Here is a 56656-nt window from a genome sequence, read left to right on the forward strand (position 1 = left end):
ACCCAGGGGAAGGCCGAGAAGAAGCCGGTGATGACGGTCGCCCCCCAAAACGACATCTGACCCCAGGGCAGAACATAGCCCATGAAGGCCGTCGCCATCATCAGGAGATAGATGATCACGCCGAGGATCCAGAGGATTTCGCGCGGCGCCTTGTAGGAGCCGTAATAAAGACCGCGGGCGATGTGCAGATAGACCGCCACGAAGAAGAACGAAGCGCCGTTGGCGTGCATGTAGCGCAGCAGCCAACCATGATTGACGTCGCGGACGATCTTTTCGACCGAGTTGAAGGCGATCGTCGTATCGGCCGCATAATGCATGGCGAGAACGACGCCGGTCAGGATCTGCAGGACCAGCATCACGGCCAGCATGGCGCCGAACGTATAGGCATAGTTCAGATTGCGCGGGACCGGATAGGCGATGAAACTGTCATAGACCATACGCGGCAGCGGCAGCCGCGCGTCGACCCATTTTTCGAGCCCCGTAGATGGCTCGTAAGACGAATGACCACTCATGATTCAGTTCCCCCTCAACCGACCTTGATCTTTTTTTCTGCGGTGAACGCATATACTGGAATGGCGAGGTTCTGGGGCGCAGGCCCATGGCGGATGCGACCGGCGGTATCATAGACCGAACCGTGGCAGGGACAGAACCAGCCACCATATTCTCCCGCCTGACCGAGCGGTATACAGCCGAGATGCGTGCAGACGCCGACCATGACAAGCCAGTTCTCCTTCCCATCACCGGCCGAACGGGCCACATCGGTGGCTTGCGCATCGGCCGGGAGATTGGCATTGCGGGCAACCGGGTCCTTCAGATCAGAGATCTGCGCACCCTTCGCATCGTCGATTTCCTTCTGCGTGCGATTGCGGATGAAGACCGGCTTGCCGCGCCATTTCACCGTCATCGACATGCCGGGTTCCAGGCTCGAGACGTCGACTTCGATGGAAGCAAGAGCGAGCGCCGAGGCATCCGGCCGCATCTGGTCGATAAACGGCCAGGCGACCGCGACGGCGCCTACTGCGCCAGCCATGCCCGTCGTCAGATAAAGGAAATCTCGGCGAGTCGGCTCGCCCGTGGTTTCACCTGTCGTAGTATGCTCGCTCAATGCCGGACCATCCTCTTCCGCAAAACCCGCAGCTAGGCGCTGCGGTACCCCCTCACTAACGACGAATCAACGCGACCATAATTCCGCCATAGATTCCTCCGTAACCCGCCGCGTTCTAAGCTTGATCGCAAATTATGTCCAGTCTTGGCAAGGGGTGGGGGCACAATGTCGCGGGAAAACTGCACTATTTAGCCGCAAGCGCCGGACTTAGAATCCACGCCATCGCTTAAGCAGGCGTAAGCACATGAAATATCATCAGATATGCATAATAGTTTTTCGCAATGCACCGCGAAAGAAACGGCGATTTCAATGCTGCATTGCAACATAGTCGACCGCATCCTGACGATTGATTGATGCTAAGTCTTACTTCCTACTCCTTAAATCCGAGTGGATTTAAGCAGTGACTTGTGTGCCTTTATGATGCCGCCGCCGCTCTCAAAGCCACCGACGAATACGGCTGAGGACATGACTATGAGACACACGATCTACTGCGTTCTATGCGTCCTTGCCACATTGGCGCTGGCCATCCTTGCGGCGCGTTATGTAACCGATCTCTGGCTGCTCGCCTTCTTTGAAAGCCTGCAGACCCACATCAGCCTTTTCGGCATCGCGCTTGCCCTGCTCGCCCTTCTCTTCAAGCGGCATTGGTATGCGGTTTTCCTGCTGGCTGTCGGTGCCGGGCTTACCGTCCATTCCGTCGTGATGCTGCGCGAATACGCCGCCTCGCCTCCGATGAACCCGCCGGCAGTCGCCGATGAGAGCAAGAGCTTCACCCTACTCTCTTTCAATATTGAAGACAGTAACTTCGAAAACGGCGCACGGATCGCTGATCTCATCGTCAACTCGAAAGCCGATGTCGTGGAAATCTTCGAGGCCGGCCCGATCCAATCGGAACTGAAGCGGATAACCAAAGTCTATCCCAACTATATCGGCTGCGGCATCATGACCACCGATTGCGATTCCCTACTGCTGTCGAAACGGCCGTTCCAGACGCAGGTAATGCGCAGTCTCGGCAGCCTCTGGGACAATCGTTTTGTGCTGGCGACCATCGATATGGACGGTCAGCCGGTCAACTTTGCCTCCGCTCATCTCAGTAAACCCTATTTCGACGAGTTTCATGAAATAGAGTTGGATATCCTCGGTCCGATCCTAAAGGATGTTCAGGGGCCGCTGATCCTTGCCGGCGATTTCAACGCCTCGGTCATTGCACCCGATATGCGGGCCTTCCTCAATGACACCAGTCTACGCCACGCCTTCCCTGAACCCGCCACCTGGCCGATCATAGCCGGCGGCTATGGCATCTCCATCGATCATGTTTTCGCGCGCGCCCCGCTGCGGCTGAAATCCGTACAGCAGATACCCGATGCCATGGGATCGAACCATTTCGGGCTGATGACGGAATTCAGCGTTTCGAAATAACGCTTTGATTTTGCGCAAGCTTGTGCGGGAACTACTCGGCTTCGGCTGCTATGAAGCCGCCGGACTGACGCGCCCATAGTTCTGAATAGAGACCGCCCCGGGCAATCAGTTCGTCGTGGGCGCCCTCTTCAATGATCCTGCCCTTGTCGATGACGATCAGCCGGTCGAGCTTGGCGATGGTCGATAGGCGATGTGCGATCGCGAGCACCGTCTTGCCCTCCATCAATGCTTCCAGATTGGACTGTAGCGCCGCCTCGACCTCGGAATCCAACGCCGACGTCGCCTCATCCAGCACCAGGATCGGCGCGTCCTTCAACATGACGCGGGCAATCGCGATGCGCTGGCGTTGGCCACCGGATAATTTGACCCCCCGTTCGCCAACATGGGCGGCATAGCCCTTGCGGCCCTTCTGATCCTCCAGCGTCACAATAAACTGGTCCGCCTCCGCCCGCCGGGTCGCCTGTGCCATCTGCTCCTCGCTCGCCTCCGGACGGCCAAAGAGGATATTGTCGCGAATGGAACGATTGAGCAGCGCAGTGTCCTGCGTCACCATGCCAACCTCTCCACGCAGCGACTCCTGCCGCACCGTGGCGATATCCTGGCCATCGATCAGGATGCGCCCGCCTTCGAGATCATAGAAACGCAGCAGCAGATTGACGAGCGTCGTCTTGCCGGCACCGGAGCGACCGACAATGCCGACCTTCTCGCCGGCACGGACCGTCAACGAAAAATCGTCGATGACGCCGCTGCCGCGACCATAGTGGAAGCTCACGCGCTCGAAGCGGATTTCCGGACGGACAATCTGCAGGTCTCTGGCGCCCGGACGATCGACCAGGCCGATCGGCTCGGAGATCATCTCAGCAGAATTCTGGATCGTGCCGAGATTGCGCATGATCGCATTGAACTGCGCCATCATGCGGCCGAAGAGCATATTGAGCCGCAGTACCATGCTGAGCGTGAAGGCGACGCCGCCGGTGGAAATCTCGCCGGCGAGCCAGAGGTGGATGGCGAGCGCCGCAATCGTCGTGATCATCACCCCGGACAGGAGCGCCAGCGACGAGCGCACGCCGGTCAGAAGCCGCGTGAACGGCATGACGGCGCCTTGGAAGTGATCGAAGCCGTTGCGGATATAATCGTCGTTCTGCTCCTCGCGGCCGAAAAGTTTCAGCGTCTGGATATTGGCATAGGTGTCGACCATGCGGCCGTTCAACATCGACGACGCCTCGGCGGCGTTGCGCGCATGGCGCCGGATGCGCGGCACGAAATAGCGGGCGAGCAGTGAAAAGATACCGATCCAGACCGCGATCACCAGCGCAAGGCGCCAATCGAGCCCGCCGACCAGCGCTATGGTCGAGGCAGCATAGATGATGATGAACCAGACCACCTGCAGCAGCGACACGACGAGATCGCCCGTCGACTGCCCCGCCGACCAGACCTTGGTGACGATGCGGCCGGAGAAATCGTTCTGGAAGAAGCTCACCGACTGGCGCGCGACATGTACATAGGCCTGCCAGCGCACGAGATTGAGAAAGCCGGGCACAACCACCTGCTCCTCGACCAGCGCCCCGAGACTGACCACAACGAAACGGACGACCAGCACGACGAAAACCATGCCGAGCAGCGCGCCACCGTGGCCTGACAGCAACCCTGCCCAGCCCGCGCCCGGCTGCACCTTGTCCAGGATGTCGACGAGATGCCCGACAAACCAGAACAGCGCCGCCTCCAGCACCGCCACCGCGCCGCCGAGCGCCGCCATCGCCAAAAACGGCCCCTTCGCCTGGCCGACATAATACCAGATGAAAGCCCAAAGCGACCGCGGCGGACGCAGATCGCCAGTGCGGTAGTAGGGATCAATCCAGGTTTCGAACAGGCGATAGACGGAACGGATCAGCATCCCAGCGATATAGGAGGTTTCACCGGGGGAGCAAAGGAAAGTGAGTGGTTATGGAATCTTATATTTTTGTCATGTTCCACAATTGGAGGCTGCAGTACAAAGTCACCAATGAGTCGGAATTCAGAACCATGTCTATTTCAGCTTGATACTCATACTATTGTGATTTATATATTACGGACGCTCCATGCTTCGCATACTCCAGACAGTTACTTATCAACGCTGGGAACGCCGGCTTCGGGATGAGCGCGCTCGAGCGGCGATTGCTGCACGACTTTCCCGCTTAGCATTTGGTCTTATGGGAGACATCAAACCGGTCGGCGACGGCGTGAATGAAATGCGTATCCATTACGGACCGGGCTACCGAGTCTATTTTGTTCAACGCGGCGGAGAGATCATTATCCTCCTGTGTGGCGGCGATAAGAGCAGCCAAGCCAGGGATATCGAACAAGCGAAAATGCTCGCCAAAAATGCGGACGAATTTGATGCCTGAGAAATTAATCCCGTACGATCCCGCAGAGGCGCTGACTTCCAACGACGCCGTCGATGAATTCATGAGGGACGCCTTTGAAAGCGGTGACGCAGGATATATCGCCCATGCGCTCGGCGTCGTCGCCCGCACAAAAGGCATGACTGGAATAGCGAAAGAGACTGGTAAGGCGCGGGAAGCGCTCTACCGCTCCTTCGCATCGGATGGCAACCCGACGCTGAAGTCCGTCCTTGCAGTAATGCAATCGCTTGGATTTGAACTAACGGTCAAACGACACAACATTTGACATAGTGGGAACCGCCGCAGGGATGGCCCGTAACCTCTTTCAGCCAGATCTCAGCAATAAATAGCCTCAACAAAAAAGGGCGAGCCCGAAGCCCGCCCCTCTTCTCATTCCGCGGCCGCCTCGGCCTCTTCGTGATCCGCCAGGAACCCGCCGGACTGCCGGTTCCAAAGGTCGGCATAGATGCCGCCGTGTTGGACCAGATCGTGATGGGTGCCCGTCTCGATGATGCGGCCCTTGTCCAGCACGATGAGGCGGTCCATCTCGGTCAGCGTCGACAGCCGGTGGGCGATGGCGATTACCGTCTTGCCCTGCATCAGCGCGAAGAGGTTTTCCTGGATCGCCGCTTCCACTTCGGAATCGAGCGCCGAGGTCGCCTCGTCCAGCACCAGGATCGGCGCGTCCTTCAGGAAGACGCGGGCAATCGCGATACGCTGCCGCTGGCCGCCGGAAAGCTTGACGCCGCGCTCACCGACCTGGGCGTCGAGCCCCGTGCGGCCCTGCATATCCGACAGCCCTTCGATGAACTCCCAGGCATTGGCGCGCTTGGCCGCCTGGATCACCTCCGCATCGGTCGCCTCCGGATGACCGTAGGCGATGTTGTCGCGGATCGAGCGATGCAGCAGCGATGTGTCCTGCGTCACCACACCGATCAGCGAGCGCAGGCTATCCTGTGTCACCTTGGCGATATCCTGGCCATCGATGGTGATGCGCCCGTTTTCGAGATCGTAGAAACGCAGCAGCAGGTTCATCAGTGTCGTCTTGCCAGCGCCGGAGCGGCCGACGAGACCAACCTTCTCACCCGCCTGGATATCGAAAGTCAGATTGTCGATGACACCTTTGGCCTTGCCGTAATGGAAGCGGACATGATCGAAGTGGATCGCCCCCTGCTTGGCCGTGATCGCGGGAGCTGCCGGCACGTCGACGATGTCATGCGGCTTCGTCAGCATCTCGATACCGTCATAGATCGTGCCGATGTTCTCGAACAGCGCCGAGACTTCCCACATGATCCATTGCGACATGCCGTTGACGCGCATGGCAAGCCCGATGGCGATGGCAATGGCGCCGATCGAGATTGAACCGCTCAGCCAGAACCAGATCGACAGTGCCGAGATGACGAACAAAGCCACGCAGTTGTTGACGTAAACCGCGATGTAGAACAGCGTCACCTTGCGCATCTGCCCGTAGACGGTCTGCAGGAATTCGCTCATGCCGGCCTTGGCATAGCCCTCTTCACGGCCCGCATGCGAAAACAGCTTCACCGTCGCGATGTTCGTATAGCTGTCGACCACCCGCCCCGTCATCGTAGAGCGTGCATCGGCCTGAGCGGCTGCGATCTTGCGCAGTCGCGGCACGAAATAGCTGACGATGCCGACATAGATTATGAGCCACGCCAGGATCGGCAGCATCAGCCGCCAGTCCGCTGCAGCGATGACCAGGATCATCGACAGGAAATAGGTGACGACATAGACGAAGACATCGAGGATCTTCATCACCGCTTCGCGCACGGCAAGCGATGTCTGCATCACCTTGGTGGCGACGCGGCCAGCGAACTCGTTAGCAAAGAAGGTCATGCTGTGGCGCAGCAGGAAGCGATGCATCTGCCAGCGGGCAATCATCGGATAATTGCCGAGCAGCACCTGGTGCATGATAATGGAATCGAGCACGGCCGCCAGCGGCAGGCCGACCAGCACCATCGCGCCCATCCAGAAGAGCTTATGCCACTCCGTTTGCAGGAATGTCGCCTTGTCCGCATGCGACAGCCAATCGACGATAGCGCCCAGGAACTGGAACAAAGCCACTTCGCCGATGGCGATCAGCATAGTGAGAACGGCCATAGCGATCAGCCAGGGCGCGGCCGGCTTGGTATAATGCCAGCAGAAGGCAAAGAGACCCCGCGGCGGGACGTCCGGCACTTCGCTCGGAAAAGGGTTTAGTCGCTGTTCGAACCAGCCAAACATGAAATGCTCCAAAGACTCGACCCTTCGGCTACCACTTCCGCGTCTAAAGGGACCGCAGGCTGATATGGTGGCCGGGTGATGAAAGAACGAGGCCCTATCGGCCGCGCAATGAATCAAAAGGGGGAAACTTGCAAAACGCGCCTTAAAGCGCCTGTATCATCGCCATGGGATCACGGCCGGGAGGCGCATCATCACAAACAAATTATTCATCTGAGCCTCCTCTGTCGCAAGTTGTAGAGCGGTTGTGTTTTACCGTGCATTGATCGCGTTGAAAAGCGAAATGTGCCTAAAAACACGCCGGAATCTTCAATTCTCCTGATGAGGACATCACGGAAACCAGGGGGATTCGACAAAAAGCGAAGACAACTCTCGGCAATTTCGTTAGTTGCAGAATATGACTTCGCTGCGCATTGCCCTCTATCAGCCCGACATTCCCGGCAACACCGGCACGATCCTCCGACTCGCCGCTTGCCTCGGCCTTGGCGTCGACATCATCGAGCCGGCAGGTTTCGACATATCGGATCGCAATCTCAAGCGCGCCGGCATGGATTACCTCGCCGCCGTCGCGCTGACGCGGCATGTCAATTGGGAGCGTTTCGAAGCCTGGTGGGCGGAAAGCGGGCGGCGTTTGGTGCTCGCCTCCACCAAAGCAGCCGAACGCTATACGGATTTCGCCTTTCGCAAAGACGACATCCTGCTCTTCGGCCGAGAGAGCGCCGGCGTGCCCGATCATGTGCATGAAAAGGCCGATGGCCGCATCCTGATCCCGATGGTTGGCGGACAGCGCTCGATCAATGTCGCCATGTCCGCGGCGATGATTTCGGGTGAGGCGCTGCGGCAGACGAACTGGTCGTAAATGTCGCGGCAAATCTGGGTGCCACGACGGCCAATTGTCGTTGGCACGTCGGGTAAAGTGTGAGAAGCTTTTTCTGGAATGCTTTACCTAACCTAACGGCAGCTTTGGCGAGGTGACCCATGTTCCAGACGGCATTCACGCTCACCCTCACTCAATTCGCGCGCACCCTCAGCCTCCCCGAGCGGCTACAGCGCTCGCCGCTACGCAATCTCACCCTGGAAGCTCTTCGCCAGCGCAACACTGCGCTCGACGCGCTGTTTTATGACGTCAAGGTCATCACCCCGGATGAGGCCTTCTACCTCAGCGGCTCGCTTGCGGCTGAAGGCTCGATCATGATCGTGCCGCCGAGCGGCGGGGCTGCGATCACACTCTGCGAAACGCTGGAGGAGTTCGCGCTTCGCGGCGGCGGCAATGCCCCGGCACTGGCCATCGCGGGCATCGGTGGCTCCGCCCTTGGTGCGGCCGCCTTCGCCCGCAATGTCGCTGACGCGATCGGCGCGCCGGTCGCCGTCGTCGTCTCCGGATATGGCCTGGCCGACATCGTCACCGAGGCTTTTGGCGGCCACTTCTTCTTCGGCCATCTGAGGGGTCTACGACCGGTCTTCGAAATGCTGGACGATTTTGCTGGGCGGCCGAAATTCGGAGCCACCGACAAGAATGATGGCGAAACGGCCTCGCGCACCAGCCTCGATACCAGGACTGTGCGTGCGCTTCTTGCCGACCCCCGCTTCTCCTTCCGCCTGCTGGCCGGCCACTCGAAAGGCAATCTGGTTATTTCGGCCGCCCTTCACGACCTCTACAAGCAGGATCAAGTCCGCGCCGAGACGTTGGCGAAGAGATTGAAGATCGTCACTATCGGCACCCGCATCGCCATGCCACCGATCTTTACTGATGTCGTCGATATCATCGGCGAATGGGACTGGTTCGGCGAGATGAACTCCAGACCATTCATTTCGACCGATCAGCACATTCCGCATGCCTGGCACCACACCAACACGGATTTGGCTGGCCACCTGCCTGTCACCAGAGTGCTGAAAGAGATCTTGGCCGATGCCACGATTTCGCAGGAGTCTGAAGCGGCGCCGACCCTGCATGTGGTGGCCGAGCCGGAGGCGTCGAAAGCCGAAACCACCGTCCCACGGTCTTCGGAGCGCACGACGCGGCGGCCCGCAACGATCGATAAGGTGAAAGAAGCCTTCTCTGAAAAAACGTTGCCCGACATCCCGCCGAGAAAAACCGACCGATCCGGTGAAATGCAGCCGCCGAAGCCGCATTAAAATCAGGCGCTCCGCAAATATTGTTCAGATATGTCGCTCGCAGTGTTGAAGCGCGGGCCATAAGAGGCATATTATATTTAGCCGGCAATCAAATCGCCGCCCGTTCATCGGACAGGAAAAAGCACTGAAAATCATGCCTTTTCAGAAGCTTATGCTTGATTTCCGATAATTGCTGAAAACACGATGGCATGAGAAAGACATAAAAAGACGAAATGGAATCCACCATCGTGATGATCAATTTGTTCGGCGCCGTTGCTTTGCTGCTGTTCGGCCTCGCGCAAGTAAAGGATGGTGTATCACGCGCCTTCGGCGCCAAACTCAGAACCGGTCTTGCCAGCGGCACGCGTAGCGGGCTCCGCTCCTTCACCTCCGGTTTCGTGGCGACGGTGGCACTGCAGAGCTCGACCGCAACGGCGCTGATGATCGCCTCGTTCGTGGAGCGCGAGCTTGTCTTGCCGAGCATGGCGCAGATCGTGTTGCTCGGCGCCAATGTCGGTACCGCCGTGACAGCCTGGATCGTCGCGACCGGTATCGAATGGCTGTCGCCGCTGCTCGTTCTCGTCGGCATCGTGCTCTATCGCCGCTCGTCCACCGCCAAACAAGGCGCCGGTGCGGCGCTGATCGGCATTGGCCTCATGCTGCTGTCGCTGCAATTGCTGAGCCTTGCCACTGCGCCGATGCGGCAATCGCCGGCGCTTGCCGCCTTTATTGAGCTGCTCGACGGCGCCCTGCCCGTGGCTTTGATCTTTTCAGCCGTGCTCGCTTTCGTTTCGTCGTCCAGCCTTGCCATGGTCGTGCTGATCCTGTCGCTCGCCTCGACTGGCATCCTTTCTCCGGCCCTGACAGTCGCACTCGTGCTCGGCGCCAATCTCGGCGGCGCGATCCCGCCGGTCATGGCCACCCTCTCCGGCCCTGCCACTGCGCGGCGGGTGACGCTCGGCAATCTGATCGTGCGCACCATCGGGTGCCTCATCGTTCTGCCCTTTGCGGGCTATATCGGCGCGTGGCTGCAAGCCCTGCATTTTTCGCCGGCCAAGCTGCCCGTCGACGTCCATCTGCTCTTCAATATCGCCCTCGCGCTCTGCGCTTGGCCCTTCTCGTCCTTCCTGTCGAAAACAATGCAGCGGCTCGTGGCCAACGATCCGCAGGCCGACGACGGACCGAAATTTCTCGATCATAACGCGCTCAACACGCCAGTCGTCGCACTTGCCAGTGCGACGCGCGAGGTTCTGGGCGTCGGCGACCTCATCGAGCGCATGCTGATCCGCACGGAAAACGCCTTCAACAACAATGATCTGACGCCTCTGAAGGAAATTGCGGTTCTGGAGAAGCGCGTCGACCGGATCCAGCAGGAGGTGAAGATCTATCTCTCCAAGCTCGGGCGCGAAGGATTGGACGACGAAAACGGCCGCCGCTCGATCGTCATCATCGACTATGCCATCAACCTCGAACATATCGGCGACATCATCGAAAAGGGTCTGGCCGAACAGGTGGCGAAAAAGATCGGCAAAGGTCTGACCTTCTCCGACGATGGCTATCAGGAGCTGCAGAGCCTTTTCAAGCTGACGATCGATAATCTGCGCATCGCCCAGACCATCTTCGTCACCCGCGATTTCAACCTCGCCCGCCAACTCATGGAGGTGAAGGTCGACGTTCGCCGGCTAGAGAAGCAATCCTCCGAGCGCCACCTCGAACGCCTGCGCGACGGCCGTGTCGACAGCCTGCAGACCAGCTCGCTGCACCTCGACATGCTGCGCGACCTGAAGCGCATCAATGCCCACATCGTCTCGGTGGCGCATCCGATCCTGGATGAAAGCGGGCTGCTGATCGAGAGCCGGTTGCGAAACACGCAATAGCCGCTTCGACCTCCCCATCCTTGTGTTTTGATTTCGCTCAGCAATACAGAGATTTCCCCGGCATTACATTATCGCCACTTTAGAAGCCTATGTTGTAGGGCATTCTCAGATGACAGATGGAGGAAACGTCATGCGTCTGGATGCCTATCTGATCTTTGACGGCGATTGCCGGCAAGCCCTCGAGTTCTACCACCAATGCCTTGGCGGTGAACTCACTATCATGGACTACAGCCATCCGAATGTGGCGAGCCAAACGCCGGAGCACTGGCGCGAGAAAGTCATGCATGCGCGGCTGACGGTCGGCGATGCGGTCTTGATGGCTTCTGACGGCAGGCCGGGTGAAACCGGCAAGAAATACGGTTTTTCGATCTCCGTTCAAATTGACAGGGCGGAAGAAGCGGAGAAACTGTTTGCGGCGCTGCAGGAGGGCGGCACGGTGACCATGCCGATCGATGAAACCTTCTGGGCAGAGCGTTTCGGCATGCTGGTCGACAAATTCGGCGTGCCGTGGATGATCAATTGCCAGCGTTCGACCGCCTGAAGACATTCCGCCGATTCAATCGGCGGACGGCAGGCGTCGCATGGTGAATTCGATGCGATCGCCTTCCACCTGCCGCCAGCTTTCGACTTCGGTCCAATAGGCGGCTTTCGGAAATTCATCGAACCACTCGCGCGCCTTGGCGCGCGCTTCCGGGCGGCTGAGACAAAAAGTCTCGCGGACAAAATCACTTTTCCCGCCGGCGGACGCTTCCTGCCGGTAACGTGATATTCTGCGTCTCAACCCGTCAAGGGGCGGCGGTCCGGGTATCTTCATCATGAAACCTCGCCTTCGAGAGGGAAGATAATACCGCATTTGGCAATTTGCGAGTCGATTCTCCGGCGAGCCCAGCGCGCTGGTGACGATGCGATGATGCTGATATTCAAACCGGGAATCGACCTTACGAGAATCGCGGGCCTATAGCGGCCCGCATCGCCGGAGAGCATGCATGGAACGACCGGAACTTCCCAAGGGACTACCCGAGGACATCGAAGAGAAGAAAGAAGCGGCAAAGGGCTGGTTTGAAAGCCTGCGGGACGCGATCTGCGCCCAGTTCGAACAGTTGGAAGACGAGCTTGCCGGCCCCCTCTCCGCTCAGGAGCCGGGGCGTTTCGTCGCCAAGGATTGGCTGCGGGAGAATGGTGAAGGCGGCGGCGGACGCATGTCGATCATGGAAGGCCGTGTCTTCGAAAAGGTCGGCGTGCATACGTCCACCGTTTACGGCGAATTCTCGCCCGATTTCCGCAGTCAGATTCCGGGCGCCGAGGAAGATCCGCGCTTCTGGGCTTCCGGCCTGTCACTGATCGCCCACCCCGTCAACCCGAATGTCCCGACCGTGCATATGAATACGCGGATGGTGGTGACGACCAGCCACTGGTTCGGCGGCGGCGCCGACCTGACGCCGGTGCTCAACCGGCGCCGCACACAGGAGGATGCCGACAGCGTCCTCTTCCATCGCGCGATGCAGATTGTTTGCGATCGTCATACGGTTGCAGATTATCAGCGCTATAAGACCTGGTGCGACGATTACTTTTATTTGAAGCATCGCAATGAGCCGCGCGGCATCGGCGGCATTTTCTTCGACTGGCTGCATTCTGGGGAGGAAGCAGGTGGTTGGGACGCCGATTTCGCCTTCACGCGCGATGTCGGGCGTGCCTTTTCGATGGTCTATCCGCGGATCGTGCGCTCGAACTTCAATGAAGTATGGTCCGAGGAGGATCGTGACGAACAATTAATTCGTCGCGGACGCTATGTGGAGTTCAATTTACTCTACGATAGGGGTACAATATTTGGGTTGAAGACAGGGGGCAACGTAGAGTCGATCTTATCGTCCTTGCCACCCGTCGTGCGTTGGCCCTAGAATGGCAAATGCTAATAAAAGAAAACCCTTGAATTAGTTCGGAGGAGTACCGAGGTTAGGTAATGCTCGTTTCAATCGGAGGAGGTTGTAATGGCAGTACAGAATCAAGTGGCAGAAACCGCGAATGACCGAAAACTTTCGCGGGCAGTCGATACGCCGGAATTCGTCGTGCGGCTGGCTGAAGACATGAGGATCAGAAGCGGGTCGGATCTGCCACTCTCCTGCTTCATCGAGCAGGTCAGAATGCAATTGGCAGGCAAGTCGCCAAGCGACGTCGCCCGCATCGTATCCGATCGCCCGGCAAGACAAGCGCCCATTCCGAAGTATCAATCTTCGGATTGCTTCAAATCCTGGGCCATGCCGGATTGATATACCGGAACATCGTCCGGCAGGGTGGAGGCCCTGCCGGACGTCCGAAACCTTTCCCCACCTTTTGCGTTTTGACCTTCAGGCCGTTTGTGGCGTGAAGTCTTTTATGGCGTCAAAATATCAGGAGGCAGATATGCGACTGTTCGAATGTGGTACTCTGGTGCCCGGCTGCGACTGGCACACTCGGGCCAATGATGATGCCGAAGTGGTTCGCCGCGCTGTCGAGCACATGCGCAACGCCCATGGCGAGACGATCATCCGCGAAAACATGGTCGACAACATCAAGGCCCGCATTCGCGACGAAGCAAGCGCCGCCTGATCATTGGACCATAAGCATCAGGACTCGATCAGTTCCTTGAGCCGGGCGAGAAGAGCCGCCCGGTCCATAGCGAAATTGCTGTCGACCCATTGCTGCTCGAGTTTACCCAAGATATCGCCGACACGAGGCCCTGCGCCAACGCCGGCGGCAAGCGCATCTGCGCCATTGACCGGAAAGACCGGCTTCTTCCAGCGTGCCGTCCGCTCCAGCAATTTACCGAGCCGTGCAGCGCGCGCCATCTCCTCGAAATCGCCTTCCGCCTTGCCCCGAGCAACGGCAAGCGCCAGTTTCAGGCGCGCGGCAATGCCGGGTGCATCATGGCGGTAGAGCAAACGATTAAAGGCTGCTTCAGACACATCGTCCTTGATGCCGGGCGCATTCGCCCAGTCCTGCAAATAGCCCGCTTCGGCCTTCGACAACTTGAGCCGTTCGCCAAGCTTTGCCAGCCTCGCGGCATCCGGCGGCACAATGGCGGCCAGCCGCAGCAGCGGATCGGGCGCCCAGCCGAGCGCCTGTTCTGTCGCTATAAGCGCGGGAATGGCGTCGATGCCCCACTTCTCGGTTTCCGGCAGCACCTCGGTCAAAATGCCGACCTGCCGCATCCAGAGCAACACCCGGCCTGGATCTTTGGCCGCAAGCAGCTTCTTCATCTCCGACCAGACACGCTCGGCCGAAAGCGCCGCGATCTTCGAGCGCGCGGCCGCGCAGGCGCGCAATCCGTCCGCATCCGGTCTTCCGCTGCCGTAATAGGCGAAAAAGCGAAAGAAACGCAGGATCCGCAGATGATCCTCGGCAATCCGCGTCGCCGCATCGCCAATGAAACGGATATTGCGGCGTTCCAGATCGGCAAGCCCGCCGATCATATCGACGACTGCGCCATCGGCAGAGGCATAGAGCGCGTTGATCGTGAGATCGCGCCGCTCGGCATCGGCCTGCCAATCATCGCTGAAAGCCACCCGCGCACGCCGGCCGTCCGTTTCAACATCGCGCCGCAAGGTAGTGATTTCGAAAGGCTTTCCGTCGATGACCAGCGTCACCGTCCCATGCGCGATGCCCGTCGGCACCGCCTTGATGCCGGCGGCAACGGCCCTTTCTACGACGGTCTCGGGCAGCAATGTCGTGGCGATATCGATATCGGCTACCGGTAGCCCGAGCAGGCTGTTGCGCACAGCTCCGCCGACGACACGCCCCTCGCCGCCATCGGCGTTCAACAGTGCCAGCACCCGCTGCAGCGCTCCGTCCTGGAACCAGGCCTCACCAGCAATGGAGGTCATGAATAGAGCCTTTCGTAAAGCGTGCGGACAATGCCGGCGGTAATGCCCCAGATCATACGCGGGCCATAGGGCATGCGGTAAAAATGTCGCTCCATCCCCTGCCAGACCATGCTGTCGGTCACATGATGGCCGGGATTCATGAGGAAGGAGAGCGGCACTTCGAAAGCATCCTCGACTTCGGTGGGATTGAGAGCCAGTTCGAAGCCGGGCTTGACCACGGCGAGGATCGGCGTGATGCGGAAGCCGGTCGCAGCCAGATAATAGGGCAACCGAGCCACCGGCTCGATGAAAACATCCGCCAATCCGATCTCTTCGCCCGCCTCGCGAACCGCTGCCATTTCCGGCGAAGCATCCTCCGGGTCGATGGTGCCGCCGGGAAAGGCGATCTGGCCGGAATGTTTGCGCAATGTCGAGGTGCGCAGCGTGAAGATGACATTGGCGTCGTCGCCATCGTCCACCACGGGCACCAGCACTGCGGCATCGCGCAGCTTCAGGCCTTCGACTTGCAAAATGGTGTCCCGATTGAGCGCGTGGTCGCCATGGTCGCGCCACGCAAGCTCGATCGGACCGCCGCTCTGATTGAGCGCACGGCGCCGGAACTCGGCGGCGGAATAAAGCGGGAATTCGCTCATCGCGTCAACGCGTCCAATTCGGCGACCGGCATGACTGGAAAGATCGTGCCGCCCGAACGCACGCAAAACATCTCGCGCCCCGCGATCACAACGGTCTCGCCGAGCTCGACAAGATCATACATCACCGCGCGCGTCACCAGCGCCTCCAGACGGCCGCGAACATGGAGATAGGGCTTCAGCTCGTCGTTCTCGCCGCGGATGACGAAACGGATCGGATGCTCCCTGCCCGCCTCGACAACGTCGCCGACATTGGTGCGGAACGTTAGTACCCGCTTGCCTTCGCGCTCGGTCACGCTCATTTCGACGGCGATGAAGGGCGCGTCGACGACGCGGATACCGACCTTTTCCACAGGCGTAACGAGATAGGTCTTTTGATCCGCATCCCTGCGCAGCACCGTCGAAAACAGCCGGACCAGTGGCGCACGGCCGATCGGCGTTCCCATGTAAAACCAGGTGCCATCAGCACGGATTTCCATGTCGATATCGCCGCAAAATGGCGGATTCCAGCGATCGACGGGCGGCAGGCTCTTCTTGCGTCCGCCGGCATCTCCGGCCGCGCGCGAAATCAGCGCAGCCAGACTTGCCGCATCGCTCGCCGCTCTGATTTCCTCGGTTGCCATTCTTCCGTCCCGGTTTGTGCTTAGTTACGAATACGACCGCCTCTCACGAGATAGTCATTCGAAACGTGCTTGTCAGCTATCTTCATGGCGATAAGTTCTATTGATTATGGGGCAAATGTGTAAGGTCTGCGAATCGCGCGTACCGTTTTTCTGCCGTTGGAGACGCAAATGGGCATGATCAAATCGACCGAAACGAGCCTCGACGACCAGGCCATCATCGCATCCGCCGAACAGGCGTTGAAAGATATCGCCTCCATACGCGCCGAAGTCTCCAAGGTCATTTTCGGCCAGGAAAGCGTCGTGGAGAACACGCTTCTTGCCGTGCTGGCCGGCGGTCATGCTCTGCTCGTCGGCGTGCCCGGCCTCGCCAAGACCAAGCTGGTGACCACGCTCGGCGCCGTTCTCGGCCTCGCCGCCAACCGTGTCCAGTTCACCCCGGACCTTATGCCGTCCGACATCCTGGGCTCGGAAGTCATGGACCAGGATGAGACCGGTCGCCGCTCCTTCCGCTTCGTCAAGGGGCCGGTCTTTGCGCAATTGCTGATGGCCGACGAAATCAACCGCGCTTCGCCGCGCACGCAATCGGCGCTGCTGCAGTCCATGCAGGAGTATCATGTCACCATCGCCGGGCAGCGCTACGATTTGCCTGCGCCGTTCCATGTCCTGGCAACCCAGAACCCGCTGGAACAGGAAGGCACCTATCCGCTGCCGGAGGCGCAGCTCGACCGCTTCCTGCTGCAGGTCGATGTCGATTATCCGGAGCTTGCCGACGAACGCAAGATCCTGCTTGAAACCACCGGCCTCAGCGAAGCGACGCCTCATGCCGTGATCGATGCCGCGCGCTTGATGGAAATCCAGAAGTTGATCCGCCAGATGCCCGTCAGCGACGGCGTCGTCGACGCCATCCTGTCCCTGGTGCGTTCCGCGCGCCCCGGCCAAGGCAATGAAGCGACAGACAAGCATGTCGCCTGGGGTCCTGGCCCGCGCGCCGGCCAGGCAATGATGCTCTGCGCCCGCGCCCGTGCGCTTTATGAAGGCCGGCTTGCGCCGTCGCTCGACGATGTGCACGCCCTGGCCGAGCCGGTGCTGGAGCATCGCATGGCGCTGACCTTTGCTGCCCGCGCAGACGGCATGTCGGTACGAGACGTGATTGCCGGGTTGATCAAGCGATCGAGATCGTAACCCAGGATGTCAAGGAGAGTATAGCGCGTGGCATCCATCGGACAGATCGTCAGCCCGACCCCAGGCAATGATGCCCTCTCCCGAGCCCGCAGCCGTGCTGCCCTCGTGCCGGATTGCCTTGTCGAAGCCAAGCGCATCGCCAACACCGTGATTGCCGGCTGGCATGGCCGGCGCAAGCGCGGCATCGGCGAAAATTTCTGGCAATTCCGCCCCTATACCGAGGGCGAGAGCCTGTCCCGCATCGACTGGCGCCGCTCGGCCCGTGACGATCATACCTATATCCGCGACCATGAATGGGAAGCGGCCCACACCATCTGGCTCTGGGCCGACATGTCGCCGTCGATGATGTACAAATCAACCTACGGCCATGTCTCGAAGGAAGGCCGTGCTCTGGTGCTGATGCTGGCGCTCGCCGAAATCCTCGCCCGTTCCGGCGAAAGGATCGGTTGCCCCGGCATCATGGAGCCGGTCTCCGCCCGCAACGCCGCCGAACGGCTGGCGGCCGCCCTGATGCACACGCCGCTCGAAGGTGGCCTGCCGCAGACCACCATGATCCGCGGCTGGAGCGATATCGTGCTGATCGGCGACTTTCTGGACGAAGCCGACAGCGTCATGGGCCGGATCGGACCGCTGGCCCGCCGCGGATTGCGCGGCCACGTGGTCGAGGTCGCCGACCCTGCCGAAGAGGTCTTCCCCTATAGCGGCCGCACCGAATTCACGGATCCGGAAAACGGCGCGAAGCTGGTGGCTGGCCGCGCGGAAAACCTGCGTGAAGATTACCAGCGCGCCTATCTCGCCCGCCGCGAAAACCTCGGCCAGTCCCTGCGTCATCTCGGCTGGACCTTCGTGAGCCACCGCACCGACCGGCTGGCATCGGAAGCGTTGGTCGCCGTGCATATGTATCTCTCCGGCATGCCCGCCAAAGCGACGCTTGGGGGGCAGCCATGAACGCGCTTTCCTTCGCTTTCGCTTCCCCAGCCATCCTCAGCGCATTGATCCTGCTTCCGGCGATCTGGTGGCTGCTGCGCCTGACGCCGCCGCATCCGAGAGCGGAAGTCTTTCCGCCGCTGCGTATCCTGGCAAAGATCCTGAAGCGCGAGGAAACGCCTGCGCGCAGCCCATGGTGGTTGACGCTGCTGCGTATGATCCTTGCGACTCTGGTCATCCTCGCCATCGCCAATCCGATGTTCAATCCGCGGAGCAATACGCTGTCGAGCGGCGGACCTTTGGTGCTGCTCATCGACAATAGCTGGGCGAGTGCCGCCGATTGGGAGCGCCGTGTGCAGACGGCCGATGCGCTGATCGACGACGCGGACGCCAAAAGCATCCCCGTCTCCATCGCCTTCACCGCAGATCGGAGCAACGACACCACGCCGGGCGCCGCTGCCGCCGCCCGTGACAAGCTGCACGCGGCCAATGCAAGGCCGCTGGTGCCTGATCGCCAGCGCGCCGCCCAGGCCATCAAGGCCGCGTTGAATGGCACGAAGCCGGGCACGATCGCCTTCCTTTCCGACGGCGCCGAAAGCAGGGACAAGGACGATATCGTCAACCAGCTTGCCACCCTGGAGCCCAGCGATCTGCGGCTGATCCAAAGCGATGGCAACGAGGTACTGGCAATCACCGGCGCCACCAATGCCGCCGACAACATGACTGTCACCGCGACACGGCTGAACGGCAGCAGCCCGCTGCGGCTGGGGCTCAGCGCACTGGACAATCAGGGTCGGCCGATCGCGGCTGGCTCATTGAATTTCGCCGGCGGCCAGACGGTCGCGACCGGCACCATCGCTGCCCCCTTCGAAATGCGCAATGATTTCGCCCGCATCAGCATCGACCGCCATGCGAGCGCCGGCGCCGTGCATCTCCTCGACGACGGTTTCAAGCGTCGCCGTGTGGCGCTGCTGTCCGGACAGGCGGCCGACGAGTTCCAGCCGATCCTGTCGCCGCTCTATTACATCCAGCGCGCCCTGCAGCCCTATGCCGATCTGGTCCAACCGAACAGCGCGGATCTGGCGAAGTCGATCCCCGAGCTGCTCGCCGGCAATCCCTCCGTCATCATCATTGCCGATGTCGGCCGCCTGCCGCAGGAAAGCTACGCGCCGTTGCAGCAATGGATCCAGAACGGCGGTACGCTGGTGCGCTTCGCCGGACCGCGCCTTGCAGCCGCTCCCGCCGACGATCCGCTGGTGCCGGTTACGTTGCGCCAGGGCGAGCGCACCTTCGGCGGCGCGCTCTCCTGGGCCGAGCCACAGCCGCTTGCCGATTTCCCCTCCTTCGGCCCCTTCGCCGGCATGCCGAAGCCGACCAATGTTCTCATCAAGCGCCAGGTGCTAGCTGAGCCCACACCCGATCTTGCTGAACGCACCTGGGCAAGCCTTGCCGACGGAACGCCGTTGGTGACCGAAAAGCAGATGCAGGCCGGTCGCATCGTTCTCTTCCATGTCAGTGCCGAACCTGAATGGTCCGATCTGCCGATCTCGGGCGATTTCGTCGAGATGCTGCGCCGTATCGTGCAACTTTCCCGCTCCGGCGGCGTCAACTCGGCCGAAAGCACCCCGAAGACCAGCGAAGCGCTGCCGCCATTCCGGCTATTGACCGCCAAGGGCGTGCTGACGAGCGAGACCGGCAATGCCCGCCCGCTCACTCCAAACAACAAAGACGCAATCGCGGCCAACTTCGACAACCCGCCCGGCCTTTATGGCTCGGAAGAGGGCTTTACAGCGCTCAACGTCCTACCCGATGGCGCAGAACTCAAGCCGCTGGATGTCTCCGGCGCGGGCGTATCCGTGACGCGTGAGGGGCTGATCGGCGGCGAGGCTTGGTCGGCCAAGCCGATCCTCTTCACCATTGCCTTCCTGGTGCTTCTAGCAGACAGCCTGATCGTGCTTTTCATGAACGGTGCCTTCCCGCGTCTCAGAAGATCGACGAAGACAATCGCCGGCGGTGCCGCCGTGCTGTTGCTCGCAATCTCGGTTGCCGCCTTCCTGCATCCGACGAATTCCTGGGCCGACGATTCCAAACCCGGCGACGACACTACCTATCAGCGGCTCGACAAGACCCATCTTGCCTATGTCGTCACCGGCGAATCCGACGTCGATCATATTTCCGAGCGTGGACTTGCCGGCCTCTCCGATTTCCTCACCTACCGCACGACTCTGGAGCCGGGTCCGCCTGTCGGTTTGGATCTCAGCAAGGATGAGCTTGCCTTCTATCCCATCATCTATTGGCCGATTTCCGCCACCGCGCCGATGCCGTCCACCGATGCCATCAACCGCATCGACGCCTATATGCGCAATGGCGGCACCGTGCTGTTCGACACGCGCGACGCTATCGATACGATGGGCGACAACACCACGCCGAGCCCGAACGGCCAGCGGCTGCAGGCGATCCTCGCCAATCTCGACATTCCGGCGCTAGAGCCGGTGCCGGCCGGTCATGTGCTCACGAAATCCTTCTACCTGCTGTCCAGCTTTCCCGGCCGCTACGCCGATAGCCCGCTGTGGATCGAGGCGCGGCAGGATACGCGCGGCGACGGCCATGCGGTCGCTTCGTCAGACGGCGTGACCCCGATCATGATCACCGGCAACGACTTCGCCGGCGCCTGGGCGACCGACGACAATGGCTCGCCGCTGCTGCCGACCGTGCCGCCGGACGAAACCCAGCGCGAATATGCCTACCGCACCGGCGTCAACATCATGATGTACATGCTGACCGGCAACTATAAGTCCGATCAGGTGCACATCCCGGATATTCTGGAACGGTTGGGGCAGTAAGATGAATATTGGTTTCGCCCCGTTCCTGCCCTGGCCCATCCTCGCCGCCCTTGCGGTGCTGACGCTTGCCATCGCCGCGCTCGCGATCTACCGCCGCATGCGCGGCAGTGGTATCCGCGCGCTGGCGGCATTGGCCCTGCTCGCCGCCCTTGCCAATCCCGTATTGATGCAGGAGGACCGCGACCAGCTCTCCACCATCGTTCCCGTCATCGTGGACCGCAGTCCGAGCCAGGAGACGCCGGAGCGCATCAAGATGACCGACGATGCGCTGGCCGCACTGAAGGATCGGCTGGCGCAATTCCCGCGTATCGAGCCGCGTATCGTCGAAGTGCGCGAACCCGCCGAATCCGAGTCGCCTTCGACACGCCTCTTCGCTGCGCTCTCGTCAGCGACCGCCGATGTGCCGCCCGCCCGTGTCGGCGGTGCGATCTTCCTGACGGACGGCCAGATCCACGATATTCCCGGCGTCAATCAGGCACTCGGCTTCGACGCACCGATCCACGGGCTGATCACCGGTAAGCCGGACGAGTTCGATCGTCGCATCGAGGTGGTGCGCGCGCCTCGCTTCGGCATCGTCAACGACGAGCAGCAGCTCGTGTTGCGCGTTGTCGATGATGGCAAAAGCCCCGGCGGCACCGCAGCCGTCACCGTCAGGATGAATGGCGACGAGATCGCCACGCTGCAGGCGACGCCCGGCCAGGACACGCCCTTCAGCTTCAAGGTGCCGCGCGCCGGCAACAATGTGCTCGAATTCGCCGTCGCCGAAGTCCCCGGCGAAGTGACGCCCATCAACAATCGCACCGTTCAACTGATCGAAGGCATCCGCCAGAACATGCGTGTGCTGCTCGTCTCCGGCGAACCGCATGCCGGCGAGCGCGCCTGGCGCAATCTTCTGAAGTCGGACGCCTCCGTCGACCTCGTGCATTTCACCATCCTGCGTCCGCCGGATAAGCAGGATGGTACGCCAATCAACGAGTTGTCGCTGATCGCTTTCCCGACGCGCGAACTCTTCGTCGACAAGATCAACTCTTTCGACCTGATCATCTTCGACCGTTACCAGGACCGCCCCAACGTCCTGCCGACGATTTATTATGATTACATGGCCCAATATGTCGAAAACGGCGGCGCATTGCTGGTGGCCGCCGGTCCCGAACATGCGGCCGGCAATTCGATCGCGCTGACGCCGCTATCCTCTGTCCTCCCGGCAGAGCCGACCGGCCAGATGATCGAGAAGCCTTTCTATCCGCGCCTGTCGGAACAGGGCCGCAAGCACCCGGTCACGCGCGGCCTCGACGGATCGGACACCGAGCCGCCGCATTGGGGCCGCTGGTTCCGCAGCGTCGATGTGGAGAAGCCGCAGGGCCAGACCGTGATGGTCGGCGCCGATAACCATCCGCTGCTGGTTTTGAACCGCGTCGGCCAAGGCCGCGTCGCCATGCTGCTTTCCGACGAAGGCTGGCTCTGGGCGCGCGGCTATGAAGGCGGCGGACCGCATGTGTCGCTCTATCGCCGCATCGCGCATTGGCTGCTGAAGGAACCGGCTCTGGAGGAAGAGGCACTGACGGCAAACGCCGCCGGCCGTACGCTGGAAGTCACGCGCCAGACGATCGGCGACGATCCAGGCCCCGTCACCGTCAAAGCGCCCTCCGGCAAGACGCAGACCCTGCAGTTGAAACAGGCGCAGCCGGGCCTCTATCAGGCCCAGAAGCACATGAGCGAAATCGGCCTTTACCAGATCACCAGCGGCAATCTTTCGACGCTGGTGCATGTCGGCGCCGTCGACGCGCCGGAATTCAAGGCGATGATCTCGACGACGGAAACGCTGAAGCCCCTGGCAGAAAAGACCAAGGGGCTTGTCACCCGCGTTGCCAGCGCTGGCGGCGGCGTCACCGTTCCGCCGATCCTACCGGTGCGCGGCGCCGTTCGCATCGCCGACGACCAACGCCTGACCATCCGCATGACCGACGAAACCGTCCTGAAGGGCGTCAACAACCTGCCGCTCTTTGCAGGCTTCGCCGGTCTTGCCGCTCTCCTCTTCGCATTCTCCGCAATGTGGTGGCGCGAAGGACGGTGAACATGATGCCGCAACTCGATGTGACCGACACCCCGTCAGAAAGTGAACTCGCGGCGATCGGCGAAGGATTGACGGCCTTCAACGCCGCCGATGTCGGCCCTTCCAAGCGCCGCTCGCTCGCCGTTCTGATCCGAGACGAAAGCGGCAAGACCATGGGCGGCATTTCGGGTTATACGGCCTGGGGCTGGCTGTTCACCGCGTGGCTGTTCGTGCCGGAAACGCTGCGCGGTCAGGGCATGGCGGGAAAGCTGCTGGAAGCAGCGGAGACGGAAGCGATCACCCGCGGCTGCCAAGGTGCCTGGATCGACACTTTCAATCCGCAGGCGCTGCGCGCCTATCAGCGGCAGGGCTATGTCATCTTCGGCGAACTGCCGGAATTTCCCATCGGACGCAGCCGCTATTTTCTACAGAAAAAACTATCGCCCCGCTGATGGAAACGGGACGATAGGCTTCTTTTTACAGATGCCCGCGCGATGCAGCCGGCAAGCGACAGATGGCTTGTGGAAGTCGCGGCGTTAGCCGGCGATTGCCCTCAACGGCAAATCGTCATCGTCATTTTCCTCATCGGAGACAACAACCGGGATGTCCGCGTCCCGCCAGGCGATCGTGCCCGTGAGCCGCGCATGCGTGTCGGCGGCGATCGGCACGACGAGTACCCTGTTGGGATCGACCGGCCCCGGAAAAGCGAGCGCGTTGTAGGCGACTTTCTCGAAGCCGAGCGGACCATAATAAGGCGGATCGCCCACCAGGATCACCGCTTCCGACCCCCCGCGCTTGGCGGCTTCGACGGCGATCCGCACGAGCTCGCGGCCGATACCCTGGTTCTTGTGGGAAGGCCGGACGGCGAGCGGTCCCAGCAGATGCCCCTTGACGGAACCCGCCAGCACCGGCGTCATCCGGACAGAGGCGATCGTCTCGCCATCATCTGCGCAGATGAAGGAGAGCGAGCGGTCATGCGCGCCCTGCTCGCGAATCCGCGCTGCGGCACGGGTAAACCGACCGGGACCAAATGCTTCTTCGTTGATGAGTTCGATGACAGCGTCATGCGACGCGTCCTCAGTGAGGTAGACCAATTCGTGCTTGTGCATTAGACCAAAGAAACCAGATAGACATACGGGATGGTTCTCGAAAACGCTTGTCGAGCGTTCGGGATCATCGGCGTCGTCGCAGGCTTCTGATTGCTTCCATAGCAAGTGGTCCTCAAAGTGTGACAAGCCCGATAGCAGGAAATGCCCGGCTCGTCCAATGCAAAATGCGAGCGGCCGGTTATTGAGGCATGATCTTGTCCGAAAACCACTTCGCACTTTTCGCGATCATGTCTGTGACGCACTGTTCATCGTTTGCCGTCTCGAAATTCCGCCGGCATGCCGTATTTTCCAGGTCAAGTTCCTCGACAGGATTTCCGAAAGGACAGAGTAATGGGCATGATGGTTGACGGCGCCTGGCATGACATCTGGTACGACACCAAGGAAACCAAGGGTCATTTCAAGCGCGCGGCTTCGCAGTTTCGCAACTGGATCACCGCGGACGGCACGCCGGGTCCGAGTGGTGTGGGCGGTTTCAAGGCCGAGGCCGGCCGCTATCATCTCTATGTTTCGCTCGCCTGCCCATGGGCGCACCGTACCCTGATCTTCCGCAAGCTGAAGAAGCTCGAAAACCTGATCTCCGTTTCTATCGTCGATCCGCTGATGCTGGAAAACGGCTGGGAGTTCAAAGATCGGGATGGTGGGACTGTCGATAACCTCTTCGGCGCAAAGGCGCTCTGGGAGGTCTACGCCAAGGCCGATCCGCATTATTCCGGCCGCGTCACCGTTCCCGTCCTCTGGGACAAGAAGACCGGTACCATCGTCAACAACGAATCCTCCGAGATCATCCGCATGTTCAACAGCGCCTTCGACGGCCTGACCGGCTCGAAGGACGATTTTTATCCGATGGACGTGCGCGGCGACATCGATGCGCTGAACGAGATCGTCTACGACACGGTCAACAACGGCGTCTACAAATCCGGTTTCGCCACGACGCAGGAAGCCTATGAGGAAAATGTGCTTCGCCTGTTCGAAACCCTAGATATGCTCGACAAGCGCCTGGAACGAAGCCGCTACCTCTTCGGCGACCGGCTGACCGAGGCCGACTGGCGGTTGTTCACCACACTCGCCCGCTTCGATGCCGTCTATGTCGGCCACTTCAAATGCAACATCCGCCGCATCGAGGATTACCGCAATCTATCCGGATATCTGCGCGACCTCTACCAGATCCCGGGAGTCGCCGAGACGACCAATCTCATGCACATCAAAAATCACTATTATTGCAGCCACAGGACGATCAACCCCACCGGCATCGTCCCCGTCGGCCCTGACCTCGATTTCGAGCGCCCGCACGCCCGGGAGCGGCTGGCAAAGGCGGCTTGAGGCAGCAAGGCCTACCAATAATTCGAGGGCGGCGCGTCGCCCTCCAGCTCCTTCAGCCGCCGGTAAGTTGCCCTAGTCGTTCCAGGCGGCAGGGCATCGAGCGGAAAGAAACCGCTTTCGACGATTTCGAGATCCGGCTTGCGCGGCACGGTCTGCTCGACCTCCACACGGTAGAAGACGACGTGATCGCGTTTGCTGGTCCGGTTGTTGAAGTAGACGTGGAAGATCTGCGGCCGGCCGGATATCACCAGATTGCCCTCTTCCCGCAATTCCTTCGCCAACGCCTGTTCCACTGTCTCATGCCGCTCAACACCGCCGCCGGGCATGTGCCAGCCGGCGACATACGAATGCCGAACCAGGAAAATCCGCCCCTGACTGTCGAAACAGGCCGCCCGCACACCCATGGTCATGCTGCGGGTGAGCACAAAATAGCTGTGCAGCATTCGGCCGAACAGCTTGGCCCGCCAACCGCGGGCTTCGTCGGGAGCAGTGCTGTCATTCATGCTGCGGTCCGCCGTTGCGTTCCACCATCGAAAAACCGATGTATTTGTTTTGACAATAGACTGAGCTATGTCTCATCTCATGTTCAAGCTCGCGCATATTTCCGACGTTCACCTAGGCCCCTTGCCACGGCTTTCGATCAGAGAACTCGCCTCCAAACGCATTACCGGATTTGTGAACTGGCACCGAAACCGGCGCAAGCATCTTTTTGGCGGAACGCTCGATCTTCTGCTCGACGACATCAGGTCAAAGCAGGCCGATCATCTGGCGGTGACCGGCGATCTCGTCAATCTCGCCAGCGGTATCGAAATCCGCACTGCCGCGGAATGGCTGAAGACGCTCGGCGACCCTGCCTTTACCTCCGTCGTACCCGGCAACCACGATGCCTATGTGCCCGGCTCCTATGAGAAGGCCATGCGCGCCTGGTATCCATATGTCCAGGGCGACCATGCGCCGTCTGAGTGGCAGGAGGATCGGCGCATTTTCCCCTATCTGCGCATTCGCGACCGCGTCGCGCTGATCGGCTGCTCGACGGCGGTGGCGACGCCCCCCTTTGCCGCCAGCGGCTTCTATTCGGCCCGGCAGGCACGCGAGACAGTCAATATGCTGCGCGCCGCCGGCGAGGCCGGCCTTTTTCGCGTTGTTATGATCCATCATCCGCCGATCCGAGGCGCAACCAGCTTTTACAAGCGCATGATCGGCATCCGCCGCTTCGCCGCTGTGGTCTCGACGGGCGGTGCGGAACTCGTCCTGCACGGCCACACGCATCTTAACACGCTGCATTGGCTGAGGGGGCAGACCGGCCCGGTGCCCGTCGTCGGCATCGCATCGGCCTCGCAGGGTCCCGGCGGGCTGAAGCCGGCCGCTGCCTACAATCTCTTCACCATCGACGGCCATCCCGGCGCCTGGGAGCTCAAGGCCGAGCGCTTCAGCCTCAATGCACGGGGCGACGACGTAGAGGAGCAAGGCGTCGATATCCTGGCTTCATAAGCTCTGGCATTTTGTGAAGGCGGCCCCGTCGTTTCGGTGGCGTTTTCGAATATCCGGCGCTACAATTCTCACATCGGATTTCAGGAGGATGGAATGGGTTTTGGTGTAGCGATGAAGAGTTCGGCCGTGACTGCGCTTGCGGTCGGATTTCTGTTTGGCGCCAGCCTGCAGGCTCTCGCCGCCGGCTCCGAGGGCGACGAGACGGCACCACCGCCGAAGACCAAAACCACAACCAAATGTACTGACGGCAAGGTCTGGGACAAGGATAAAAAAGAATGCGTGAAACCGCAGAAAAGCGGCTTCAACGACGATAAGCTTTTCCAGGCGGCGCGCGAATTCGCCTATGCCGGCCAATATGACAACGCCATCACCGTCCTGAAACTTGCCAAGAACCAGGACGATCCCCGTATTCTCAACTATCTCGGTTATTCCAACCGCAAAGCCGGACGCATGCAGCTCGGCATGACCTATTATCGCAAGGCCCTCCAGCGCGACGAAAACTACATTCTCGCGCGTTCCTATATGGGCCAGGCGCTGCTCGAGCAGGGCGATGTGCAGGCGGCGCGTGTGCAACTTGTTGAAATCCGCGATCGCGGCGGCGAAAACACCTGGGCCTATCGCGCGCTGCTGCAATCGCTGAATGGTCAAATCAGGTATTGAGACAGGTGCGAGAACCCCATTCCTCAAGATCGTGTGAGAAGTGGAGATGAAGCGCACAACCGCTTTTTGAAGACTTGCGAAACGGCACGAAAATGGTTCATACCAACACAGAACGATCCTTCGGCTCAGTTAGCTTTTTCCGCAAGAAAGGCCGTCTTTTGCCGAAGGACGACCGCAGCTCGACAACCCTCAACGCCCCTGTGGAAAGACAATGCCTACGCCGGTAGCCGCCATCGACATCAGACGAGATCTGGTAGGCCTTCTTCCGAAGCTCCGGCGCTTCGCCTTGACACTGGCCGGCGATCTGACTGACGCGGACGAGCTGGTGCAGGGCGTTTGCCAGCGCGGCATTGCGAAATTCCATCTGTGGAACAATGACGGCCGGCTCGAAAGCTGGCTCTACACCATGGCCCGCCATCAATGGGTGGAAGAGTCCCGACGCCATCGGCTGCGGCCTGCCACCAAGGGTAGCGCCTTGGAACAAGGCGAACTGGCAACGCCGGGCATGCGTACCAATCCTGTCGAAGCAAGCGAAGCGCATCAGATGGTCACATCTTTGCCCGAAGGACTTGCCAGTGTCTTCCTGCTCGTCGATGTCGAAGGGCATAGCTACAAACAGGCGGCCGATATTCTTGGCATCTCCTTGTCGACGGTGGCGTCCCGGCTTTCCGGCGCCCGCCTTCGCCTCGCCACTCAAGGTCACAGCCGCTCGCCGCGAAGGTTTTAGCATTGCAGGATATGAAAAAAATGCCGCTCGAAACTCGTTTGTCCGCCTTTATGGACGGCGAGACGAGTCGCGAGGAGAAAGAGGAGCTGGAGCGGCTCATCGCCTCCGATCCGGAAGCGCGGCGGATTTTCGATGAACTGAAGCATGGCTCCGATGTCGGCCGCAAGGCTTTCGACGAGGTACTGAAGGAGCCGGTGCCGCTAGCTTTGGTGCGCTCCATCAAAAGCGCGCAGGCGCCGAAGCCGCGCGAGCCCGCCCCTCGCCTTTCCCGGCCATCCCTGAAGCTTGCTCCGACCGGTCGCCAGGCGCTCGCCGCCGCTCTCATCCTCTTCGTGGTCGGTGGCGGCATCGGCTATCTCTTCGGCGTCCAGCCGTCCAGCGCGCCGGCTGCGACCCCGGCTGCACCGGCCCCGAGCCGCACATGGCTGGACGATATTGCCGCCTATCACCGCATCTATGCGCATCAGCCTCGCCATGTCGTCGAAGTACAGGCGACTGAAGCCGACGAGATCATCCAATGGCTGAAGGGGACCGTCGGCGTGAAATTCAACGTGCCGGATCTCGCCGCCGATGGGTTGGTCTTCCAAGGCGCGCGCATGTTCATTGCCACCGGCAAACCGGCCGGTCAGTTGATCTACAAGGACCTCGACGGCGACGTCATCGCCATCTGTTTCATGAAAGATGAAGGGGTCGCCGACGACGGCAATTTTGACGAGACCATCAGGGATGATGTGAGCATCGTATCCTGGCATCGCAACGGCACCGCCTATGCCGTCGTCGGCCCCTCCTCCGACGCGATGCTCGACCAGATCGCCGACCGGGTATCGACGGAAATTTGAGCTGAGCCGCCACAGCCCTGCTTGCGACTTTCATGCAGCCCGAGGATACTATCAGTCAGTCCATCGCGCCCGGAGCTTCAGCCGACGGGCGCATTCCCTGGAGATTGACCATGTCCGACATTCTGTTGACCATCCCGGAGATTGACGAGCGCATTGCGGCAATAAGAGAAAATCTCCGCGAGTTGATCGAACAGGCGGCCGCATATTCCGGCGCAGCGGACGAGGAACTCGCATCGACACGCATCGCCGAGCAGGAGGAAGAGCTCGAACGCCTGATGAAACGGCGCGAGGAACTTTCCGGACAAAAGCCCTGACGGCGAGAAGACGGCGTTGACTTGTCTGCCGTCTCCTCTCGCAAGATCAGCGAGATCGCGCCGGCGAAATCGTTGCCGTGGCCTGCTCACTTGAAAAGATGATGAAGGCGAACAGCAGAACGCCGATGAAGATCACGATCGACGCTGCCGCAACGATCGGCTCCATCGCCATATTGCCGAGAAGCATCATATACAATGCCGGCACCAGGACTGCGACGCCGGCTGTGTAGACACAATATTGAATCATCGCCAGCCGCCTTTCCGCCTTTTGCGGGTTCAGCGCATGATAACCGCCGAAGAGTGCCATGGTCACCCAGCCGAGGAGATTGGCATGCGCATGGGCGCCGATGACGCTATGATCCTCGGTAATTGCCATTTTCAGGCCTATTCCAATTCCGATGATCAGAAAGATGATTGCTGTCTTGAAATACAGATTGGCAACGCGTGGCATGACGTTCCCCCCAGATAGGATTGCCGGCAGTTTAAAATATCACGCCGATCCGCCTGCCGGGAATTCAGCTTAATGGACGATAGCGGGGTCGATTTCACCCATATCGGGGGAAGCGCCTTTCTATGGATGCCATTTTTGCTGACATTAGCGCCATCATGCGCTATACAACCGGCAAGCGACTTGAGAGGAGAGCGTTTGATGAAAACCCACGGCACCGGAAACCACCGCTGAAAAGCAGTGCCGTGAAGGGCTGCTTGTTCGGCCCATCCATCAAACTGTCATCTCGCGCCCCTGGAGGGCACTCATGTTTCGTCGCTTTGAAAAGCTCGTCGATCCGTTCCAACATTATGCCGATCTGAACCCGCCATCCGATCCATGGCGGTATCTGAAGGGCAACCTGCATCCGTTCCGCTTCGTCATGGCAATGAGCCTTGCCCTGACCGTCATCGGTGCGGCGATCGAGATCTGGCTCATCGGCTATACCAGCCAGCTCGTGGATATCCTGGCAGCCGCTCGGCCGGATCAACTTTGGGCATCCCATGGCACCGAATTGCTGGCTGCCGCCGCCCTTGTGCTGATTGGACGGCCGCTTGCCGGCTATGTCAGGGAAAGCCTCGACGACATCGCATTTCGGCCGAATGCCGAGACCTTGTTTCGCTGGCGCGCCCATCGCCACGTCCTGCGGCAATCCGTTGGCTGGTTCCGCCAGGATTTTTCCGGGCGCATCGCCAGCCAGGTGCGCGACATCGGCAATTCCGCGACTGGAGCGGCCTATGCGGTGCTGCATACGCTATCCTTCGTGACAATCTATGTCGCCGGCTCGCTCTGGCTCATGGCCTCGATCGATCTGCGTCTCATCTGGCCACTCCTCGTCTGGCTCTGCTGCTATCTGGGTCTGATGGCGTTGGTCATCCCGCGGCTTCGCAGAGCGTCCGAGGACTTTCAGGGCGCCTATGCAGCGCTCACGGGCATGTTGGTCGACACCTATGCCAATATCGACATCATCAAGCTCTTTGCCAATGCGGCCGAAGAAGACCGTGAAGGACGGGAGCGCTTCGCCGCTGCCCGCAAGACCTTCGTGCGCGTGCAGAAGCTCGAAGTCATGGTCAATTCGAACATGCTGTTCCTGGGTAGCTGTCTGATCGTCGGCCTGGTCGGCTATGCCGTGATCCTTTGGCAGGCCGGCAGCGCGCCGCTCGGTCTGATTGCCGCCTCACTCGCCTTGAGTTTCCGCATCACCGGCATGGCGGAATGGATGCTCGACGCCGTCTCGTCGCTGTTCGGTCACCTCGGCGCAATGCGGCAATCGCTGCTGACCGTGACGCAACCGCTCACCGTCACGGATGCGCCTGATGCCCGCCAACTCACAGTCAGTGGCGGCGGTATTACCTTCAAGAAGGTGACGCATCATTATGGCAAGGGTAGTGGCGGCCTGGCCGGCGTTTCACTGCGGATCGCACCCGGCGAAAAGGTCGGCCTCGTCGGTCGTTCCGGCACCGGAAAGTCGACGCTCGTCAATCTGCTATTACGGTTCTTCGATCCGGAAGCGGGTTCCATCGAAATCGACGGACAGAATATTCGCGGGATCACCCAGGAGAGCCTGCGCAGACAGATCAGCATGGTGACCCAGGACGCTGCCCTGCTCCACCGCTCGGTTCGCGATAACATCGCCCACGGCGATCCCCGGTTCTCCGAAAACGCGATGATGGCGGCGGCGGACAAGGCGGCGGCGAGCGGATTTATCGCAACGCTCCGGGATCACGAAGGCCGCACCGGCTACGATGCCCATGTCGGCGAGCGCGGCGTCCAGCTATCGGGCGGACAAAGGCAACGCATCGCCCTTGCCCGCGCCATCCTCAAGGATGCGCCGATCCTCGTGCTGGACGAAGCGACGTCGGCGCTGGATTCGGAGGTGGAGGCTGTTATCCAGGAGACGCTCTATGGCGTCATGGAGGGCAAAACGGTCATCGCGATCGCCCATCGCCTGTCGACCATCGCGCGGATGGATCGCATCGTCGTCCTCGATGAAGGGCGGATCGCAGAAGACGGGACCCATGGCGATCTGCTCGCGCAAAACGGCATCTATGCCGCATTATGGGCACGCCAATCCGGCGGCTTCATTGGCGACGATGATCCCGTCTTGAACGACGGATAGTGGACAAAAAAAATCCCCTCGATGACATCGAGGGGATTTGTCTTCACTAGGCGATGCGGCTGAAATTCAGCCCTGTTTCGCCCGGATATCGAGCACGCGGTTCGCCGCCGAGACGATCGCCTCGAGAGAGGCGGCGACGATGTTGGTATTGATGCCAGCACCGAAGAGCTTGCCGCCGGGATAGGAGGTCTCGACATAGGAGATTGCCGCGGCATTCGAGCCATGCTGCAGCGAATGCTCGGAATAATCCTCGACCGACATCGGAATGTCGAGATAGATCGAGAGAGCATTGATGAAGCCGTCGATCGGGCCGTTGCCGCGGCCTTCGATGCGCTTCACCTCGCCATTGTCGGTGATCTCGGCTGCGACGATCCGCTGCCCCCTGTTCTCGGGATCGGCGAAGGTGTGGTGGTCGACGAAGCGGATGCGCGCGTCGGACTGGGTCACGTAACGCTCGATGAAGTGGTCGTAGATGCGCTTGGACGGCAATTCCTTGCCCTCTTCGTCGGTGATGCGCTGGATCTCTTCGCGATATTCCACCTGGAGATTGCGCGGCAGGTTGAGCCCGTAATCCTGCTGCATGATGTAGGCGATGCCGCCCTTGCCCGACTGCGAGTTGATGCGGATGATCGCCTCGTAGGTGCGGCCGACATCCTGCGGATCGATCGGCAGATACGGCACTTCCCAAACCGGATGGTTGGCGACCTTGGCGGCCTTCATGCCCTTGTTGATCGCATCCTGATGTGAGCCGGAAAAGGCGGTGTAGACCAGTTCGCCGACATAGGGGTGGCGTTCGCCTATCGCCATCTGGTTGGAATATTCGAAGACTTCTTTCATGCGCTCGATGTTCGAGCAATCCAGCTCCGGATCGACGCCCTGCGTGAACATGTTCAGCGCCATGGTGACGACATCGACATTGCCGGTACGCTCACCGTTGCCGAACAGCGTGCCTTCGACGCGGTCGGCGCCGGCCATCAAGGCCAGTTCGGCAGCGGCGATACCGGTGCCGCGGTCATTATGCGGATGCAGCGAGATGATCAGGTTTTCGCGGTTGTCCAGATTGCGGCACATCCATTCGATCTGGTCGGCATAGATGTTCGGGGTCGCCATTTCGACGGTGGAAGGCAGGTTGATGATCAGCTTGTTGTCCGGCGTCGGCTTCACTACGTCGATGACGGCGTTGCAGATTTCCAGCGCCACCTCCAGTTCGGTGCCGGTGAAGCTTTCCGGCGAATATTCGAAGCGATAGCCGCCACCCGCCTTGGCCGCCATGTCGGTGATCATCTTGGCCGCATCGACGGCGATCTCCTTGATCCCCTTCACATCCTTGGCAAACACCACGCGGCGCTGCAATTCGCTGGTGGAATTGTAGAAATGCACGATCGGCTTGTTGGCGCCTTCCAATGCCTCGAAGGTGCGGGTGATCAGCTCCGGCCGGCACTGCACCAAAACCTGCAGCGACACGTCGTCGGGCACATTGCCTTGCTCGATGCACCAGCGGGCAAAGTCGAAGTCGGTCTGTGATGCCGAAGGAAAACCGATCTCGATTTCCTTGAAGCCCATCTCCAGCAACAGGTGGAACATGCGGGCCTTGCGGTCGTGGCCCATCGGATCGACGAGCGCCTGGTTGCCGTCACGCAGATCGACGGAGCACCAAATCGGCGCCTTGGTGATGGTTTTCGAAGGCCAGGTTCGGTCGGGAATATTGATCTGCGGGTAAGCGCGGTACTTCGCCGCTGCGTCGGGCATGCCTTTGGGGGAATGGCTGTTCGCGTCCATGTTTCGTCTCTTCCTTTCCCGTCATTTGCCCCGCGTCTTAACCGATCGTATGCGGCTTGGCGATGACAAATACGGACCCGCTATGGGGTATACTGTCGATTTTAGGGATATGTCGCGAGGAGCGATGGCCGGGCGGGCTCTACGGCCGCCGAGCGCTCCTCAAAGGACCCGGCAACCGCGCGTAAGGCCGAGAAGAAGAAGCGAAGTCAGGGCGCGCGTATTGTCACGCAGGGCAACGCGCCCACGTGCAATCTGTTCGGAAATCTTCGCGCCAGTCGTCTTCATGCCCGCGCTTATAGCCGTGCAGTCAAAAAGAAGCAACCCCTCGCTTATTTCTTCAGCAATTGCACCATGTGCGACAGTGCCATCATCAATCCTCCCGCGACCAGCCCCCAGAAGGCGCCGGAGATGCCAGCGAAGGAAACGCCCGATGCCGTGACGAGGAAAGTGATTGCGGCCGCCTCGCGCGATTCTGCCTTTTGAAAAGCGTTCATGGCCGAGTTGGACAATGCACCAACCAGCGCCAGCCCGGCGACGGCTTCGATCAGGATCGGCGGCGCCAGCGCCACGAAGGCGGTGACCGCACCGGCGAGCAGCCCAAGGATGATGTAAACAACCCCGGCAATAATCGCCGCCCAATAGCGCCGCTGCGGGTCGGCATGGGCGTCCTGTCCCGCACACATGGCGGCGGTGATCGCGGCAAGATTGACGGCATGCCCGCCGAGGGGCGCGCTGAACAGGGAAAACAGGCCCGTGACGGCAAAGAGCGGACCGGGCTTCGGATCATAATGGTGAACCTTCAGCACCGCGATGCCCGGAATATTCTGCGACGCCATGGTGACGATGAAGAGCGGCAGTGCGACGGAGACGAGGCCGGCGGCGGTGAAGGCCGGTTTGACCAGTTCAACGCTCGGCAGCAACGAATGCTGCAGCGATGCCAGCGCTCCATCAGGCACCTTCACGCCGAAAGCCAGCACCAGCGCGAAGGCAGCAAGCGCCGCCGGCACGGCCCAGAGCCGCTTGAATGCGCCGACGACGATCCAGGCGATAATGATCGGCAGGCCGAGCCAGGGATTGAAGCCGATTGCCTTCACCGGTGCGAAGCAAAGCCCGAGCAACACGCCGGCAAGCATGGCATTCGCCAACGCCGGCGGAATAGCGGCAACGGCACGCCCGAGCGGCCGGAACAGGCCGGCAATCACGATCAGCACCGCACAGACGAGAAACGCACCGACCGCCGCCGGAAAGCCGCCCTCAATGGCGCCGGCGCTCGCCAGGAGCGCCGCGCCCGGCGTCGACCAGGCAATGCTGATCGGCAGCTTTGTCGCAACGCTGAGCACGATGGCGCAGAGGCCCATCGAGATCGACAGGGCCGTCAACCCGGACGCAGCCTGCGCAGCCGTGGCACCGACCGCCTGCAGCCCATGCAGCACGACCGCGAACGAACTGGCAAAGCCGACAAAGGCGGTAAGACAGCCCATGAACAGGCTTTGAACGGAGAAATCTTTGAGCATGGCAGCGGCTGGAGACTCGTGGGTACGATGGAAAGCGCATGGAGCATCTCAAGCGTCGGTCATGCAAGTGCAGTTTCGCGAAGATCAGGCAATCCACCCAACCGAGCGCCATTCGATTGACAAAAGAGCACAGACAGGGATTGCGCACCAAACATCAAACCTGTGTAGTCAAATGCAACTAAGAGGTTTCTGAACTCCAGCCGATAGCTCGATTGGCTGAAACCGATAGATCCATAGAGGGGGAACGATCTATGTATTACGCCATCCTGGCCTATCACGAAGAGGGTGTGGTCGAATCCTGGACCAAGGAGGAAGATGCGGCCTTGATGACCGAACTTCTCCAGATCAATGATCGCCTCGTTCAGGAGAAGTCTTTGGGACCCGCCGCACGGCTTGGCTCGACGCAAGGCGCCGTGACGCTGCGAGGCAAGGGTGCCGGCATCGTCACTGACGGCCCTTTTGCTGAGACCAAGGAGCAATTGCTGGGCTTCTATGTTGTGGATTTTCCAACGCTTGAGGCGGCAGTTGCGGCAGCGCGCGACCTCCGCCGCGTCAATCCGACCGCGGTCTACGAAATCAGACCGATTTCGCTTTATATTCCCGGAGCGTCACTGGCATCCCGCGACGAGGAATAGCAAGTTCGGCCATAGCGCATCACCATCGCAACTTCCGCTACCCGGCAACGCAAAACGCCCTCGCCTGCCTTTCGGCAAGCAAGGGCGCCTTAACTCAGCAAAAGCCTTCGCTTAGATGTCGGCCTGCGACGTCACGATCCGGGAAACCAGGCCATAAGCCTTGGCTTCTTCCGCAGACAGCCAGTAGTCACGGTCCGTATCCTTGGCGATGCGCTCGACGGGCTGGCCGGTCGCTTCCGAGAAGATCTTATTCAGGCGCTCGTTCATCTTGATGATCTCGCGAGCCTGAATTTCGATGTCGGAAGCCATACCGCGCGTGCCGCCGGACGGTTGGTGCAGCAGGAAGCGGGTGTTCGGCAGGCAGATGCGGCGCTCCTTGGGGGCTGCCACGTAGATCAGCGCGCCCGCAGAAGCGACCCAACCGGAACCAATCATCCAGACCTTCGGCTTGATGAACTTGATCATGTCGTGAATGGAATCGCCGGATTCGACGTGGCCGCCAGGCGAATTCACGTAGATTCGGATATCCTCATCGCTGGCCGCGGCAAGCGCCACGAGCTGCGAGCAGACCTTCTGCGCCAGTTCCTGCGTAATGCCGCCATAGATGAAGATCGAGCGCGATTTGAAAAGATTCGCCTCCGCGTCCTTGCCCAAGGGCAGCTCTTTCGTCTTTTCTTCCTGTTCGTCTTCGTCGTTCATTCGCAAGTCTCCAGCAGATGTGTCCTACCGCACATAGTGCGACTCAATGCGTAAAACAATGCCGGAAAAAGGCAAGGCGCGAATAGCCTGGGAAAGCATGGCGTTATGGTTGCGGATTACCGAATTGTAACTTGAAGCGGCTTTGAAAAGCCGGAATTCCATCCTACGTCAGGTAAGCGCGAGAATCGCGCCCCGAATTTGCAGCAACAGATAGCCAAGGAGGCCATCATGTCGCCTGAAGAACGTCAACTGCTCGCGTCCCTCTTCGATCGCGTCCGCGCTACGGCCAGCACTCAGCGCGATGCAGATGCGGAGGCCTTCATCAATCAGTCGGTTCGCGATCAGCCCTATGCGCCTTATTTCCTCGCACAAGCTGTGCTCATGCAGGAACAGGGCATGAAGGCTGCCGCTGACCGCATCCAGCAGCTCGAAGCGCGCGTGCGCGAACTGGAACAGCAGGGCGCCGACAATCACCCGCAGCCCCAGAGCGGCGGCTTCCTCGGCGGTCTCGGCTCGCTGTTCGGCGGTGGCCAGCAGCAGCCGCAGCGTGGCCCGGGGCCGCAAGCCGGTAATTCGCAGCAGCAGGGCCGTCTCTATGACGATTATGCCCGCAATGCTCCGCAGCCCGGTCCGTGGGGCGGCCAGCAACAGCCAAGCGGCCCGTGGAACCCGCAGGCCGCCGCTCCCTCGGCAGGCGGCAGCTTCCTGCGCGGTGCCCTCGGCACGGCAGCCGGCGTCGCCGGCGGCGTCATGCTGGCGGAATCGCTCTCCAGCCTGTTCAGCCCCCATCTCGGCGGTACCGCCGGCGGTGGTCTCGGCGGCCTCTTCGGCGGCACGGCCGCCAATGCAGCCGAACAGCCCGTTCAGGAAACGATCATCAACAACAATTATTTCGGCAACGACAGCAATGGCCAGAACGATAATGGTCAAACCAATGTCGACTACGCATCGAATGATCAGGACGACGACAATGACAATGACTACGACGACTCGTCCGACAACGGCGGCGACGACAGTTCATTTGCCTGAAGCCAATCGTCTCTGATTGCAAAAAGCCGCCTCCCTTCGGATGGCGGCTTTTTAGTTTACCCGCGCCCACGATAAGGCTGCACGCCCTGATCCGGCAACCACACACCCTCCGGTGCCTTTCCCGTCTGCCAGAACACATCGATCGGGATACCGCCTCGGGGATACCAATAGGCACCGATGCGCAGCCATTTCGGCTCCAGCAGTTCGACCAGCCGCTTGGCGATGTAGATCGAGCAATCCTCGTGGAAAGCGCCGTGGTTGCGGAAGGAATGCAGGAAGAGCTTCAGCGACTTCGATTCCACCAACCACTCGTTCGGAATGTAGTCAATGACGATATGGGCAAAATCCGGCTGACCCGTCATAGGGCAGAGCGAGGTGAATTCCGGAGCGGTGAAGCGCACGACGTAGTCCGTGCCGGCATGGCCGGACGGCACTTTTTCGAGAACGGCGGCTTCGGGGTTCGCAGCCGTTTCGGTCTGACTGCCGAGCATCGACAGACCGGAAACATCGGTTGTAGGCATCTTAGATCTCCTTGATCACTTTGACGCGGATGCCATGGGCCTTCTCGCCCTCGGGCTCCACGTGAATGGTTATTTCCGCGCCCGCATGGATCGCCCGTATGGCGTCTTCAAGGCGGTCGCAGATGCGATGTGCCTCGCGGACAGGCATGGCCGCGGGTACAACGAGGTGGAAATCGACAAAGGTGACGGCGCCCGCCCGGCGCGTCTTCAGATCGTGCACGCCGAGCGAGCCGTTGGCATGCGTCGCGATCGCCTCTTTGATCACCGCTTCCTCTTCCGGTAGGACGGCCTTGTCCATCAGCCCGTCGATGGAATTGGAGACGACCTTCCAGCCCTGATAGAGAATGTTGACGGCGACGAGAATAGCAAGCACCGGGTCGAATATCGGGTAGCCGGTGCCCAGCGCCAGCAGCAGGCCGAACAACACGCCGATGGAAGTATAGACATCGGACATGATGTGCTGCCCATCCGCCGTCAGCGCCGGCGAGCGATGCTCGCGCCCTGCCCGGATCAAGGTCAGCGCCCAGATCGCATTGATGACACCGGCGGCAAAGTTGATGGCGAGGCCGAGGACGGGCGCCTGCAACGGCTGAGGATTGCTCAAATGCCCCATCGCCTCCTGCACAATCATCAGCGCAGCGACGATGATCATCGCGCCTTCTGTGACGGCCGAAAGATATTCCGCCTTGTGGTGGCCGAAGGGATGATCGTGATCCGCCGGCTTCTGCGCATAGCGGATGACGAAGAAAGCGATGAAAGCGGCCACGACATTGACGAGGGATTCCAGGGCGTCCGACAACAGCGCCACGGAGCCCGTCACCCACCAGGCGAGCATCTTCAGCGCCAAGACGCCGAGCGATAGCGGAATGCCCCAGAGGGCCAGTTGCCGTATCGTCTGGTTGCCCTGTCCGTTCATGCGTTTCTCCAATGCGGATGCGCGCGCCCTGCATATGCGAACGAATTGCAAAAACCGCGCCATTCAAATGCAAAACCGCCCGCGCGAAATTCGCGCAGGCGGCTCAATTGGCGTTCATATGATGCAGAACGCACCGTTTGTCAAAGGACGGCTTGGGCCTCGCGCATCACAATTTATCCCAAATAGCCCGGTTAAACAAAGTCGGGCCGCAAAGCTGCCGCTGAAAGACGATGATGCGACAAAGATGATGGCCGGCAGGTCATATGCTTGCCTGTGAAAATCATGATGGCACCTTCCCGTGCGAGCATGCACTAAGCTATAGGTCGACCGATAACGCCCCAGCGAACGGCATTCCGCCACGAAACGTCGCCGCTACCTCCAAATCCACGGTGGAACATGCCTTCTTTTGATGATCCCTCCCATTCGCACAACGCAGCTTCGGTCGCAGATGTGCCACCCAAAGAAGCGGATCATCTGATCGCGGCATGCGCCTTCTCCGAAGCGGAGCGCGCTGCCGTCTACCGTGCTATCGAAACCCGCCGCGACGTGCGCGATCAGTTCCGCTCCGACCCGCTACCCGACGATCTTGTGAGACGGCTGCTCGAAGCAGCTCATCGTGCGCCGTCGGTCGGTTTCATGCAGCCATGGAATTTCCTCCTGATCCGCCAGCAGGAGACGCGCGAGCGCGTCTGGAAGGCATTTCATCAGGCCAATGAAGAAGCCTGCCTCATGTTCGAAGGCGATCGCCGCGCACAATATCAGCGACTGAAGCTCGAAGGCATTCGCAAGGCGCCCCTCAGCATCTGCATCACCTGTGATACCAAGCGCGGCGGGCCTGTCGTGCTCGGGCGGACGCACAATCCGGCGACGGACGTTTATTCGACGGTCTGCGCCGTTCAAAATCTCTGGCTGGCCGCGCGGGCCGAGGGTGTCGGTGTCGGTTGGGTAAGCATTTTTCACGAGGACGCGATCAAGAGCATCCTGAACATACCCGAGCATGTCAAAATCGTCGCATGGCTATGCGTCGGCTACGTCGATGAACTCTACGATATGCCCGAGCTTGCCGTGAAAGGTTGGCGCGATCGCCTGTCGCTCGACAAGCTGATTTTCGAGGAATGTTGGCAGGATGATCAGGACGCTTTCTGAGCAGCCTTGATCCGCGCTACTCCGCCTGAGTGGATGCAAAACGGTCGCGATCGTTGTGCAGGCTGAGTGACAGCCGCAGCGTCCAAGGCAGCGCCGTCCATAAGCCCGAAGTCAATCCCGCCTGCCTCAACCCGGCGGCTGTCCAGGTATTGCATCCCGTGAGCGCGTTGAAATATCCCCGCGCCTCGAAGAACGCATCATTCGGTCCGTAATTGCTGCCAATCAACGGGCTCGGCTGGTTATTCGTTTGCTCGAAACTGCCGAGAATGAACCGTTTGAGCCGCTCCAGCCCCTCGGTATCGATGCTGATGGCCGTGACATCAGGAGCATCCGCCGGAATCTCGCCCGCCAGCTCGGCGTGGATGACGGCACGATCCAGAGTGAAGCTTTTCAAGACAGGGCCAGCCTTCAAATCAGCCCAAGTTCGCGTCTCCGTATAGAAACTCCGGCCGCCCCAGCCGAAAACGAGATAGCGCACATTCGGATTATCGAGATCAAGCCCCGCTGTCCGCAGGAATGCGAAACGGGAGATGAGATCGCCATCGACCGGTATGGCGATATCCGTATGGATGGGATTGCTGAGCACGAGGATATGTTGCGACCGCTCGGCTCTTGCCGCCTGCCCGTCATGCCAAAGCGGCCGCGGCGCAACGATGCCGAGACCTGCGATCGCCACAACCGCAAGCACGGCGAAAAAGACGCCCTTGAATATCCTTGAGATCACCGACCGAAAGCCCCCGCCAACATCGAATGTCTTCAGCGGTTTGTTGGCTCTTTCAAGGCAAAAAACACCCCTATGCACTTTTTCCGAGTGCATAGGGGCGTTCGAACTCGACGGCTAACGGTTCTCGCCTCACGCAGCCTTCGTCTTCACCCGCCGCGCCAGATGCGCTACGACATTCTCGATCATCCGCATGCCGGCGTCGCCACCAAGCGTCATGATCGATTCCGGGTGGAACTGTACAGCCGCAATCGGCTCCTTGACGTGCTCGATGCCCATGATCGTGCCGTCTTCGCTTTCGGCCGTGATCATGAAGTCACGCGGCAGGCTCGACGGATCGGCGAAGATCGAATGATAGCGGCCGACCGTAACCTCGCGGCCAAGACCCGAGAAGACGAGTCCCGGCTCCAGCACGCGGATGCGTGATGGCTTGCCATGCATCGGAACCGCAAGATGGCGCAGCTCGCCGCCATAGGCCTCGGCGAGCGCCTGCAGACCCAGGCAGACGCCGAAGATCGGCAGGTTGCGCGCCCTCGCCTTCTTGATGGTCGCCTTGCAATCGAAGTCCTTCGGATTACCGGGACCCGGCGACAGCACGACCAGATCCGGATCAAGCCGGTCGAAGACCTCTTCCGGCACCGGCGTGCGCACGGTCGAAACCGTGGCACCCGTCTGGCGGAAATAATTGGCGAGCGTGTGCACGAAGCTGTCTTCGTGGTCGACGAGCAGGATCTTCACACCCTTGCCCACGGAGGCGACGTCACGTTGCTGTTTGCCGGAATTGCCGGTCTTGGCATCACGGATGGCGGAAAGCATGGCAGAGGCCTTCAGTTCGGTTTCGGCTTCTTCTTCCTCGGGAATCGAGTCGTTGAGCAGAGTTGCGCCGGCACGCACTTCGGCAATGCCGTCCTTGATGCGGACGGTACGCAGCGTCAGGCCGGTGTTCATGTCGCCATTGAAGCCGACCATGCCGATCGCACCGCCGTACCATGCGCGCGGGCTCTTTTCATGGCTCTCGATGAAGCGCATGGCCCAGAGCTTCGGCGCGCCGGTGACGGTGACAGCCCAGGCGTGGCTGAGGAAGCCGTCAAAAGCATCCATGTCGTCGCGCAGGCGGCCTTCGATATGGTCAACCGTGTGGATCAGGCGCGAATACATCTCGATCTGGCGGCGGCCGATGACCTTGACCGAACCCGGCTCGCAGACACGGCTCTTGTCGTTGCGGTCAACGTCGGAGCACATGGTCAGCTCGGACTCGTCCTTCTTGGAGTTCAGGAGCTTCAGGATCTGCTCGCTGTCGGCAATCGGATCGTCTCCGCGCTTGATCGTACCCGAAATCGGGCAGGTCTCGATGCGGCGGCCGGACACGCGCACGAACATCTCAGGCGAAGCGCCGACGAGATATTCCTGATTGCCGAGATTGATGAAGAAGGAATAGGGCGACGGATTGATCGCCTTCAAGCGCTTGGAAATATCGGATGGCTTGCTCTCGCAGCGCTCCATGAACTTCTGGCCGGGCACGACTTCAAAAAGATCGCCCTTGCGGAAGCTCTCCTTCGCCTTGACCACCAGCTCGGCATATTCGCCGGGGCGATGATCGCTCTTCGGCGGAATGGTATTGGTGTGGCGGAAGGGCTCGGCAGCGATCTCGCCGGACTTGCCTTCGGTAGTGACGCCTCCCTTGGCAAAATCGTAACGATCGATCCAGGCCTTGGCGGAATAGTTGTCGACCACCAGAATCTCGTCCGGCAGATAGAGCACCATGTCGCGCTGGTCATCAGGACGCTCGAGCTTCAGGCTGATCGCGTCGAACTGGAACGCCAGATCGTAGCCGAAGGCGCCGTAGAAGCCGATGCTGGCATCGGCCTGCGAATAGAAGAGATCAGTGACCGCGCGTAGCACCGTGAAGACCGTCGGGGTCTTCGAGCGCTCTTCCTCGGTAAAGACGCGATCCGGCGTCTTTACCGTCAGGTCAAGCCGGCGTTCTGTCGAAGCGCCAAGCACCAGTTCGGAAACCGTCTTCAGCTTTTCAGCGATGAAACCGAGAATGACCTCGCCACGCTCATTATAGGCCTCGATCCAGACATTGCGCCCATTGCAGGACAAACCGAGCGGCGGATCGACGATGGCGGTATCCCAACGGGTGTAGCGGCCGGGATATTCGTAGTTCGACGAGAAGACCGCGCCACGGCGCTCATCGAGCTTGTCGATATAGGACGAAACCGCATCCGCATAGGGAGTCGGCCGGCGTTGCCGGGTGACGGTGATGCCACCCTTCGTCTCGTAGATTTCCGCACCATCATCCCGAAGGATCGTTACCATTGTTCCTCACTCCGTTGTCGGGCCCGGATGACAGGCGGCCTTTATAACAAAAAAGCCGCCTCGAAATCTCGGGCGGCTCACTCGTCGTCTTTGAACACGATTGGTCGAGGCCGCCTCAGCGTGCCCACCACCAAACTGCAATATTGTTCAAGGACATGTTCATGAGGGAATTGTTAGCGTGAGACGAGATGATGCGCAAGCCGCAATCTCAGGATTACGCAACCGCCTTGTTTTTTCTCCAACGGAAGGGCGGTCCATATTTGTTGGCATCGGCATTTCCCCTTGGAATGCCAACAGCGATGATCATAACTAAACAAAGAAGTATCGGTCCTGAAGTCGCGTAGGATGGCAAACTAGACATCTGGTCCACCCCGATAAGCGAAAACATCGCCAGTGGAATAACAAAACTCAAGCCGACAATGACGCTCCATCCCCAGAAGCCAGACCACCCGAAATCGCGCAGCCGCGCCGCAACAAGCGTTGCCGCGATAGCAACTGCCAGAACGAATAGCGGAAGTCCCCATGCGGTATCCCCATTGTTGCCCCCCTCAGCCGCCGCTCGCGCGAAAAGAACCGCAAAGACGAACACCAGGCCTGCCCAATAGGCGGAGCGGTTCACACGTCGTCTGAAAATAGACAGTGGCGGCAAAATCCAGCGCCGCGCAAATTGCTGCGTGGATTCCGATACAACTATGTTATACCGCGACGGCATTCTATATTTGCTATCCGGATCGCTTGGCGGAAGCCCCACAACTGTGACCAAAGCAAGGAACGGAAGTGTGTCAAATAAGGTAATATAGCCCCCAGCGGGACCATCCACCCATCCATTCGGCAATATCGCCGGCTTTAGTATCGCTATTATTCCAACGGGAAAAACGAAACTAAACAACGCCACGCCCGCCCAACCCCAAAAGGCTGACCATCCAAAATCCCGTAGTCGTGCGCCCATCACGGACGCGACGAAGAAGAGGATGAAGTCCATATGACGTAAGAGATCGGAAGTGTAACCCATCTCGCTCAGAACAACGGCTCCGACCCGAAATCCTAAAAATATGCAGATGAACATCCAGTATGCAGGGCGGTTCAGGCGATCGTTCAGAATCAAGCTCGTCAAGTTGCACCTTCATGAAATGTCGGTTGCATTCTGTATGCTGATATTTCTCGCTGTCAACTCAAAGCTGTAGATGCGTTCACAGTCGATGCTCGCTGCCGATCCGATCGCCTTACCCTACCTCTTATTCCTACCTCCTGGCCGCCTCGAAGAACTCCTCCGGCCCCTCCACTTCCGTCAGCCGCTTCTTCTCAATCAGCCAGAAGCGATTGCCGATGGCGCGGACGAAGCTGCGGTCGTGGGAGACGAGCAGGCAGCTTGCCTCTTGCGTCATCAACTCGCCCTCCAGCGCCTCCTGCCCATCGATATCGAGATGGTTGGTCGGTTCGTCCAGTAGGTAGAAGTTAGGATCGGTCAATCGCAGCACCAGCATGGACAATCGCGCCTTCTGACCACCCGAAAGCCTGCCGATGGCCCGGCCCTGCATGTCGACGCCCATACCGGCGCCAGCAAGCAGCGTGCGCGCCCGCTGTTCGCCGAGTTCGAACAGCCGCGTGATCACGCCGAGCGGGGTGTCGTCATGACCGAGATGCGAGAGCGCCTGATCGCTATAGCCTAGCGCCAGCGATGGCGTTGCCCGGATTGCCCCCGATGCGCTCTGATCGGCAATGGCTTTGTGGATCATCTCGACAAGCCGGGTCTTGCCTGCCCCATTTTGGCCAAGCAGGACGATGCGATCACCCTGGCAGATCCAGCGTTTGCCGGTCTTGAACAACAATGTGCCATCCGGTGTCTCGACGCAGGCATCATCGAGCGTCACCAATATCTTCGCCTGAATGCCGCGATTGGCGAGCTTGATCGCACCGGACGAACGCTCCTGATGACCCGGCCGTGCCGCATCCTCCAGGCGCTCGGCGCGCGCCTTGAGCTGTTTCGTCTTGACCGTCAGCAGGTCGCTGCCGGAATTGATGCCGAGATTGTTGAGCTTGGCTGCCTGCTTGCGCAATTGCTGCGCCGTCTTCATGTCCTTCTGGTAACGCCGCTCATCCGAAGCGTCGGCCTCGTCCAGCGCAGCCCGTGCCCGGCCATACGGCAAGGCGTAGTCCACCGATTGCTCCTGGCGCAGGAACAGGGTGCGGTTGGTGACGGCATCGAGAATGGCGCGGTCGTGGCTCGCGATCAACACCGGCACATCGCGTGGCAGAGCGTTCAACCAATCTTCCAGCAGCGCGATCTTCGCGAGATCGAGGTGGTTGGTCGGCTCGTCCAGCAGCAGGACATCCGGCTCCGTCACCCAAACACGGGCGAGCATGGCCAGCCGCTGCCAACCGCCACTAAGCTCCGCAAGTGCCCTCTCCCGCAGCACCTGCGGCACGTCGAGCGAATCCAAACTGACGTCGACGCGCCAGCCCTCGCTCTCGGCTTGTTCGGCCGGCAGAGCACGGAGAACCGCATCGTAGAAAGAGATAGCAGCCAGATCGGCCGGCACATTCTGCTCGACATAGCCGACCCGAAGGCCGCGCGAGCGGGTAACGTCGCCCGCTGTCGGCTCCAGCCGGCCGGCGATGCAATTGAGCAGGCTGGATTTACCCCTGCCATTGGCAGCAACGATGCCTATACGGTCGCCGGCACCCACGGTGAAATTGAGATTGGAGATGAGCGGCACACCCAAGGTAATGCCAAAATTGCGGAGATTGATCAGAGTCATGGTCTTTTCCGGTCTGACCCAAGCAAGCCACCGTCCATCGATCCAAGGCGCCTTATCGCCATGGGATGCAGGTGTTACCGGCCGTATGTTCGGCTCTTTGCTCGGTAAACTGTCATGACGCAGCCGCGCGAACACAAAAGCTCAGCGCTGCGTTACCCAACAGGGGCAGACCAGAAGGAAATGAGTGAGTGACAGCCTCTGATCAGCCCTGCAAACGCGTTTGCAGGGCATGAGTCGGACCGAACTGGCGATTACGCCAGACAAACGTCATCATGCGGCCCTCCTCTCTCAATCGGTTGAGCCGCCTTGATAGCATTGAACGCTGCGATAGACAATCGCGCGGCATTCGCAGGCAGGCGTTCAGGAAGGCGAAGCCGAGCATGTTTATGCGTCAGCTTCCCCAAAAATGCTCAGGAAAAAGGGCGATGCCGAAGCATCGCCCTCCCTGTCATCACGATGAGATCGCTTAGAACTTCTGCGTCAGCGTCAGCTTGAAGGTCCGGCCAGGCTCCGAATAGAACTCATGCGGTTGCGTCAGACTGGTCGAGGCGACGTTCAGTGCGTCGTAATAGGTCTTGTTGAAGATATTATAGACCCCTGCCCGCAACGTCAGGCCTTTCACCTGCTCCGGTTCCCACCATCCCGTCAGGTCGAAGATGCCGTAACCCGGCGTGCGGAAGCTGTCGCCATCCTTCTTCGGCTCGCTCGTCGCGGTGATGAAGGTCAGATCCGTACCCCAGATCTCGGTGGCATAGCCGACGGTGAAGGCCGCCTTTGCCGGAGCGACGGAATCGAGCCATTCGCCGGTATCGGAGTCCTTGCCATTGGCATAGGCAAGCGAGCCCTTGATATGAATGCCATTGTCGAACTTCTTGTGCGCATTGACCTCGACGCCGAAGATGCGGACGTTGTCGCGGTTGAAGTATTCGGTAATCCCCAACGGGTAAGTACGCGTCGGATCGACGGAAGTCTCGCTGTCGATGAAGTTCTTATACTTGTTGTAGAAGCCGCCGATATGGCCGCCGAAATCATCATCGCCGAGGTTCGCGCCGATTTCGACGCCGTTGCTGGTCTCCGGCTTCAGATCGGGATTGCCGTAGCTGACATAGCCGCCGGGCACGCCGTAATTCAGGTAGAGTTCGCTGACATTCGGCGCGCGGAAGCCCATGGCCCATTGCGCATAAAGCTCGACATTGTTCTGCGGCTGGTATGCCGCACGCAGCTTCGGCGAGAAGCGGGTGTCGGACTGTCCGGACGGCAGGCCGGAATAGTTGGCGCTGTCGCGATAAGCGTCGGTATTCTTTGGCGAGTAGTCATACCAGTCGAAGCGCAGGCCCGGCGTCAGCGAAAAGCTGCTGGAGCCGATTTCGATCTTGTCGTCGATGAAGGCGCCGACGCGCTTGCCGTCGACATCAGGCATATCAGACTGGTTGGTGTGCAGGAATGCGCAAGAAGCGGCCCAACGAGGAAGGTTGCAGCTATCGCCGCCGGCTGAATATTGATGCGTCTTGGTGAAGGCGACGTCGAGGCCGAAGGTGACGTTGTGATGCAGGCTGCCGGTATCGAAGGACTTCGACGCATTGCCGTTGAAGCCGATGCTGCGATCCTCGACCTCGTTGCGGCGCCAATAATCGCCGATGACGGAGGTATAACGATAACCCTCGGCGCCGTTCTCGCGCATCAGGTTCTGCCAGTAGAAGACCGCATTGGCGGTGTCGACCAGCGAGTCGGCGCTATCGGCCTCGTATTTATAATCGAGCGACAGGCGGTTGCGTTCGATATTGTCGGTCGTATCGTAGTTGCCAGGCCGGAAGTTTCCGGTCGGGCTCTGCAGATGCATGGCATCGATATCTGTATCTTTATTGTAGTGTTCGGCCGTAATGCCAAAAGTTCCGACATCGGTATATTGGCGGATCTTGAAGAGGCCATTGCGCTGGTTGTAGTTGGCCGGATCGGCCTCGGTGCGCTTGGTGGAGTAGCCGCCGACATCGCCGTTGTTTTCCAGCTCATGTCCGTGCGTGTATCCGCCCTCGAAAAGAACGGCAGTATTGTCGATGCGCTTGGCAACTGCGGCCGAGCCGCCGACGCTGCGGTCATCGCCGTTGTAGCCGAGTTTGAAGACGCCGCCCCAGGTCGAACCAGGCGTGATCAGATCCTCCGGCTCCAGCGTGCGCAACACGAAAGCGCCGCCAAGAGCACCGGAACCAGCGCGGCTGGAATCGGCGCCGCGCACGACGTCGACCGTCGAAAGCGTATTGAAGTCGAAGCTGTTGACGCCGCCGTCCGCAGCGCGAGCGCCGTCGAGCAGGAACGGGACCTCGATGCCGTCGATCGTCGTCAGCACGCGGTCGTCTTCGAGGCCGCGAATATTGATGCTGCCGCTGGTGCGGTCGAAGCCAACGCCGACTTCGGTGCTACGGCCAAGGTCCTCGATACGGGTAATCTGATTATCGTCGATTTCCTTTGCCGTCGTCTCAGTGGTCGTCGGCGAGTCGGCGAGCACGTCTTTCGACGCTTTCCCCTTGACCACGATCGGCTTCAACTCCGTTGCGCGGCCGCTCTTCGCCGCCGCTCCGTCTGCGGTCGCATCATTCTGATTTGCCGTCTGCGCATAAGAGGCCGTGCCGAGCCCGAGGGCCAGAAACGCCGTGCACGCCAAGAGAACCGAGCGGGATCGCCGGACAACCATAACCATTCCTTTCGAATTGCTTCACCGGGCTGGCTGGTTGGTGCCTTCTGACGCACGCAAGGGGCTGGCTGGGTTCTTTTCGTTGAACGAAGCGGAGCAATTTCCGCCTTCTTTCTGCCGCATAAAAAACATGACTATTATTGTCAATATATCCAGTTGATATAATTATGAATAAAATTGTCATGTTTAAAACATGACCGATAAAGTTGCTGAATTGCAACGAAATCGCTGCATCGAGCGTTCTCCCGGCGTTGCTATTAGAAATGGGTGAAATACTTGATGCTGCTCCGGATCATCTCCGTCACGATCGCCGTCGCCATGTTGACGGCAGCCTCCCTCCCCGAAACCGGCCCTATGCCCCAGTCCAAGCCGGATAGCGAACAAACTCAATCGCCTACTGAGCCGCCGATACCGGCACAAAAACCGGAGACTTCCGAGACCCAACCGGCCGAGACCCAACCGACCGACGGGGAAATGCAAGGGCCGCCCAAGCCGCCGCTAACCGTCGCAGCGGAATCGGACGAAGAGCATCAAGCCTGTCTTAAAGAATTGAGCGCCATGGGTGCGGTGTTCAAGGACATTCCCCGCATCGATGACGGCAACGGCTGCGGCATCGACAAGCCGATTGCCCTCTCCGAACCGCTGCCGGATATCAAGCTGAAGCCGGAAGGCACGATGCGCTGCGCGGCCGCCTTGGCGCTTGCCCACTGGATGAAAGAGAGCGTGATCCCCGCCGCCGCAACTGCGCTGAAGGACAATGGCCGAATTACCGCGCTCAACCAGGCCTCGACCTATATCTGCCGCCTGCGCAATAACGCCACCACCGGCAAGATCTCGGAACATGCCCGCGGCAATGCCATCGACATCGCCAGCTTCACCTTCGAAAACGGCGAGACCGTCGGCATCGAGCCCCGCCACGAAGATCCGACCCTGACAGGTGCGTTCCAACGCAGCGCCAGTGCCTCCGCCTGCCTCTATTTCACAACCGTCCTCGACCCGGACAGCGACGCTGCACACGAGACGCATTTCCATCTGGACGTGCTGAAGAGGAACGGCGAGTTCCGATATTGCCACTGAGCGTCGGGCTTTGGCCCGCTTAGGGGAGCTGGCGCGGCTCGGTCAGCTCTCGGCGCTGGCCAACAAAGTTCTGACCCTCCGGCTCCCCAGTTGCACCGGAATCGGAACTTAAAACAATCCCTCGATATATCCCTGATCATTGAGGAAAATCCGCTCTGCCGCCGGGGATTTCGGCAGGCCTGGCATGGTCATGATCTCGCCGGTGATAACGACGACAAAGCCGGCGCCGGCCGAGAGGCGCACTTCGCGGACTGGCACGATATGCCCCTCCGGCGCGCCGCGGATGTTCGGGTCCGTTGAGAAGGAATATTGTGTCTTCGCCATGCAGACCGGCAAATGGCCGTAACCCTGATCTTCCCAGGAACGGAGCTGATCGCGCACGGCCTTGTCGGCGGTCACCTCGCCGGCATGGTAGATCTTCGAAGCGACGATCTCGATCTTTTCAAGCAGGGAGAGGTTGTCAGGATAGAGCGGCTGGAATTTCGCCTGGCCGGATTCGGCAAGCTCGACCACCTTGTAGGCAAGCTCTTCGATCCCCGCCGATCCCTCGGCCCAGTGGCGGCAAAGGATCGCCTCGGCACCAAGCCGCGCCACGTAATTCTTCAACGCCTCGACTTCCGCATCCGTATCCGAAATGAAGTGATTGATGGCAACAACGACCGGCACGCCGAATTTGCGGACATTGGCGACGTGCCGCCCGAGATTGGCGCAGCCTTTCAGAAGGGCTCCGACGTTCTCCTGGCCGAGATCTTCCCTCCTGACACCGCCATTCATCTTCAGTGCCCGGACCGTCGCGACGATAACAGCCGCATCCGGCGAAAGCCCGGCCTTACGGCACTTGATGTCGAAGAACTTTTCCGCGCCGAGATCGGCGCCGAAGCCCGCCTCGGTCACGACATAGTCGCCAAGCTTCAGCGCCGTGCGCGTAGCGATCACAGAATTGCAGCCATGGGCGATGTTGGCGAAGGGGCCGCCATGCACCAAAGCCGGATTGTTTTCCAGCGTCTGCACTAGGTTCGGTTGCATCGCATCCTTGAGCAGCACCGCCATTGCCCCATCCGCCTTGAGGTCGCGGGCATAGACCGGCGTGCGGTCGCGGCGATAACCGATGATGATGTTGCCGAGCCGCTTTTCCAGGTCCTTCAGATCGGCAGCCAAACAAAGGATCGCCATGACCTCGGAGGCGACGGTGATGTCGAAACCGCCCTCGCGCGGAAAACCATTGGCCACGCCGCCGAGCGAGGTGACGATATCGCGCAACGCCCGGTCGTTCATGTCCATGGCGCGGCGCCAGGTGATGCGACGGACATCGATATTCTGTTCGTTGCCCCAATAGATATGATTGTCGATCAGCGCGGCCAAAAGATTGTGCGCCGCCGTGACAGCGTGGAAATCGCCGGTGAAGTGCAGGTTGATATCTTCCATCGGGATGACCTGCGCGTAGCCGCCGCCCGCCGCCCCGCCCTTCACGCCAAAGCAAGGTCCGAGCGAGGCCTCGCGCACGCAGACGATCGCCTTTTTGCCGATGCGATTCAGCCCGTCGCCGAGGCCAACGGTGGTCGTCGTCTTCCCCTCGCCGGCCGGCGTCGGATTGATAGCAGTGACGAGGATCAGCTTGCCGTCCGCGTTGCCCGCTTTCGAAGCGATGAACCTCGCCCCTATCTTCGCCTTGTCATGTCCGTAGGGCGCAAGATCTTCGGCAGGAATGCCAAGCTTGGCGCCGATCTCGGCGATCGGCAATTTCTTCGCGGCGCGCGCGATTTCTATATCGGATTTCACCGCTGTCATAGCACCTGTTCCCGCCCTGAACATGGAAGCATTCCCCCTGTCGGGATAGCCCAATAAATATCCACTGTGAATAGCTGCATATTGCGGTCGGTCCTGCAACCATGCTGCCTTGCAGCAAAGCGCCGGCGCACCTATTTTCCCGGACGATCTGCAGGACGAACGAAAAGGATAAGGCATGAAGTCCCTGGAACTACTGCTCGAGCGCATCATTCTCTCCAGCCGTTGGATTCTGGTGATCTTCTATCTCGGCCTCGCTGCCTCGCTCGCGATCTATGCCGTCTCGTTCGGCTACAAATTCCTGAAGGTCGCCGCCGGCGTCTTTGACTATGACGAGGCGGACATGATTCTCGCCATTCTCGGCCTTATTGATGCCGCGCTGGTGGCCAGCCTCATCGTCATGGTGATGATTTCAGGCTACGAAAATTTCGTCAGCCGCTTCGACAAGGCCGATGACGAAGTCTCCTTCCTCGGCAAGCTCGATTCCGGCAGCCTCAAGATCAAGGTTGCCTCTTCGATCGTCGCCATCTCGTCGATCCACCTGCTGCAGATATTCCTCAACGCCACCCAATACGAGAACGCCAAGCTGATGTGGCTGACCATCATGCACCTCGCTTTCGTCGCCTCGGCACTTCTGCTCGGCTATCTGGAGCGGATCATGGCTAAGGCGAAAAGCAAGGAGGCCTGAGGCGAAGGCATATTTACTCGCCGACGACAGGCGAAGCGGGCGGCCGGGCGGCACATTCCGCAATCGACTGCTTGCCCTTGCAATCCCTGGCGGCAACGAGTTGATCGGCAGCGGCAAGCTCCGTCGTCAATCGCAGCTTCAGCGCATCCATCTGCGCGATGAGATGGATCGACGTCGGCGCGGTGCCGAGCATCAGATCGACAAGCGATTTGTCGACACCCATTTCCTCCAGGAAATCGACGAGCCTCGCCGTCTGTCGCCTGTCGAGCTTGGTCGTATCGTGCTTACCGACGAATTTGCGCCCCACCTCCCGTTTGGAGAGGATCTTTCGCTTGCCATTCACCATTTCGTATTCGGTGCGGTACTGGACGCGCACCTCGCTGTAGGTCGTGGTGATCTGATGGACGCCGAGAAGCGCGAAGGGACTGGAGACGCGCTCGGCGCCGCCGGCAAAAAACAGCGGGCAGGCCGAAAAGCAGATGGCACCGAGAGAAAATGTCTCACCCTTGATGGAGCCATCCTTAGTGCGGGCGGCCGAACAGATCGGCTCGGCATAGGGACAATCGCGCGAGCGCGTCCTGCCGACGGCGATTGCGAGTTTCTGCTTGCGGATGGCATAGGCCATCTCCATGGCTGCCCGGACATCGCCGCCCGGCGAACTGACAATGATCGGCAGTTTCCTGCCGCCGAGGCGTTTCAGCAGCTTTTGCAACTTCTTCGGCGAATCCGCCATGATCTGCCCTTCGGCGGAGATCCAGTCCGGGCAATTGTTGTCGGCGCGGCACCAGGCCATGTCACCATGCACCAAAACAAAGTCCATGGACTGACCGGCGGCAGCGCCCGAAGCTTCAGCGGAGGTGAAAGAAAGCAACAGAAGAAAAACGGTTGTCAGGAACCACAAGGCCCTTTGGCAACACCGAGCGACACGCTGCGGGAACAAGCAGAAGATCATGAAATAGAAGCCTGGAAGCAATTGCTGTGAAAGACCGATAGCAATCGCTTTTGACCTTCGCAAGGCAAGCCTCGATAGTCTTCCGTCAGCCGTCACCAATGGCGATCAGCTTGGCATTTCCGCCGGCCGTTGCCGGATGTCCGCAGGCCCGGCGCCCATGCCGGAATGGAGAAATCAAGAAAGCAACATTTTTGCTCAAAAAACCACTTTTCGGAAAAGTAATACAAATCAGAACTTTACCATATTAAGACATATGAAAATGGAATTATTTCTGATTGGTGTCGCAAATTTGTCTCTAGCATTCGCCCGGAAATCCGGTATTTGATACCGATAACACGCTGTGGGCGCTTACATCAAAATGTCCTATTTCATCACCGCCGAGAGACAATTATTGCTTTCCGCCGAATTGGCCGCAGCCCGGACACAAACGGCTTTTGCGCAGGCTTTGGATCGTGCGAGCTCCGCTTTCGGCTTCAGCCACGCAGCCCTGATGAATGCTCCGGTTTCCGAAGATTCCATGTTGACGCCGCTGGTCATCGAAGGCTCGATGCCGGTGCAGTTTCTCCGTGATTTCGATCGTAACCAGTTGCTCCGCCAATGCTCGATCTTGATGCGCGTGCGGGACTCGGTCATGCCGCGTTCGTGGCATCTGCTGGAAAAAGGCGCCGCCCACGATGTGGACCTGCCGCGCGAGCTGCGGACGCTCTTCACCAATCACAATTGTCCGATGGGCGTCGTTATTCCCATCAACTCCTCTGACGGACAGCGTCTCGTCTTCTGGTTCATGGGCAATCGCAGCAGTCTCGGGCAGAGCGAGCTCAACGAGCTCACCATGATCATGCTACAGGGGCTCGACACCTACAACTGCATCAAGCGCAACGACGGTGCCGTGCCGCACATGCTTTCCGCCCGGGAGCTGGAAGTGGTTCGCTGGACGGCGCAGGGCAAAACTTCGGTCGAAATCGGCCAAATTCTCTCCCTCTCCGATCACACGGTCAACGCCTATATGACCAACGCGATCAGAAAGCTCGATTGCGTCAACCGCACACAGTTGGTCGCCAAGGCCATCCGTTTGAAACTGATTAGCTAAAGCAATTCCAGGAAAAGTGCGAAGCGGTTTTCCGTCCGGAATTGCGTGAAAACAAAGAGATAGAGCGGGAAAGCGATTCCGTGACACGCTTTCCCGCTCTAATCGTTTCAGCACATTCCCCTGACGACCGCCCGTCCTTTAACGGCCGCCAAGAACGCTACGCATTTCCACCAGATTCGAGCGCACACGCAGGATGTAGAATCCCATGGTCGCAAGATGGCTCGGCATGATCCAGCCATCTTCGCGCCCATTCGAAATGATGGCGGGCTGAATCCGCAAGGCGGCTTGCAACTGCTTCATCGTGCCGGTCCAGAGCGTACCCAGGTTACGCTCGGCGATGACCTGCTGGAAATCGGCACCAACCGCGCTCAGAATGCCGTAATAGCCATAGAGCTGGCCATAGGCGAACCAGAAACGGTCATCGGCGCGCATGTCAAACCAGCCGTAATTGTGGTTCTCCGAGCGCTCCGCCAGAATGTCCGACGTGCTACCGAGATCGTTGGCAACGCGATCGATGAATTGCAAGAGATTGTCGGCCCGGCTATCGAAAACGGCATTGCAGGCGCCGAGATCGGTATTGAACTTGCGCAAGCTGCCGATGGCAGCGCGATAATAGCTCGGCGTCGGCGTCTTCAGACCAAAGGGGCGCAGGCCGAAGTACCAGCTCGATTCGTCGAACTGCAGATTGCCACGAGCGCTCTGCAGGTCGCTGTTGACGCCGGATGTGCCACGCACGCGGACGAGCGTATCGACCAGCTCCACCGATGTGCGCCGCACAGCCTGATTCACGCCGCGCTGAAAAGCCGCCTTATTGTCGAGGAAAGGCGTGTCATCCCAGCTCATGCCGACGAACCCCAGCTTGAAGAGCAGCATCGAGGAGATCCACGCATTCTGGTTGACGTTGAAATCGGTAAGATCGGCCGTAACGTCGACGATCGCGGAGGTCTGGCAGGCCTTCGGCGCATTCGCGGCTGCTTGCTGCCCATTCACAGCCGGCAGTTCCTGCCCTGCCCCGACCTTGCGGTCTGAAAACTTGTAGACGTCGGGATAATTGGCATCGAAGCCGTTCCAGACCTGCGTCTGCCAGATGAAATAGACGTAGAGCACCGCCATCAGCGCCACGAAAGCGGCAATCGGCAGTTTGATCATCCAATTGCGCTGCCGGTACCAGCCGTGAGCGGCAAGGAAGGGCCAGAGTATCCCAACGAAGAGGAGCCCCAGGCCGCGTGCAATGGCGCTGCCGATCCGCTTGAAGAACGCAGTGATCGAATCAAGCATGAACCTCTCCTTTGCCGCGCTGCGCGCCTGTCGGACGAGCAATGAACGCGGGACACCTTGAGCTTCCCTTCTGCGCCGAAAATCGCTTCGGATTCTCGTGCATGTGGAGGCATGTCGTTATTCTCGTTCAAGCAGATATGTGTTCCCGGAGGAGACAGCAACCGGCTGTTGTCATTTTTCAATCAATGATCAGGTCTCCGGCTCGGTCTCTTCCGACGGCTCGACGACTGCCGCAGGCGCTGCCAGCAGATGCGGCTCCAGCCGCCGCGTAAAGATATCATCGGCACGAGCCTTGCGCGCTGCGAGATCATGCCCCGCAAGCACATTCGCTTCGAAGGCCGCAATCAAAGCGGAGACCGCGGCTGGCCTTTCGGTGGCCGGCAGCGGCGGCGCAGCTTCCGATATCACCGCCCGCAGCAAGGCAATCCGCTGCTCGATGTCGATGGCAAGCTTGCCCGCCATCGCATTGACGGCGGCAATTTGCGTGTTCAGGACGTTTGCCAGCTCCTCATAGATATCGATCAGCCGCTGTCGCGCTGCTCGCCCCGGCTGCAATGCCCGCTCCCGCTCATGCAGATCATCCCGCTCGGCGGTCAGCCGGCTATATTCCGCCTCCAATTCGGATCGTGAACCGGCATCGCGAGCCGACGAAATGCTGCTGCGCCGATCGAAAATCCTTGGAATCAAGACATCCGCCTGGCGCTGCACGTCCTCAATCTCGAAATCGATGTGTTG

General features: G+C 59.9%; 55 protein-coding genes (1 of these 55 cut by a window edge). 30 read left to right on the forward strand and 25 right to left on the reverse strand.

Annotated elements, in window-relative coordinates; genetic code table 11:
- Both QD357_RS07410 and petA read right to left on the reverse strand, forming a co-directional pair.
- Positions 1–512 (reverse strand): cytochrome b (locus QD357_RS07410; RefSeq protein WP_414124127.1); only part of this gene is annotated, 512 nt, incomplete at its 3' end.
- Positions 513–526: 14 nt separating this feature from the next.
- Entirely contained in the window at positions 527–1105 is a 579-nt protein-coding gene (gene petA, locus QD357_RS07415; RefSeq protein ID WP_107108666.1) for a ubiquinol-cytochrome c reductase iron-sulfur subunit, read from the reverse strand.
- 471 nt (positions 1106–1576) lie between these two features.
- Between petA and QD357_RS07420 the strand changes: the two genes are divergently transcribed.
- The gene (locus tag QD357_RS07420) at positions 1577–2524 is read left to right on the forward strand and encodes an endonuclease/exonuclease/phosphatase family protein (RefSeq protein ID WP_107108848.1); all 948 of its coding nucleotides are present in this window, start codon (positions 1577–1579) and stop codon (positions 2522–2524) included.
- 31 nt (positions 2525–2555) lie between these two features.
- On the opposite strand, the gene QD357_RS07425 is transcribed toward QD357_RS07420, so the two are convergent.
- The gene (locus tag QD357_RS07425; protein WP_107108667.1) at positions 2556–4418 is read right to left on the reverse strand and encodes an ABC transporter ATP-binding protein; all 1863 of its coding nucleotides are present in this window, start codon (positions 4416–4418) and stop codon (positions 2556–2558) included.
- Positions 4419–4602: 184 nt separating this feature from the next.
- Between QD357_RS07425 and QD357_RS07430 the strand changes: the two genes are divergently transcribed.
- Complete coding sequence (locus QD357_RS07430) at positions 4603–4908, forward strand: type II toxin-antitoxin system RelE/ParE family toxin (protein ID WP_107108668.1); 306 nt, start codon at positions 4603–4605, stop codon at positions 4906–4908.
- The gene (locus QD357_RS07435; RefSeq protein WP_107108669.1) at positions 4901–5191 is read left to right on the forward strand and encodes an addiction module antidote protein; all 291 of its coding nucleotides are present in this window, start codon (positions 4901–4903) and stop codon (positions 5189–5191) included. The genes QD357_RS07430 and QD357_RS07435 overlap by 8 nt, the downstream gene beginning before the upstream one ends.
- A gap of 104 nt (positions 5192–5295) precedes the next feature.
- Here the strand turns inward: QD357_RS07435 and QD357_RS07440 are convergent, their stop codons facing one another.
- Positions 5296–7149, reverse strand: coding sequence for an ABC transporter ATP-binding protein (locus tag QD357_RS07440; RefSeq protein WP_107108670.1), 1854 nt, complete (start codon positions 7147–7149; stop codon positions 5296–5298).
- A gap of 394 nt (positions 7150–7543) precedes the next feature.
- On the opposite strand from QD357_RS07440, the gene QD357_RS07445 reads away from it, so the two are divergent.
- The 4 genes from QD357_RS07445 (at position 7544) to QD357_RS07460 (ending at position 11679) form a co-directional block, all read left to right on the forward strand.
- Positions 7544–8005, forward strand: coding sequence for a tRNA (cytidine(34)-2'-O)-methyltransferase (locus tag QD357_RS07445; protein WP_107108671.1), 462 nt, complete (start codon positions 7544–7546; stop codon positions 8003–8005).
- Between the two features lie 119 nt (positions 8006–8124).
- A complete protein-coding gene (locus QD357_RS07450; protein ID WP_107108672.1) occupies positions 8125–9282 on the forward strand; it encodes a hypothetical protein in 1158 nt (385 codons plus the stop codon).
- A gap of 212 nt (positions 9283–9494) precedes the next feature.
- Positions 9495–11138: a Na/Pi cotransporter family protein gene (locus QD357_RS07455; protein ID WP_107108673.1), complete on the forward strand. Its 1644-nt coding sequence runs from the start codon at positions 9495–9497 to the stop codon at positions 11136–11138.
- Between the two features lie 130 nt (positions 11139–11268).
- Positions 11269–11679, forward strand: coding sequence for a VOC family protein (locus QD357_RS07460; RefSeq protein WP_107108674.1), 411 nt, complete (start codon positions 11269–11271; stop codon positions 11677–11679).
- A 15-nt stretch (positions 11680–11694) separates the two neighbouring features.
- Here QD357_RS07460 and QD357_RS07465 read toward each other — a convergent pair whose 3' ends face one another.
- Complete coding sequence (locus QD357_RS07465) at positions 11695–11955, reverse strand: hypothetical protein (protein ID WP_107108675.1); 261 nt, start codon at positions 11953–11955, stop codon at positions 11695–11697.
- Between the two features lie 169 nt (positions 11956–12124).
- Between QD357_RS07465 and hemF the strand changes: the two genes are divergently transcribed.
- From hemF to QD357_RS07480, 3 genes are all read left to right on the forward strand, one after another.
- Positions 12125–13036 (forward strand): oxygen-dependent coproporphyrinogen oxidase, encoded by a 912-nt coding sequence (hemF, locus tag QD357_RS07470; protein WP_107108676.1) that lies wholly within the window; start codon positions 12125–12127, stop codon positions 13034–13036.
- Positions 13037–13126: 90 nt separating this feature from the next.
- Positions 13127–13405, forward strand: a complete 279-nt coding sequence (locus QD357_RS07475; protein WP_107108677.1) for a hypothetical protein — start codon at positions 13127–13129, stop codon at positions 13403–13405.
- A 133-nt stretch (positions 13406–13538) separates the two neighbouring features.
- Entirely contained in the window at positions 13539–13724 is a 186-nt protein-coding gene (locus QD357_RS07480; RefSeq protein ID WP_104825157.1) for a DUF1059 domain-containing protein, read from the forward strand.
- Between the two features lie 17 nt (positions 13725–13741).
- Here QD357_RS07480 and QD357_RS07485 read toward each other — a convergent pair whose 3' ends face one another.
- Genes QD357_RS07485 through QD357_RS07495 form a run of 3 tightly spaced genes read right to left on the reverse strand, consistent with a single transcriptional unit; the run spans position 13742 to position 16250 of the window.
- Positions 13742–14998: a CCA tRNA nucleotidyltransferase gene (locus QD357_RS07485; protein WP_107108678.1), complete on the reverse strand. Its 1257-nt coding sequence runs from the start codon at positions 14996–14998 to the stop codon at positions 13742–13744.
- Positions 14995–15630 (reverse strand): NUDIX hydrolase, encoded by a 636-nt coding sequence (locus QD357_RS07490; protein ID WP_107108679.1) that lies wholly within the window; start codon positions 15628–15630, stop codon positions 14995–14997. Before QD357_RS07490 ends, QD357_RS07485 begins: the two co-directional genes overlap by 4 nt.
- Positions 15627–16250, reverse strand: coding sequence for a DUF1285 domain-containing protein (locus QD357_RS07495; protein WP_107108680.1), 624 nt, complete (start codon positions 16248–16250; stop codon positions 15627–15629). Before QD357_RS07495 ends, QD357_RS07490 begins: the two co-directional genes overlap by 4 nt.
- A 168-nt stretch (positions 16251–16418) precedes the next feature.
- On the opposite strand from QD357_RS07495, the gene QD357_RS07500 reads away from it, so the two are divergent.
- Genes QD357_RS07500 through QD357_RS07520 form a run of 5 tightly spaced genes read left to right on the forward strand, consistent with a single transcriptional unit; the run spans position 16419 to position 23707 of the window.
- Positions 16419–17432 (forward strand): AAA family ATPase, encoded by a 1014-nt coding sequence (locus tag QD357_RS07500; RefSeq protein WP_107108681.1) that lies wholly within the window; start codon positions 16419–16421, stop codon positions 17430–17432.
- Between the two features lie 27 nt (positions 17433–17459).
- Entirely contained in the window at positions 17460–18380 is a 921-nt protein-coding gene (locus tag QD357_RS07505; RefSeq protein ID WP_107108682.1) for a DUF58 domain-containing protein, read from the forward strand.
- Complete coding sequence (locus QD357_RS07510; protein ID WP_107108683.1) at positions 18377–21202, forward strand: DUF4159 domain-containing protein; 2826 nt, start codon at positions 18377–18379, stop codon at positions 21200–21202. Before QD357_RS07505 ends, QD357_RS07510 begins: the two co-directional genes overlap by 4 nt.
- A 1-nt stretch (position 21203) precedes the next feature.
- On the forward strand, positions 21204–23276 hold the full coding sequence (locus QD357_RS07515) for a hypothetical protein (RefSeq protein ID WP_107108684.1): 2073 nt from the start codon (positions 21204–21206) through the stop codon (positions 23274–23276).
- Positions 23277–23281: 5 nt separating this feature from the next.
- Complete coding sequence (locus QD357_RS07520; protein ID WP_107108849.1) at positions 23282–23707, forward strand: GNAT family N-acetyltransferase; 426 nt, start codon at positions 23282–23284, stop codon at positions 23705–23707.
- 84 nt (positions 23708–23791) lie between these two features.
- On the opposite strand, the gene QD357_RS07525 is transcribed toward QD357_RS07520, so the two are convergent.
- Positions 23792–24364, reverse strand: coding sequence for a GNAT family N-acetyltransferase (locus QD357_RS07525; RefSeq protein ID WP_107108685.1), 573 nt, complete (start codon positions 24362–24364; stop codon positions 23792–23794).
- Positions 24365–24694: 330 nt separating this feature from the next.
- Here QD357_RS07525 and QD357_RS07530 point away from each other — a divergent pair, with 330 nt between their 5' ends.
- Positions 24695–25684, forward strand: a complete 990-nt coding sequence (locus QD357_RS07530; protein ID WP_107108686.1) for a glutathione S-transferase family protein — start codon at positions 24695–24697, stop codon at positions 25682–25684.
- Between the two features lie 11 nt (positions 25685–25695).
- On the opposite strand, the gene QD357_RS07535 is transcribed toward QD357_RS07530, so the two are convergent.
- Entirely contained in the window at positions 25696–26187 is a 492-nt protein-coding gene (locus tag QD357_RS07535) for an NUDIX domain-containing protein (protein ID WP_107108687.1), read from the reverse strand.
- Positions 26188–26254: 67 nt separating this feature from the next.
- On the opposite strand from QD357_RS07535, the gene QD357_RS07540 reads away from it, so the two are divergent.
- The 5 genes from QD357_RS07540 (at position 26255) to QD357_RS07560 (ending at position 29715) form a co-directional block, all read left to right on the forward strand.
- Positions 26255–27175 (forward strand): metallophosphoesterase family protein, encoded by a 921-nt coding sequence (locus tag QD357_RS07540; protein WP_245407485.1) that lies wholly within the window; start codon positions 26255–26257, stop codon positions 27173–27175.
- A gap of 93 nt (positions 27176–27268) precedes the next feature.
- On the forward strand, positions 27269–27835 hold the full coding sequence (locus tag QD357_RS07545) for a hypothetical protein (protein WP_107108688.1): 567 nt from the start codon (positions 27269–27271) through the stop codon (positions 27833–27835).
- Between the two features lie 211 nt (positions 27836–28046).
- Entirely contained in the window at positions 28047–28562 is a 516-nt protein-coding gene (locus QD357_RS07550) for an RNA polymerase sigma factor (protein ID WP_107108689.1), read from the forward strand.
- 20 nt (positions 28563–28582) lie between these two features.
- Entirely contained in the window at positions 28583–29401 is an 819-nt protein-coding gene (locus QD357_RS07555; protein ID WP_107108690.1) for an anti-sigma factor family protein, read from the forward strand.
- A gap of 110 nt (positions 29402–29511) precedes the next feature.
- Positions 29512–29715: a hypothetical protein gene (locus tag QD357_RS07560; protein ID WP_107108691.1), complete on the forward strand. Its 204-nt coding sequence runs from the start codon at positions 29512–29514 to the stop codon at positions 29713–29715.
- Between the two features lie 46 nt (positions 29716–29761).
- Here QD357_RS07560 and QD357_RS07565 read toward each other — a convergent pair whose 3' ends face one another.
- Complete coding sequence (locus QD357_RS07565) at positions 29762–30166, reverse strand: hypothetical protein (protein WP_107108692.1); 405 nt, start codon at positions 30164–30166, stop codon at positions 29762–29764.
- Positions 30167–30470: 304 nt separating this feature from the next.
- Here QD357_RS07565 and QD357_RS07570 point away from each other — a divergent pair, with 304 nt between their 5' ends.
- Positions 30471–32321, forward strand: coding sequence for an ABC transporter ATP-binding protein (locus tag QD357_RS07570; RefSeq protein ID WP_107108693.1), 1851 nt, complete (start codon positions 30471–30473; stop codon positions 32319–32321).
- 66 nt (positions 32322–32387) lie between these two features.
- Here the strand turns inward: QD357_RS07570 and leuA are convergent, their stop codons facing one another.
- Both leuA and QD357_RS07580 read right to left on the reverse strand, forming a co-directional pair.
- Positions 32388–34100, reverse strand: coding sequence for a 2-isopropylmalate synthase (gene leuA, locus QD357_RS07575; RefSeq protein ID WP_107108694.1), 1713 nt, complete (start codon positions 34098–34100; stop codon positions 32388–32390).
- Between the two features lie 329 nt (positions 34101–34429).
- Positions 34430–35614, reverse strand: coding sequence for a benzoate/H(+) symporter BenE family transporter (locus QD357_RS07580; protein WP_107108695.1), 1185 nt, complete (start codon positions 35612–35614; stop codon positions 34430–34432).
- Positions 35615–35865: 251 nt separating this feature from the next.
- Here QD357_RS07580 and QD357_RS07585 point away from each other — a divergent pair, with 251 nt between their 5' ends.
- On the forward strand, positions 35866–36249 hold the full coding sequence (locus QD357_RS07585; protein ID WP_107108696.1) for a YciI family protein: 384 nt from the start codon (positions 35866–35868) through the stop codon (positions 36247–36249).
- Positions 36250–36360: 111 nt separating this feature from the next.
- Here QD357_RS07585 and QD357_RS07590 read toward each other — a convergent pair whose 3' ends face one another.
- Complete coding sequence (locus tag QD357_RS07590) at positions 36361–36948, reverse strand: ATP-dependent Clp protease proteolytic subunit (RefSeq protein WP_107108697.1); 588 nt, start codon at positions 36946–36948, stop codon at positions 36361–36363.
- Positions 36949–37176: 228 nt separating this feature from the next.
- Here QD357_RS07590 and QD357_RS07595 point away from each other — a divergent pair, with 228 nt between their 5' ends.
- Positions 37177–37977, forward strand: a complete 801-nt coding sequence (locus tag QD357_RS07595; protein ID WP_107108698.1) for a DUF2076 domain-containing protein — start codon at positions 37177–37179, stop codon at positions 37975–37977.
- Between the two features lie 56 nt (positions 37978–38033).
- Here the strand turns inward: QD357_RS07595 and queF are convergent, their stop codons facing one another.
- A complete protein-coding gene (gene queF, locus QD357_RS07600) occupies positions 38034–38498 on the reverse strand; it encodes a preQ(1) synthase (protein WP_107108699.1) in 465 nt (154 codons plus the stop codon).
- A gap of 1 nt (position 38499) precedes the next feature.
- A complete protein-coding gene (locus tag QD357_RS07605) occupies positions 38500–39414 on the reverse strand; it encodes a cation diffusion facilitator family transporter (protein ID WP_107108700.1) in 915 nt (304 codons plus the stop codon).
- Here QD357_RS07605 and QD357_RS07610 point away from each other — a divergent pair.
- Positions 39413–39691, forward strand: a complete 279-nt coding sequence (locus tag QD357_RS07610; RefSeq protein WP_146143997.1) for a hypothetical protein — start codon at positions 39413–39415, stop codon at positions 39689–39691. The two genes, QD357_RS07605 and QD357_RS07610, sit on opposite strands and share 2 nt — an antisense overlap.
- A gap of 119 nt (positions 39692–39810) precedes the next feature.
- Positions 39811–40560 (forward strand): 5,6-dimethylbenzimidazole synthase, encoded by a 750-nt coding sequence (gene bluB / locus QD357_RS07615; RefSeq protein WP_245407486.1) that lies wholly within the window; start codon positions 39811–39813, stop codon positions 40558–40560.
- Between the two features lie 16 nt (positions 40561–40576).
- On the opposite strand, the gene QD357_RS07620 is transcribed toward bluB, so the two are convergent.
- From QD357_RS07620 to QD357_RS07640, 5 genes are all read right to left on the reverse strand, one after another.
- The gene (locus QD357_RS07620; RefSeq protein ID WP_245407487.1) at positions 40577–41284 is read right to left on the reverse strand and encodes a TIGR02117 family protein; all 708 of its coding nucleotides are present in this window, start codon (positions 41282–41284) and stop codon (positions 40577–40579) included.
- A gap of 129 nt (positions 41285–41413) precedes the next feature.
- Complete coding sequence (locus QD357_RS07625; protein ID WP_331371057.1) at positions 41414–43603, reverse strand: anthranilate synthase; 2190 nt, start codon at positions 43601–43603, stop codon at positions 41414–41416.
- Positions 43604–43817: 214 nt separating this feature from the next.
- A complete protein-coding gene (locus QD357_RS07630) occupies positions 43818–44717 on the reverse strand; it encodes a DUF805 domain-containing protein (protein ID WP_146143998.1) in 900 nt (299 codons plus the stop codon).
- A 127-nt stretch (positions 44718–44844) separates the two neighbouring features.
- Positions 44845–46362: an ABC-F family ATP-binding cassette domain-containing protein gene (locus tag QD357_RS07635; RefSeq protein ID WP_107108704.1), complete on the reverse strand. Its 1518-nt coding sequence runs from the start codon at positions 46360–46362 to the stop codon at positions 44845–44847.
- A gap of 466 nt (positions 46363–46828) precedes the next feature.
- Positions 46829–49051 carry a TonB-dependent hemoglobin/transferrin/lactoferrin family receptor gene (locus QD357_RS07640; protein WP_107108705.1) on the reverse strand — a complete coding sequence of 741 codons (2223 nt, stop codon included), beginning with the start codon at positions 49049–49051 and terminating at the stop codon, positions 46829–46831.
- A 279-nt stretch (positions 49052–49330) separates the two neighbouring features.
- Here QD357_RS07640 and QD357_RS07645 point away from each other — a divergent pair, with 279 nt between their 5' ends.
- Complete coding sequence (locus tag QD357_RS07645) at positions 49331–50128, forward strand: extensin family protein (protein WP_107108706.1); 798 nt, start codon at positions 49331–49333, stop codon at positions 50126–50128.
- Between the two features lie 108 nt (positions 50129–50236).
- Here QD357_RS07645 and QD357_RS07650 read toward each other — a convergent pair whose 3' ends face one another.
- Positions 50237–51916: a formate--tetrahydrofolate ligase gene (locus QD357_RS07650; RefSeq protein ID WP_107108707.1), complete on the reverse strand. Its 1680-nt coding sequence runs from the start codon at positions 51914–51916 to the stop codon at positions 50237–50239.
- Positions 51917–52091: 175 nt separating this feature from the next.
- Between QD357_RS07650 and QD357_RS07655 the strand changes: the two genes are divergently transcribed.
- Complete coding sequence (locus tag QD357_RS07655; RefSeq protein WP_107108708.1) at positions 52092–52601, forward strand: TIGR00645 family protein; 510 nt, start codon at positions 52092–52094, stop codon at positions 52599–52601.
- A 13-nt stretch (positions 52602–52614) separates the two neighbouring features.
- Here the strand turns inward: QD357_RS07655 and QD357_RS07660 are convergent, their stop codons facing one another.
- Positions 52615–53421, reverse strand: a complete 807-nt coding sequence (locus QD357_RS07660; RefSeq protein WP_245407488.1) for a hypothetical protein — start codon at positions 53419–53421, stop codon at positions 52615–52617.
- Here QD357_RS07660 and QD357_RS07665 point away from each other — a divergent pair.
- On the forward strand, positions 53401–53583 hold the full coding sequence (locus QD357_RS07665) for a hypothetical protein (RefSeq protein WP_414124128.1): 183 nt from the start codon (positions 53401–53403) through the stop codon (positions 53581–53583). The genes QD357_RS07660 and QD357_RS07665 overlap by 21 nt on opposite strands.
- A 328-nt stretch (positions 53584–53911) precedes the next feature.
- Positions 53912–54643, forward strand: a complete 732-nt coding sequence (locus tag QD357_RS07670; protein ID WP_107108853.1) for a helix-turn-helix transcriptional regulator — start codon at positions 53912–53914, stop codon at positions 54641–54643.
- Positions 54644–54781: 138 nt separating this feature from the next.
- On the opposite strand, the gene QD357_RS07675 is transcribed toward QD357_RS07670, so the two are convergent.
- On the reverse strand, positions 54782–55921 hold the full coding sequence (locus QD357_RS07675; RefSeq protein ID WP_107108709.1) for a DUF2333 family protein: 1140 nt from the start codon (positions 55919–55921) through the stop codon (positions 54782–54784).
- A gap of 189 nt (positions 55922–56110) precedes the next feature.
- On the reverse strand, positions 56111–56656 hold the 3' portion of the coding sequence (locus QD357_RS07680; RefSeq protein WP_107108710.1) for a hypothetical protein. Its footprint extends 477 nt past the window's final position; 546 of the gene's 1023 nt are visible here — the last part of the coding sequence; its start codon lies off the right edge, out of view; the stop codon is at positions 56111–56113.

It is taken from the genome of Rhizobium sp. BR 317 (assembly GCF_047445835.1).
GTDB lineage: Bacteria > Pseudomonadota > Alphaproteobacteria > Rhizobiales > Rhizobiaceae > Rhizobium > Rhizobium paranaense.

Bases quoted from the DNA above. Each gene is read 5' to 3' on its own strand.
- QD357_RS07420 (WP_107108848.1), top strand. From the start codon at position 1,577: ATGAGACACACGATCTACTGCGTTCTATGCGTCCTTGCCACATTGGCG.
- QD357_RS07425 (WP_107108667.1), bottom strand. From the start codon at position 4,418: ATGCTGATCCGTTCCGTCTATCGCCTGTTCGAAACCTGGATTGATCCC.
- QD357_RS07430 (WP_107108668.1), top strand. From the start codon at position 4,603: ATGCTTCGCATACTCCAGACAGTTACTTATCAACGCTGGGAACGCCGG.
- QD357_RS07435 (WP_107108669.1), top strand. From the start codon at position 4,901: ATGCCTGAGAAATTAATCCCGTACGATCCCGCAGAGGCGCTGACTTCC.
- QD357_RS07440 (WP_107108670.1), bottom strand. From the start codon at position 7,149: ATGTTTGGCTGGTTCGAACAGCGACTAAACCCTTTTCCGAGCGAAGTG.
- QD357_RS07445 (WP_107108671.1), top strand. From the start codon at position 7,544: ATGACTTCGCTGCGCATTGCCCTCTATCAGCCCGACATTCCCGGCAAC.
- QD357_RS07450 (WP_107108672.1), top strand. From the start codon at position 8,125: ATGTTCCAGACGGCATTCACGCTCACCCTCACTCAATTCGCGCGCACC.
- QD357_RS07455 (WP_107108673.1), top strand. From the start codon at position 9,495: ATGGAATCCACCATCGTGATGATCAATTTGTTCGGCGCCGTTGCTTTG.
- QD357_RS07460 (WP_107108674.1), top strand. From the start codon at position 11,269: ATGCGTCTGGATGCCTATCTGATCTTTGACGGCGATTGCCGGCAAGCC.
- QD357_RS07465 (WP_107108675.1), bottom strand. From the start codon at position 11,955: ATGATGAAGATACCCGGACCGCCGCCCCTTGACGGGTTGAGACGCAGA.
- hemF (WP_107108676.1), top strand. From the start codon at position 12,125: ATGGAACGACCGGAACTTCCCAAGGGACTACCCGAGGACATCGAAGAG.
- QD357_RS07475 (WP_107108677.1), top strand. From the start codon at position 13,127: ATGGCAGTACAGAATCAAGTGGCAGAAACCGCGAATGACCGAAAACTT.
- QD357_RS07480 (WP_104825157.1), top strand. From the start codon at position 13,539: ATGCGACTGTTCGAATGTGGTACTCTGGTGCCCGGCTGCGACTGGCAC.
- QD357_RS07485 (WP_107108678.1), bottom strand. From the start codon at position 14,998: ATGACCTCCATTGCTGGTGAGGCCTGGTTCCAGGACGGAGCGCTGCAG.
- QD357_RS07490 (WP_107108679.1), bottom strand. From the start codon at position 15,630: ATGAGCGAATTCCCGCTTTATTCCGCCGCCGAGTTCCGGCGCCGTGCG.
- QD357_RS07495 (WP_107108680.1), bottom strand. From the start codon at position 16,250: ATGGCAACCGAGGAAATCAGAGCGGCGAGCGATGCGGCAAGTCTGGCT.
- QD357_RS07500 (WP_107108681.1), top strand. From the start codon at position 16,419: ATGGGCATGATCAAATCGACCGAAACGAGCCTCGACGACCAGGCCATC.
- QD357_RS07510 (WP_107108683.1), top strand. From the start codon at position 18,377: ATGAACGCGCTTTCCTTCGCTTTCGCTTCCCCAGCCATCCTCAGCGCA.
- QD357_RS07515 (WP_107108684.1), top strand. From the start codon at position 21,204: ATGAATATTGGTTTCGCCCCGTTCCTGCCCTGGCCCATCCTCGCCGCC.
- QD357_RS07520 (WP_107108849.1), top strand. From the start codon at position 23,282: ATGCCGCAACTCGATGTGACCGACACCCCGTCAGAAAGTGAACTCGCG.
- QD357_RS07525 (WP_107108685.1), bottom strand. From the start codon at position 24,364: ATGCACAAGCACGAATTGGTCTACCTCACTGAGGACGCGTCGCATGAC.
- QD357_RS07530 (WP_107108686.1), top strand. From the start codon at position 24,695: ATGGGCATGATGGTTGACGGCGCCTGGCATGACATCTGGTACGACACC.
- QD357_RS07535 (WP_107108687.1), bottom strand. From the start codon at position 26,187: ATGAATGACAGCACTGCTCCCGACGAAGCCCGCGGTTGGCGGGCCAAG.
- QD357_RS07540 (WP_245407485.1), top strand. From the start codon at position 26,255: ATGTCTCATCTCATGTTCAAGCTCGCGCATATTTCCGACGTTCACCTA.
- QD357_RS07545 (WP_107108688.1), top strand. From the start codon at position 27,269: ATGGGTTTTGGTGTAGCGATGAAGAGTTCGGCCGTGACTGCGCTTGCG.
- QD357_RS07550 (WP_107108689.1), top strand. From the start codon at position 28,047: ATGCCTACGCCGGTAGCCGCCATCGACATCAGACGAGATCTGGTAGGC.
- QD357_RS07555 (WP_107108690.1), top strand. From the start codon at position 28,583: ATGCCGCTCGAAACTCGTTTGTCCGCCTTTATGGACGGCGAGACGAGT.
- QD357_RS07560 (WP_107108691.1), top strand. From the start codon at position 29,512: ATGTCCGACATTCTGTTGACCATCCCGGAGATTGACGAGCGCATTGCG.
- QD357_RS07565 (WP_107108692.1), bottom strand. From the start codon at position 30,166: ATGCCACGCGTTGCCAATCTGTATTTCAAGACAGCAATCATCTTTCTG.
- QD357_RS07570 (WP_107108693.1), top strand. From the start codon at position 30,471: ATGTTTCGTCGCTTTGAAAAGCTCGTCGATCCGTTCCAACATTATGCC.
- leuA (WP_107108694.1), bottom strand. From the start codon at position 34,100: ATGGACGCGAACAGCCATTCCCCCAAAGGCATGCCCGACGCAGCGGCG.
- QD357_RS07580 (WP_107108695.1), bottom strand. From the start codon at position 35,614: ATGCTCAAAGATTTCTCCGTTCAAAGCCTGTTCATGGGCTGTCTTACC.
- QD357_RS07585 (WP_107108696.1), top strand. From the start codon at position 35,866: ATGTATTACGCCATCCTGGCCTATCACGAAGAGGGTGTGGTCGAATCC.
- QD357_RS07590 (WP_107108697.1), bottom strand. From the start codon at position 36,948: ATGAACGACGAAGACGAACAGGAAGAAAAGACGAAAGAGCTGCCCTTG.
- QD357_RS07595 (WP_107108698.1), top strand. From the start codon at position 37,177: ATGTCGCCTGAAGAACGTCAACTGCTCGCGTCCCTCTTCGATCGCGTC.
- queF (WP_107108699.1), bottom strand. From the start codon at position 38,498: ATGCCTACAACCGATGTTTCCGGTCTGTCGATGCTCGGCAGTCAGACC.
- QD357_RS07610 (WP_146143997.1), top strand. From the start codon at position 39,413: ATGCGTTTCTCCAATGCGGATGCGCGCGCCCTGCATATGCGAACGAAT.
- QD357_RS07605 (WP_107108700.1), bottom strand. From the start codon at position 39,414: ATGAACGGACAGGGCAACCAGACGATACGGCAACTGGCCCTCTGGGGC.
- bluB (WP_245407486.1), top strand. From the start codon at position 39,811: ATGCCTTCTTTTGATGATCCCTCCCATTCGCACAACGCAGCTTCGGTC.
- QD357_RS07625 (WP_331371057.1), bottom strand. From the start codon at position 43,603: ATGGTAACGATCCTTCGGGATGATGGTGCGGAAATCTACGAGACGAAG.
- QD357_RS07635 (WP_107108704.1), bottom strand. From the start codon at position 46,362: ATGACTCTGATCAATCTCCGCAATTTTGGCATTACCTTGGGTGTGCCG.
- QD357_RS07640 (WP_107108705.1), bottom strand. From the start codon at position 49,051: ATGGTTGTCCGGCGATCCCGCTCGGTTCTCTTGGCGTGCACGGCGTTT.
- QD357_RS07645 (WP_107108706.1), top strand. From the start codon at position 49,331: ATGCTGCTCCGGATCATCTCCGTCACGATCGCCGTCGCCATGTTGACG.
- QD357_RS07650 (WP_107108707.1), bottom strand. From the start codon at position 51,916: ATGACAGCGGTGAAATCCGATATAGAAATCGCGCGCGCCGCGAAGAAA.
- QD357_RS07655 (WP_107108708.1), top strand. From the start codon at position 52,092: ATGAAGTCCCTGGAACTACTGCTCGAGCGCATCATTCTCTCCAGCCGT.
- QD357_RS07665 (WP_414124128.1), top strand. From the start codon at position 53,401: ATGCACCAAAACAAAGTCCATGGACTGACCGGCGGCAGCGCCCGAAGC.
- QD357_RS07660 (WP_245407488.1), bottom strand. From the start codon at position 53,421: ATGGACTTTGTTTTGGTGCATGGTGACATGGCCTGGTGCCGCGCCGAC.
- QD357_RS07670 (WP_107108853.1), top strand. From the start codon at position 53,912: ATGTCCTATTTCATCACCGCCGAGAGACAATTATTGCTTTCCGCCGAA.
- QD357_RS07675 (WP_107108709.1), bottom strand. From the start codon at position 55,921: ATGCTTGATTCGATCACTGCGTTCTTCAAGCGGATCGGCAGCGCCATT.